Origin of the sequence: Allobosea sp. (assembly GCF_035999205.1) — a bacterium.
In the GTDB taxonomy this organism is placed as follows: domain Bacteria; phylum Pseudomonadota; class Alphaproteobacteria; order Rhizobiales; family Beijerinckiaceae; genus Allobosea.
Map to the genome: position 1 here is coordinate 112653 of NZ_DASYHA010000018.1, position 54897 is coordinate 167549.

A 54897-nucleotide genomic window follows, 5' to 3' on the forward strand; every position below is an offset into this window, starting at 1 on the left:
AGACCGGGCTTGTGTTGCGCTCCGGTCGTTCGCGCTTCCAGCTTCAGACCCTGCCGGAAAGCGACTTCCCGGACATTACCGCCGGCGAGATGGCGCATCGCTTCTCGCTCCCGGCCGGCGAGTTCAAGCGCCTGATCGACAAGACCCAGTTCGCGATCTCGACCGAGGAGACGCGCTACTATCTCAACGGCATCTATCTCCACACCATCGATGTCGACGGCCGGCCGATCCTGCGCGCGGTTGCGACCGACGGTCACCGGCTTGCCCGCGTCGACACGGCAGCGCCGCAGGGCGCGGCCGGCATGCCGGGCGTGATCGTGCCGCGCAAGGCGGTCTCCGAGATCCAGAAGCTGCTGGAGGATGGCGAGAGCGAGGTCACGATCGAGCTCTCCGCCACCAAGATCCGCGTCGCGACGGCCGATGTCGTCCTGACATCGAAGCTGATCGACGGTACTTTCCCGGACTATCAGCGCGTCATCCCCGCCGGCAACGACAAGCGCCTGACCGTCGACAAGGGCGATTTCGCGGCTTCCGTGGATCGCGTCTCGACGATCTCGTCGGAGCGCGGCCGCGCCGTGAAGCTCTCGATGGCCGATGGCCGGATGACGCTTTCGGTGACCAACCCGGATTCGGGCTCGGCGACCGAGGAGATCGAGGTCGACTACGATGCGAGCCCGCTCGATATCGGCTTCAACGCCCGCTATCTGATGGACATCGCCGCCCAGCTCGATGGTGACACGGCCCTGCTCAAGCTCGCCGATCCGGGCTCGCCGACAGTGATCCAGGATCGCGAGGGGGCCTCGGCGCTCTATGTGCTGATGCCGATGCGCGTCTGATCAAGCGGCCATGGCCGCCGTCGCGCGCCTGATCCTTCAGGATTTTCGTTCCTACCAGGCCCTCGATCTCGCGATCGGGGGCCAAATCGTTGCGCTCGTCGGCGAGAACGGCGCCGGCAAGACCAATATCCTCGAAGCGCTGTCGCTGTTCTCTCCCGGGCGGGGCCTGCGCCGCGCCGATCTGGCCGACATGGCCCGGCTCGACGGCGATGGCTCATTTGCGGTTTCGATCACCCTCGGCGATGACGGTGCGCGGCTCGGCGTCGGGCTCGGCCCGGCCGACGCCGACGGCAAGCGGGCGCGGCTCGCCCGGATCGACGGCGCCTCGGTCGGCTCGGCGCTGGCCTTCAGCGAGCATCTGCGCGTGGTCTGGCTGACGCCGGATCTCGATGGGCTGTTCCGCGGCGCCGCCGGGGATCGCCGTCGCTTCCTCGACCGTCTGGTGCTGGCGGTCGATCCGGTCCACGGCACGCGCTCCAACGCGCTCGAAAAGGCGCTGCGCTCGCGCAACCGCATCCTCGAGGAGAACCCCGGCCAGACCCAATGGCTCGACGCGATCGAGCGCGAGATCGCCGAGCTCGGCGTCGCGGTCGCAGCGGCCCGCGCCGAGACCGTGGCGCGGCTCTCCGCCATCATCACTGATACGCGCGACGAGGCCTCGCCCTTTCCGCATGCCGGCATCGCGCTCTCGGGCGAGATCGACATGCTGGTCGCACGTGGCGCGGCGCTCGACGCCGAGGATGGCTATCGCGCGCTGCTGCGCCAGGGGCGCGCCCGCGATCGCGCCGCTGGCCGTACGCTGACGGGGCCGCAGGCCTCCGACCTCGAAGTCATTCACGGCCCCAAAGGCATCCCGGCGGGACAGGGCTCGACCGGCGAGCAGAAGGCGCTGCTGATCGGGCTGGTGCTGGCCCATGCGAGGCTGGTCGCGGCGATGAGCGGGCTGAAGCCCCTCGTCCTGCTCGACGAGATCGCGGCCCATCTCGATCCGCGCCGACGCGCGGCGCTCTATGACGGCCTCACCGGTCTCGGCTGCCAGGTTTGGATGACAGGCGCCGATGCCGCGTTGTTCGGTGATCTGCCGGCCGGCGCGCAGCGCTTCGCGGTCACGCCAGGGCATGTCGATTTGATCGGCTGATCGATCGGCTCACGCCTTGCGATGGGACGCGCCAGTGCTTTGCTGCTAGCATCGCGATCGATCCGGAGCCCCCTATGGAACTCGCCAGCCTCGCCCTGTTTGCCGGCATCGTCGTCGGCGACCTTGTCTGGTTCGCGCTATCGGCGCTCGGCCTCGGCGTACTCGTGCAGAGCTTCCACGGCATCTTCGTCGCGATCAAATATGCCGGCTGCGCCTATCTGGTCTATCTGGCCTGGAAGGCATGGACCGCCCCCACCGGCGCGGCACCGCCACCGCCCGGCAGCGTCTCAGGTGAAGGCCCGCGCCTCTTCCTCGGCGGGCTGGCGCTGACGCTCGGCAACCCGAAGGTCATGGTGTTCTTCCTGTCGATTCTGCCGCTCGTGGTCGATCTTCAGGCGATGACGCCGCTTGCCTTTGCCGAGATCGCAGCACTCATCGCGCCGATCATCACCGGAACCCTGCTCGCCTACGCCTATGCGGCCGATCGAGCCCGCCGCCTCGTCGCCAGCCCGCGCGCCATGCGCTGGGTCAACCGCGTGACCGGCGGCGTCATGCTGGGCGCTGCAGCGGCAATCGCGGCGCGGAGCTGAGGACGAATGCGATTCGCCTATAGCCGACTGGGCGTCACCGTCATGACTCTGGTTTCGCTCGGCGCCGCTGCCGCGTTCTTCATTCACGGCGCGCGCGTTTATCGCGATGAGACGACGTTCTATGGCAGTTCCATTCCTGGAGAAGCCAGAATCGTCTCCAGCGAAATCAGAACGGGGCGGAGCAAATCGATAGGGTGGACGGTGGTCTACGAGTTCGCCGTCACGCCCGGTTCAAATCATCTCCATCGCGGGCCGACACGCTCCTATCCGCAGGCGGTCGATCCCTCGCAAAAGCCCGGCGACACCGTATCGATTCGCTACCGGCCGGCCGACCCGTCCCAGAATGCATTGGAGACTGGCGGGGCCGTCCTCTGGTACGCCTACGCGCTGCTGGCGTCCGGGGCATTCTCGCTCTTATTGGCCGCCGCCTTCGTTGCGTCGTGGAGCGGTCTGCGGCGCTAGCTAGCAACCGGACGGCGGATGCGGCACATACCTCCTCATGCCGCTCTCCCGCGAATCAGACGCCCGCGCGATCCTCAAATCCGTCTTCGGCTATGATGATTTCCGCCCGGGCCAATGGGAGGTGATCGAGGCCGCGCTCAGCGGTCGCGATGTCTTCGCGGTGATGCCGACCGGCTCCGGCAAGTCGATGTGCTACCAGCTTCCGGCGCTCGTCGCGGGTGGTCTGACCCTCGTGGTCTCGCCGCTGATCGCGCTGATGCGGGACCAGGTCGGGCAGCTCGTGCGCGCCGGTGTCGCTGCCGTCTCGCTGAACTCGATGAACAGTGAGGCCGAGGCCGCCGAGGCCTGGGACAAGCTGAATTCAGGCGATCTCCGCCTTCTCTTCGTTTCGCCCGAGCGCCTCGCCGGCGACGGGCTGGTCAACCGGCTGCGGCGTCTCGGCGTGACACGGCTTGCCATCGACGAGGCCCATTGCGTCTCGCAATGGGGCCATGATTTCCGCCCCGAATACCGCCTGCTTGCCAAGACCCGCGAGGCGCTCGGCGGCGTGCCGGTGACGGCGCTGACCGCGACCGCTGATCGGCAGACGCGCGACGACATCGCCCATCAGCTCTTTCCGCAGCCGCCGCATCTGGTGGTGCATTCCTTCGACCGGCCGAACCTGAAGCTCGCCTTCGCGCCGAAGGAGCAACCGCGCCGCCAGATCGACGAGTTCCTGCGCCGTCATCGCGGCGGCTCCGGCATCGTCTACTGTTCCTCGCGCAGCAAGACCGAGCGGTTGGCCGATGGCTTGCGCGAGAAGGGCTGGAACGCGCTGCCCTATCATGCCGGGCTGGAACAGGATCTGCGCAACCGCAACCAGGATGTCTTCCTGCAGGAGGATGGCGTTGTGGTCTGCGCCACCATCGCCTTCGGCATGGGCATCAACAAGCCCGATGTCCGCTTCGTCGTCCATGCCGACATGCCCGCCTCGATCGAAGGCTACTACCAGGAGATCGGCCGCGCCGGGCGCGACGGCCTGCCCGCCGACACGCTGACGCTCTACGGTACGGACGACATGGCGCTGCGCCGCCGCCAGATCGACGAGAAGGCGATCGACGACGAGCGCCGGCGCATCGAGCACAGGCGCCTCAACGCCATGATCGACCTCTGCGAGAACGCCCTCTGCCGACGCTCCGCCCTGCTTGCCTATTTCGGCGAGGAGGTCGTGCCCTGCCGCCATGGCGCGGCGCGCTTCGCCTGCGATCTTTGTGGTGAGACCGCGCCTTCCCTCTCCGATGTGACGCTCGACGCGCGCAAGCTGCTCTCGGCGGTGATCCGCTCCGGCCAGCGCTTCGGCGCCGGCCATCTCGCCGACATCCTCACCGGCAGCGCGACCGAGCAGGTGCGCCGCCTCAACCATGACGGGCTGAAGACCTTCGGCGTCGGTCAGGATAAGCCCAAGGGCGCCTGGATGGCGCTCGCCCGTAAGCTCTTCGCCGCCGATGCGCTGGCCGAGGCGAGCAGCGAGCATGGCGGCTTCTGCCTGACGCAGAAGGGCGAGGACATCCTGTTCGGACGCGAGTCCATCGCCTTGCGGAGCGATCCGCTCAGCGAGCGGCGTTCGCGCCGCACGGCGCGCGACAGCGCGCGTGCCGACGGCCTCGACGAGGATACGGCCGGGCTGTTCGAGCATCTGCGCCAGCTGCGCCTGTCGCTGGCCCGCGAAGAGGGCGTCGCCGCCTACATCATCTTCACCGATCGCACGCTGATCGCCATGGCGCGCGCGCGCCCTGCCGGGCTCGAACAGCTGCGCGCGGTCGAGGGCGTCGGCGAGCGCAAGCTGACCCAATATGGCGAGGCCTTCCTGGAGGCGATCGCCGATTTTCCCGGCTGAATCCGCTTGCCTACGCGCACGCACGCGTAGGCGCGTGAAAAAGCCGTCTTCACCCCCTATATTCGTGATACGAATCAAGACGATCGCGGGTGCCCTCAGTGCCTGCCTAAGGACCACGACATGAGCGAAGCTGCCCGCGACCTTGAAGACGCCGCCTATGGCGCCGATTCCATCAAGGTTCTCAAAGGCCTGGATGCGGTGCGCAAGCGCCCGGGCATGTATATCGGCGACACCGATGACGGCTCCGGCCTGCACCACATGGTCTATGAGGTCGTCGACAACGCGATCGACGAAGCGCTGGCCGGGCATGCCGATCTCGTCACCGTGACGCTGAACGCCGATGGCTCGGTCACGGTCAGTGACAACGGCCGCGGCATTCCCACCGATATCCACAGCGAGGAAGGCATCTCGGCGGCCGAGGTCATCATGACCCAGCTCCACGCCGGCGGTAAGTTCGACCAGAACTCCTACAAGGTTTCCGGCGGCCTGCACGGCGTCGGCGTCTCGGTCGTCAACGCGCTCTCGGTCTCGCTCAAGCTGCGCATCTGGCGCGGCGGCAACGAGCACTTCATGGAATTCCGCCATGGCGACGCGATCGCGCCGCTGGCCGTCGTCGGCCCGGCGGGCGACAGGCGCGGCACCGAGGTGACCTTCCTGCCGTCGCAGGAAACCTTCACGATGGTGGAGTTCGACTACAAGACGCTCGAACATCGCCTGCGCGAGCTCGCCTTCCTCAATTCCGGCGTGCGCATCGTGCTGACCGATGCCCGCCGCGCCGAGATCGTGCGCGAGGAGCTGATGTATGAGGGCGGCGTCGAGGCCTTCGTGCGCTATCTCGACCGCGCCAAGACGGCGGTGATCTCGCAGCCGATCATGCTGTCCTCGGAGAAGGACGGCATCACCGTCGATGTCGCGCTCTGGTGGAACGACAGCTACCACGAGAACGTGCTCTGCTTCACCAACAACATCCCGCAGCGCGACGGCGGCACCCATCTCGCCGGCTTCCGCGCCGCGCTGACGCGTCAGGTCACCGGCTATGCCGAGACCTCCGGCATCTCGAAGAAGGAGAAGGTCTCGCTCACCGGCGACGATTGCCGCGAGGGCCTGACCGCGATCGTCTCGGTCAAGGTGCCCGATCCGAAATTTTCCTCGCAGACCAAGGACAAGCTGGTCTCATCCGAGGTGCGCCCCGTCGTCGAGAACGTCGTCAACCAGGCGCTCTCGACCTGGCTCGAGGAGCATCCGAACGAGGCCAAGACCATCGTCGGCAAGGTCGCGGAAGCCGCTGCCGCCCGCGAGGCCGCCCGCAAGGCGCGCGATCTGACCCGCCGCAAGGGCGCGCTCGATATTGCCTCGCTCCCTGGCAAGCTTGCCGACTGTCAGGAGCGCGATCCGGCCAAGTCCGAACTCTTCATCGTCGAGGGTGACTCGGCCGGCGGCTCCGCCAAGCAGGGCCGCGCCCGCGAGTACCAAGCCGTGCTGCCACTGCGCGGCAAGATCCTGAACGTCGAGCGCGCACGCTTCGACAAGATGCTCTCCTCCGACCAGGTCGGCACGTTGATCACCGCGCTCGGCACCGGTATCGGCCGCGGCGAGGCCGATCAGGGCGGCTTCAATCTCGAGAAGCTGCGCTACCACAAGATCATCATCATGACCGACGCCGACGTCGACGGCGCCCATATCCGTACGCTGCTGCTGACCTTCTTCTTCCGGCAGATGCCGGAGCTGATCGAGTCCGGGCATCTCTTCATCGCCCAGCCGCCGCTCTACAAGGCGGCGCGCGGCAAGAGCCATGTCTATCTCAAGGACGAGCGCGCGCTTGAGGACTACCTGGTCGAAACGGCGCTCGACGGGGCCGTGTTCAAGACCAGCGCCGGCGATGGCGCGAGCTTCGTCGAGCGCGGCGGTTCCGACCTGCGCGGTCTGGTCGAGGAGGCGCGCGGCATCCGCAACACGCTCTCGCAGCTCCATTCGCGCTACGACAGACGCGTCGTCGAGCAGATGGCGATCGCAGGCGCGCTGCATCCGATTTCCGAGGAGAACGAGGCGCAGGCCAACGAGGCCGCGACCAAGATCGCGGCGCGTCTCGATGCGATTTCGGACGAGCTCCAGCGCGGCTGGGAAGGCAAGGTCAGCGAGGGCGGCTTCCTGTTCTCGCGGATGGTGCGCGGCGTGAAGCAGGTCGCGGCCGTGGATGCCGGGCTGCTCGCCAGCGCCGAGGCCCGCAAGCTCGATGCCTCCGCCGCGGCGCTGCAGGAGACCTATGCGAAGCCTGGCGTGCTCAGCCGCAAGGGCGATGACCATGTCGTCAACGGCCCGACCGACCTGTTCGACGCGGTCACCGCCATCGGCAAGAAGGGCGTTTCGCTGCAGCGCTACAAAGGCCTGGGCGAGATGAACCCGGAGCAGCTCTGGGAAACCACGCTCGACCGCGATGTCCGCTCGCTGCTCAGGGTCAAGAACGACCAGAACGACGAGGCCGACGACCTCTTCGTCAAGCTGATGGGCGACGTCGTTGAGCCGCGGCGCGAGTTCATCCAGGCCAACGCCCTGAACGCGACCGTCGATACCTGACGCCGGTCAGGTATTGGGTCGCTCGGTGGGCTGCACCTTTGCGGCCCACTGTTCCTGCCTCAAATGAGCTCGCAGCGTTGGGTTCAGGCCGCGCGGCGGGTGCTGCCGCGCTGCGGGTAGGCGCGTGCCGAACTCGTCCCGTCCTGCCCGGTCTTGAAGGCGGCGACGAGATCGTTGAGCTGTCCGATCCGTGAGGCGAGCGAGGCAGCCGAGGCGGCGCTCTGTTCGGCCAGCGCCGCATTGGCCTGGGTCATCTCGTCGAGATGGGCGACGGCTTGGCTCATCTCGTCGATCCCGCTCGACTGTTCGCCGGAAGCCGCCGAGATTTCGGCGATGGTCGCGGCGACCTTCTGCGATGAAGTCAGGATCTGGCTGAGCGCCTCGCCGGCCTGGCGCACCAGCTTGACGCCCTCGCCAACCTCGCTGTTCGAGGAGGAGATGAGCGCCGAGATGTCCTTCGCTGCGGCGCCCGAGCGCTGCGCCAGCGTCCGGACCTCCGAGGCCACCACGGCAAAACCCTTGCCGGCTTCGCCGGCCCGCGCCGCCTCGACCGCGGCGTTGAGCGCCAAGAGGTTGGTCTGGAAGGCGATGTCGTCGATGACGCGGATGATGTCCGAGATCTTGGTCGAGGCGGTCTCGATCCGGGCCATGGCTTCGACCGCCTGGCCGGCGATCGCGCCGCCGTTCTGCGCGGCTTCCATCGCTTCGGTGGCGATCCCGGCAGCCTGCCGCGAGGCCTGGGCCGTCGCCTTCACGGACGCAGCCAGCTCCTCCGTGGTCGCAGCCGTCTCTTCCAGGCTCGACGCCTGCTCCTCGGTGCGCTTCGACAGGTCGTCGGCGCCCATGTTGATCTCGCGGGCAGCGAGGCCGACATCGGCCGAGGTCACCTGGATGGTGCGCACGGTCGTCGAGAGCCGGTCGACGGTCTCGTTGATCGCGCCCTTCAGCTCGGCGAAGCGACCCCTGTAGTGGGTGTCGACACGATGGGTCAGATCGCCGTTCGCGACGGCCTGAAGCGCGACTGCGAATTCCGTCGTCGCTCCGTTGACCACGGCGTTGATCTCGTTGATGCCGGTGACCAGGTCGCCGAGTGGGCCACCGACCTGGCCGACGGACGCCTGGCCGGAGAAGTCGCCATCCTGCGCGGCGGCGACGATGGTTGCGACCTCTGCCAGGAGCTTCTGGACATTGGCTGCCTGCTCGCTGTCGGCGAGCATGGCGAGCTCGCGGTCGCGGCGGCTGGCTTCCAGCGACAGGGCGTTCTCGCGATAGGCCTCGAGCGCGCCGCTCAGCGCACCGATTTCGTCAGGCGAGGCAGGCGCCGGAATGGCTTGCGAGAAATCACCGGCCTGCATCACGTCGAGCGCCGACTTCAGCGCGACGACCGGCCTTGCGATGCGGCGCTGGACGCCGCGCCAGCTCAGCACGCAAACCCCGAGCAGCGCGGCCAGGAGCACGCCGATGATCGACAGCTTGATCCAGGCCTGGTTGAGCTTCGCCTGCGTTGCGTCGGCCATGTCGTCGAGGGATTGCTCGACGGCAGCGACGATCGCCGTGAAGGGGCCGTTGCACTGCTTCGTCCACTCCTCGGGGGAGATCACCGGACCGGTGCCGGCGCCGAGGCGCCCGATCAGATCGTCCATGAAGCGGTTGGCGGCCTGAACCTCGGCGGACATGACGCCGACCTTCCGTACCAGCTCGGCACCGACGCCCGGTCGAGCGCTGAGCTGCTGCAACTGGGCGACGCTGGCATTCGAGGCGCCGCGCAATTCGCCCATCGACCGCCATTGCGCGGGCTCGAGCGCCTTGCCGGAGCCCAGCGCCGGACGAAGCACCGAGCACTGCGTTCCGTAGCTGGAGCGGACCCGCCAGCCCGCCGCCTTGAAGGCCTGCAGATCGGCGAGCACGGGGTCGGCGAGCCTGACCGCATTGGACGTGGAGTCCGAGGCCTTGACCAGCGCGCCTTCGATCTCGCCGACGCCATTGTACCAGGCCATAGTCGCGGCGAGGCTGCGCTGGGCCTTCGGCTTGGCGGCTTCGGCATGGATGTCTGCGAGCTTGGCCTCGGTCGATTTTTCCAGGCGGGTGATCGCCTCGATCAGCGCGGCGCGATCGGGCAGGTCGGTGGCCTTCAGCCGCGCAACGGCGTTCGCGAGCTCGGTTCGGCTCGCCTGCTCGATCTTCTGGATAACGGGTTTGGGGTCGTCGACGGCCTGGATGGCGGTTTGCGCCTGGCCACGGTTGCTGCGGATGAGGTTGCCGGCCAGCAGGAGCGCCCGATCGGCCTCGACCAGATCGGCCAGGCGCATATTGGTGTGCACTTCGCCCGCGGATTGGTTCGCCATGAAGGTGAGCGCGCCGACGCCGGGAATGCAGAGGCAGGCCATGGTCGCGACCAGGTAGTTCTTGATCGAGGCGGGGAAGAGCTGCACAGGCACCATCCAGGTTTGCAGTGGCGCCCGATCGCGACACGCTTGGATGTCGCGACGGTGCCAGTAGATGCTGGTGCGGAACTTGCCCGGTGATGATTAAGAATTTCTGCTTGGTTGACGCCAAGCGGTAACCTTACCGCAGAGTTCGGGCGCTGGCGGATGCGGTCATACCGCTGCGAAGACCGACCAGCCCGTCGCTTCGGCCACCCGCTCCAGCGCGAGTGTGCCGAGCTTTGAGTTGCCGTTGGCGTTGAGGCCGGGCGACCAGACCGCGATCGAGGCCTTTCCGGGCGCGATCGCCAGAATGCCGCCGCCAACGCCGGACTTCCCGGGCAGGCCGACGCGGAAAGCGAAGTCGCCCGAGGCATCGTAGTGGCCACAGGTCAGCATCAGCGCGTTGATGCGGCGCGCCCGGCCCGCCGGCACGACACGGGCGCCTCCGGCGCTGTGAAGACCACCATGCATCAGGAAGCGCCCGGCGAGCGCGAGCTGGCGGCAGTTCATGGCGATGGCGCATTGGTGGAAATAGACGCCGAGCGTCAGCTCCGCGGCGTGCCTGATGTTGCCGAACGCCTTCATGTAATTGGCGAGCGCGATGTTGCGGAAGCCCGTCGCCTGCTCGGCGCGCGCGACCACCTCGTCGATCGCGATGCTGTCGTCGTCGGCGAGATAGCGGACGAAGCGCAGCAATTCACCGATCGCCACGCGCGGCTCGTGGCCAGCGAGATTGATGTCGGCGATGACGAGCGCGCCGGCATTGATGAAGGGATTGCGTGGGATGCCCTGCTCGCGCTCGAGCTGGACGATCGAATTGAACGGCGTCCCGGACGGTTCGCGCCCGACACGATTCCAGAGCGTCTCCCCGACCTTGCCGAGCGCCTGGGTCAGCGCGAAGACCTTGGAGACACTCTGGATCGAGAATGGTTCGAGCGCATCGCCGGCCATGTGGACGGTGCCGTCCGCCAGCGCGATGCAGAGGCCGAAACGCCGGGGATCGATCGCCGCCAGCGGTGGGATGTAGGTCGCCACCTCGCCGCGATCGGACTGGGCCGCCATGTCGTCGGCGATGTCGCGAACGAGCCGCCCGATCTCCGTCACCTTCCCGACCTCCGCCTGCGCAGGGCCGAACCAAGCCCGAGCCCCCGATCGAGGTCAAGGCCGATTGCAGCCAGGGCCCGAGGCGAAAGGCGTTGCGGCAGGGACGCGATTGCGCTGATCTCGGCTTCTTGCGGCTGGAGACTAGATGATGCGGGCAGCCTCGATCCCCACAATCGCCCTCGCCGCGTTGGCGCTGGCAGGCCGGGCCGAGGCGCGGCCGCTCGAAAGCGAATTGCCTCCGAAACGCGCGGCCTGCTGGGAGCGCAGCTATGACGCGGCCCATCTGGCGGCGCATCCGCGCCAGAAGGTCGGCCGGATCCGCCTGGTGCACCTGCCGGATGACTGGAAGGCCGAGCCGTCGCGCGGCTTCTTCGTCGTGCTCTACATGAACCTGCGCGAGCGCGTGAAGGCGACCTCCGACTACGATTACCAGATCAGCGGCTTCTGCAAGCCGCGCGGGCAAGGCGTGCATTGCGTGCCGGAATGGGAAGCGGGGAGCTGGCGCATCGAGCGAGGACCGGGGGGCGCACTCGACATCCGCAATGGCGGCATCATCGCCAACCCCAACCCCTATGACGCCGAGGAGATCGCAGACGATGCGGTGAGGATTCCGGCGAAGCCTGATGATGGCGTCTGGCGGCTCATGCCGGCGACCGGCGCCTGCCGCATCGAATAGCCGGCAAAGGCCTGCGCTGCCGCGGCGTCGCCGGCAGCCGTCACGCTGCGATGGCGGGGCTGGCGACGCCGCGAGGTGCGATGACGCAGCGCGATTTCCCGGCCGTCTTGGCCTGGTAGAGCGCCCTGTCCGCAGCGCCCATCAGGCGCTCGAGATCCAGCCCGTGCTCCGGCGCGAGCGCGATTCCGACGGAGGCGCCGATGCTGACCGAGATGCGGTTGTCGAGCTCGTAGGGTTGCGAAATGTCGCGGATCAGCCGCTCGCCGAAACGCTTCAGTTGTCCGGTGGCGACCTGCTCCGACAGGACGATGAATTCGTCACCGCCGATCCGCGCCGCGAGATCGCCCACGCGCACGAGCCGGCGCAGGCGTTCCGAGACGAGCTGGAGGAGCCTGTCGCCGACGACATGGCCGTGCGTGTCGTTGACCGCCTTGAAGCCGTCGAGGTCGAGATAGATGAAGGCGAGGTTCTGCCGACCGGCCGGTTGGGCCAGGCTCGCGTCGAGCGCCTTGGTCAGCCCGGCGCGGTTCGACAGGCCGGTGAGCATGTCGTGGTTGGCCTGGAAGGCCTGCTCGCGTTCGGCCTGCATGGTCGAGACCAGGATGGCGTTCAGCCGGTAACCGGCCCGGCTCATGCTGTAGAGGTAGAACGGGATCTGCAGGAAGACGATCAGCATCAGTGGTTCGCCGAGGAAGGGTGCTGCGAAGCAGCACGGCCCCAGCGTCAGGAAGATCATCAGCCCCGCCATGCGTGGCGCGCCGAAATTGCGGAAGCAGATGCCCCCGACCATGGCGGCGGCGGAAAGGCAGGCGAGCGTCGCGACGACCCAGTCACCACTGGTCAGGCTGATGAAGGTGCCGAAGCCGACGCCGCCGGCCCAGGCGATTCCGAGCAGGAGATAGAGGTCGGTCGGAGTCGGTTCATTCCGAGCGGCCTGGCGCTGGGCGATCAGGAGCACGGCGAAGCGGATGCTGCAGCAGAGGATCTCGAACGTGCACCAGAGAATGAAGGGCCATGTCGGAATCCGCATGGCGATCAGGAACGATACCGCGATGGTGTTGATCACGCCGCCCAGGAAGATCGGCAGCGTCCCGTAGAGGCCGCCGATCAGCGCGACCCTGATATCGGTCGGCACATCGGCGCCGGCATCCGCCAGCCAGCGGGTCAGGCGCCATCTCGGCAGGCTGAAACGCGCTGATTCGCCCTTCATGCGCCTGGCGTGCTCCCACAACTCGCGGCGACGAACGCTCGCCGTCCACCATGCGCTGGTAGCGGCGAACTGTTACGATTGGGTTGGTAGGAGGCCGGAATTTATCGGTTCCGGCGGGTACCGATGCGCGGCCTCGCGTCGCAGGGCCCGGGTCAAACCGGCTGGCGATAGACCCAGACCCGGGCGGGGGGAATATTCCGCAGAACCCAGTCCGAGGCGAAGCTCTTCAGGCCGGACCCCTTGCGCGGAACCGGCGAGACCACCGAATAGGTGAACTGGACGAAGGGCGCTCCCTCGACCAGCAGAGTGAAGGCGTCCTTCGCCAGGGCGCTGCGCATCGCCGGCGGCTGGTTGAACAGCGGCAGGCTGGAGACGACGGCGATCGCCTTTTCCTGCAGGTGCCCCGCGAGCGTCGTCGACAGCGCATAGGCGTCGCCCTCGACGACCGTGGCGCGCGGAAACCGCGCGCGCAGCAGCTTGCAGAATTCCGGGCTGTACTCGACCAGGATCAGCCTGTCCTCGCTGATGCCGCGCTCGATCAGCGCCTCGGTGACGGGACCGGTGCCGGGACCGATCTCGATCACGGGGCCGGGCAGGCTGGGATCGACGAAGGAGGCCATGCGTCGCGCCAGAGCCGGGCTCGACGGCGTCACCGAACCGGTCCGCATCGGATCGTCGATCCAGGATTTGATGAAGCGTGCTTCGTCACCGAGCTTGGTCCGGGCCTCGCTGACGCGCGAGCGCAGTTTCTCGGTCTTGCTGCGGACCTCGTCCTGCACCTTGTAGCGCACGGTCGCGACCTTCAGCCGGGCCTCGGCGACGCTATCGACGAGGTCGGCCGCAGTGACGCGAACCTCGTCCTCGATCCGCGCGGCGACGCGGGACTGCCCGAGACGGGCCGCCAGCGATTGGCCATGCGAATGTCGACGATGGGAGGTGAGTGACATGATGCCCCTGACGTCGCTCCGGAAGGCACGACCATGACGTTTCGCGAACGTTACCTGCGCGCCATATGGGGTCAAGAGTGCCCCGGAGCCAAGTCCTTATGCTGTCGGCGCCCCGATTCCAACGTTCCTCTGCCTGCTGACCACTATACGCGGGAGACGCAGAGAGGTTTCAGATCAGGGGCCTGGGAGCCATTTCGCGCTCATAGAGCAGGGCCATCCGCGAGGTCAGGCGCGGGTTGAGCAGGGTCAGCCGCCCGTCTGCGATGGCGAAGAGACCGGCCTTGCGCAGGCGCGACCAGGTCTTGCTGGTGTGAACCAGCGACAGGCCCAGCGCATCGGCGAGCTGCTGCTGGGACAAGGGGAACCGGAACCCGTCATCGCTGACCAGTCCGAGTGCCCGCGCCCGCCGGTAGAGCGAAATCAGCAGTGCGGCGATGCGCTCGCTGGCGTTGCGCTGCCCCACCGAGGTCAGGTTCTGATCGATCAGGCTTTCCTCGCGCGAACCGAGCCAGGCGACCTCATAGGCCAGGCCGGGCATATGGACGAACAGGTCCCAGACGCGCTTGCGCGGGAAGACGCAGAGCTCGACATCGGTCAGCGCCTCGATCCCATGCTGCGCTGCGCTGAGCAGCGAGGCCTGCAATCCGACCAGGTCGCCCGGCAGCAGGAAGTTCAGGATCTGGCGGCGCCCGTCGGGCAGGAGCTGGTATCGGAAGGCCCAGCCGGAGAACAGCGTATAGAGTTCGGCATCTTCCTGGCCGGGATGGATGATGTCGGCGCCGGCTGGCAGGTAGCGATGCTCCGTCTTCATCGACTGGATGAAGCGGACCTCCTCATCCGTCTTGTCCTTGAAGGCGGGCTTCAACCGCAGCGGGCAGGCCAGACAAGGTACGCCGCTGCGCACGTTATGGGCGGTATCCGTCATCGTCTCTCGATCCCCCGTCGAAGCGGGAGCGGGGTGCGCGGGGAGCACGCTTGCCGATCGATCGGCAGCCAGCCGGCCGATCGCGGACAACTCAATATCAGTTCGCTTCGTTTGACCATTGTGCAGGGCAACATTCTGCCGGATCTCCGGGAACTGTCGCAGCGCCGGAACGTTCTGTGAAGGTCGCTCCCGCAGGAGCGGCCGCACGGCGCCCTGTCTGGAGATGCGAGCCCCATGACCGAAAAGTCGCGCATCGGCAGACGCTCGCGCATGCGCCGGTTCTTTGCAGCAGCGCTGCCGTTCTGGAGCGGGGAGACCAGGCTGCGTGCCTGGGTCTTGACGGTCGCCGTCCTCGCTTTCGTCGCGGCACAGCTTGCGACGGCGGTCGGCGTCAACACCTGGAACCGCCTCTTCTTCGATGCTCTCGAAAAGCGCGACGTCGCAGCGGCATGGAGCGCCGCAGCCTGGCTGCCCTTGCTGGTCGTGGCCTCGGCGCTCAGCCTGTCTGCCCTGGTGATCAGCCGCATGCTGCTGCAGATGCGCTGGCGCGAATATCTGACGAGGCGGCTGGCGGGGTGGTGGATCGCCGATCAGCGCTACTATCGCATGCAGTTCGTCGCCAAGGAGCAGTCGGCGCCCGAGTACCGCATTGCCGAAGACGTTCGTCTCGCGATCGAACCCCTGGTCGAGTTCGCGATCGGCCTGATCAGCGCGGCCGTCACGGCGGCGACCTTCGCGGCCATCCTTTGGCATGTCGCCGGCGCCGCTCGCTTCACGCTGGGCGGCGTCGAGGTGGTGATCCCCAGCTACATGGCGCTCGCCGCGATCGGCTATGCCGTCATCGCCTCGCTCGCCGCCTATCTCACCGGCCGGCCGCTGGTGGCGCGAATTGCCGCAAAGAACGAGGCCGAAGCGCAGTTCAGGGCCGAGATGACGCGGCTGCGCGAGAATGCCGAGAGCATCGCCCTGATCCGTGGCGATGCCGACGAGCGCGGGTCCGTCGGCGAGAATTATGGTCGGGTGGTCGCGGCCTGGCTGCGTGTCATCAGGCAGCAAGGCGTCATCGCCCTCGTGCTCAACACCAATGGCGCGCTCTTCCCGATCGTGCCGCTGCTGCTGATCGCCCCGAAATACCTTGCCGGCGACGTCACGCTCGGCGCGGTGATGCAGGTGGTCGCAGCTTTCAGTGCAGTGCAGGCGGCTCTGATCTGGTTCGTCGACAACTTTGTCCGCCTGGCGGAATGGTTCGCCTCGGTGACCCGTGTCGACGAGCTGCAGGAGGCTTTGGAAGGCCTCGATGTCGGCACGATCATGGAGGGCGAGACCCAGATCGAGCTGACCGAGAGCGACGCCGGCGCGATCCATCTCGAAGGCCTGTCGATCGCGCACAGCAACGGCCGCGTCGTCATCGCGGATGCCACGGTGGTGATCGAGCTCGGCGAAAAGGTGTTGATCGTCGGCGAAAGCGGCACCGGCAAGAGCACCCTGATCCGGGCGCTCGCGGGACTATGGCCGTGGGGTTCAGGCTCGATCGTGCTGCCGCGCGGGAAGTCGCTCGCCTTCGTGCCGCAGAAGCCCTACCTGCCGATCGGCGACCTGCGCACCGTCCTGCTCTATCCCGAGGCCGAGAAGCCGGTTCCCGACGAGACGATCATAGCGGCCCTCAAGCGCTGCGGCCTGGCCTATCTCGCCAAGCGCCTCGACGATGAGGACAGTTGGGACCGCATCCTGTCCGGCGGCGAGCGCCAGCGCATCGCCTTCGCCAGGCTCCTCATTCGGCGGCCGGATATCATCATCATGGATGAGGCCACCTCGGCGCTGGACGAGGACAGCCAGAATGCGCTGCTGGGCCTGTTCGAATCCGAGCTCGCAGGAGCGACCGTGATCAGCGTCGGGCACCGGGCCGGACTCGATGACTACCATGACCGCAAAATCACGCTGGAAAAGCGGCTCGCAGGCGCCCAGCTGACATCGCGTCGCCTCGGAAAATCGCTCTGGCGCCTGTTCAGGTCGCGCTCCGCCGCCAATGACGAGGCTGCCTGACCTTGTGGCTCACGGCGATGTGATGCCGCGGCTTACCGGGGTGATCGGTTGCGTGGGGAACCTGCCCGGCCGCCTCGCGTTAACTCTTCGGAAGCCGGTCATTCCTGCCCGGCCAAGGCGTAGGGAGAGTCAGATGTTGCGCAACAGCCTTGCCCCCATCAAGCGCGCCGGCCTGTTCTTCGGTTTCATGGGCGCGACCGTTGTTGCGCTGACCTTCGGATCGGGTTTTCAGGAAACCAGCCCCACCAGTTCACAAGCCGTCGCGCAGGCCAAGAGCGAGCGCCACGTGCCCACCGATACGCGTCTGGCGGCGGTCGACCCGTCGCAGCGCTCGGTTGGCGTGATCAAGCGAGCGATCGGCACCTCGCAGCAAGCGATGCTGCCGCGCCTGGACGGAGTGGTGATGCGCTGACAGGCATCGCGCCGGACATGAGGCGGCTTCGGAACATTCCGGACCCTCCCGCGTTGTCGAGGCGGTGCAACCCCTCGCGCCGCTCCTCAGAGCCGCCTTCGGGCGGCTTGTTTTTTGTCTCGGGGGCGCGGTGGAGCCGGCGAGCGTTCCGCTTCGGTATGAACGTTGCGGCAAGAACGAAGTATGAGAACCATGCATCTGCGCATTCGGCATTCGACGACCTATCGATACGCGGCGCCCGTCGAGTTCGGCCCGCATCGGCTGATGCTGCGCCCGCGCGACAGCTTCGATCTGCGGGTCGTCGACACCGCGCTCGCGATCTCGCCGCAGGCGCGGCTGCGCTGGATGCACGATGCCTATGGCAACTCCGTCGCCATCGCGAATTTCGATGTGCCGGCCGATACGCTCGACATCGTCAGTGAGCTTGTCCTGGAGCGCTTCGGTTCGGCGCTTCCGCGCGCCGAGATCGACAGCGCGGCCGTGATGACGGGGGTGGTCTACACCGAAGGTGAGCGCGCGGTCCTGCAACCCTATCTCGCCTTGGCCGCCGCCGATCCCGACGGCGTGCTCGACCAGTGGTTGAGCGATTTCCGGGCCCGCATCGGACAGGGCAGCGGCCATCTGCTGCGCGATCTCGCCCATGCCATCTATGCCGGGCTGAGCTACGCGGTCCGCTTCGACGAAGGCACGCAGCATCCCGCCGACACGCTGCGGCTGCAGGCGGGCTCCTGTCGCGACTATGCCTGGCTGTTCATCGAGCTTGCCCGGCGGATGGGCTTCGCGGCTCGTTTCGTCACGGGCTACATTCATGACCGGACGCCGGATGCCGCCGGGCTGGTCTCGACCGTCGGGCTGACCCATGCCTGGGCGGAGGTCTTTATACCGGGCGATGGCTGGGTCGAGTTCGATCCGACGAACGACCTGGTCGCCGACCGCCAGCTGCTACGCATTGCCGTGGCGCGCGTGCCGGAGGACGCCTCGCCCGTGGCGGGCAGCTTCACCGGGCTCACCGGCTCGTTCCTGGGGCTCGGCGTCGGCGTCACGATCGAGCCGATCGACGAGCCGGCCTGATCGGCCACTTCGAATGCCTGTCAGGCGTTGTGCCTGATGCGCCAGCGCCCGAGCCTCGAGCCTTTGGCATCCTCGACCTGCACCGCCTCGATCTGGGCCATGAGCCCGCCGAAGAGCCGGGGCGGCTGGGTGGGCGCGATCTCCCGGTCTGCCTCCAGTGCAACCTCGAGCGTGGTCTCGTCGACATCGCTGATCAGGATCGCGATGCTGACGCCGGGCGTGCTGCGCAACACGCGCGATGCGACGTCGACGATCAGGAAGCCGAGCGGGATGATCCGATCGACCGTGAGCGTGGCGACCGTCTCAAGACGGCTCGCGACGAACTGATCGCGCTGGCGGATGAGATTGCTGATCATCGACGCCACGTCCTCGATGAAGAGGTCGACGCGCACCGGCTGCATCTCGCCATCGGCCAGCGTGAAGCGATAGGCCGCCGAGAGGACATGAACCCGGCATTCGGCATCGGCGAGAGCGAGCCTGGCCTCGTCGCGATAGTCCCGCTTGGTCAGGCCGATATAGCTCTGCACCACCTGGAGGCTGTTCTTCACCCGGTGATGGAGCTCGCGCACCAGGAAGCGGTTGTCGTCGAGCGCGGTCTGGAGCTTGCGCTGGCGCACCTCCTGCTCATCGACCATGGTGTTGAAGGCCTCCGCGACACTGCGGATATCCGCGGGCATGTCCTCGGCGGTGACGGCGCGGGCGCTTGGCTGGGTCAGGCGTGCCCGCGCGGCGGTCTCGATGCCCCGCAGCCAGTGGATGCAGTGCCGGTCGATCGCTCGCAGATAAACCATGCCGAACAGGGCAAGGGTCAGGATCGGCGCGATCAGCAGGGCGAGGAACTGATTGCGGGCCGCGCGTCGCGGCGCATCGCTGAAGCTGGCAATGACGTAGAGATCGGGCGCCGTCACCAGACGTGCGGCGTAGGCGCGTTGATGGCCCGCGCGGCTCTCGGCCTGCCAGCGTTGCGCGTCATCGGGAACGATTTCTTGCGCGGGTAGCCAGGAGGGGGCCTCGCTCGCCGCCTCGCTGCCAGGCGCGCCCCGGTGGGTCACGACCGTTCCACCGCGGGAGACGAGCGCCACGTTCATGTCGTCGCTGGTGTCTCCAAGCTCGAAGACCTGGTCGAGCAGGTCCGGATCGGCGAGAAGCAGGCCCTGCTGCACCACCCCGTCCTGAGACTTGGCGATCTGTATGGCGAGATGGTTCAGGCCGCCGGCGCTGACATAGTCGTAGCGAGCAGCCGGAAGCGCCGATTCCGAGCGAGCTGCGGAGCGCGGCAGTGCGGCCAGACGCGCCGCCACGGCAGACAGGTCCGCTTCGCTCAACAGCGGGTCGAGCGAAGCCGAGCACACCCGGCCATCGGCGAGGACGATGCGCAGGGCGCGGTAGCCTGGAATGCGTGCCAGCATGTCCCGGGCCGGTGCCTGGCAATCCGCGCCGATCAGCCCCGTGCTCGCGATGAAGGATCCAGACGCCAGAAGGGCGCGCAGCGCCCCCCGATTCCAGACACGTGCCCGCACCGCGAAATCATCCGCTGCCCGCGCCTGCGACAGGTCGATGGCGGCGACAACCGTTCGATAGGTCGTGACCGCTGCCAGCGCGGTGAGGCAGGCGATCGGTAACGCGATCGCCACGAGCAGCGCGAGCAGGCGGCCCCGAACCGTCCGGAAGCGCGCGAGCTTCATCAGGAGCCGACGGTTTCGGAGCCGATCCTTTGCATGGCGGCCGCGCTGCGGCGGTCCGGCCCAAGATCGTCGAGGCTGCCGATCGACAGCAGTTCGGCCAGCTTCGTACGCGCCCGGTTGACCCGGCTCTTGATCGTGCCGATCGCGACGCCACAGATCTCCGCGGTCTCTTCGTAGGAGAGGCCGGTGGCGCCGACCATGATCAGCACCTCGCGCTGTTCCTCGGGCAGTTTGGCGAGGGCCTTGCGGAAATCGGCAAGGTCGAGATGGCTTTCCTGATTGCCATGCGTCGCCATGCGCTCGGCATATGTGCCTTCGCTGTCCTGCACCTCTCGTCCGCGTTTGCGATAGAGAGAGTAGTAGGTGTTGCGCAGGATGGTGAAGAGCCAGGCGCGCAGGCTCGTCCCCGGCTCGAACTTGTCGGAATTACCCCAGGCTTTCAGCAGGGTATCCTGAACCAGATCATCGGCCAGCTGCATGGAGCCCGACAGCGAGGCCGCAAAGGCTCGCAGATTCGGAATCTCCTTGATGAGGCCGTCCTTGAAATCAGTTGAGCTCATCGGTGGATGCTCCGGCAGCGCGATTTTCGGTTGCCTCGAGCTGGGCGAGCAGCACCAGGAATTTGTCTGGCACGGGCGCGTTGACGATGTCATCGTAATGCGCCTTCAGCGACCGGCCGATCGATTCCTGGACTCTCGGGTCGAGCGTCAGCTCGCTGTCCTGATCGCCGTCCCCATCGGGTGTGGCCATCGCTGAATCCACGTCGCTCATGTCAGCCCTCGCGCCAAAACCAGGCCTGCTTTTCCAGCGGGTCCCAGCGACTTCCATTCCTGGCCGGCATGCTCTTTCGACGGGCGATACCGACACTCGTACTCCCGTTTAACAGGCGTTTCGGCAAAAGGTTCCGAACGGAATGAAAAATAAATAACTTGTCAGCAGGCGGCGCCCGGTGCTCATTTTCCTCATGATTTATGGGGATATATCCATGTCGATTGCCAAGGAAATCGCGCCGCATTTGCCCTATTTGCGCCGATTCGCACGCGCTTTGACCGGCACGCAGAACAGCGGCGACGCCTATGTCGTGGCCATGCTCGAGGCCTTGGTCCTCGATCCCGCCTCCTTTCCGCGCGAACTCAACCCGCGCATCGGCCTGTATCGGACCTTCCTGAAGCTCTGGTCCTCGGTCGGCCTCAACACCGCCGACACCGCCGCTCCGGTTGCGCTGAACACGTCCCCGGTGGAGCGCAACCTCGAAGCGCTGACGCCGCGTCCCCGGCAGGCCTTCCTGCTGCGCACGGTCGAGGGCTTCTCGATCGAGGAGGTCGCCGCGATCATGGATGTGGCGCCCGCCGATGCCGCCGAGCTCGTCCAGACGGCGGGGCAGGAGATCGCCGAGCAGGTCGCCACGGATGTGCTGATCATCGAGGACGAGCCGATCATCGCGCTCGACATCGAGACCATGGTCGAGGAGCTCGGCCATACCGTGACCGGGGTGGCCCGGACGCAGCGTGAGGCGATCGCGCTTGTGGCCAAGAAGCGCCCCGGCCTCGTGCTCGCCGACATCCAGCTCGCGGATGGCAGCTCGGGACTCGATGCTGTCAACGAGATCCTCACCACCATCGATGTGCCGGTGATCTTCATCACCGCCTACCCGGAGCGGCTCCTCACCGGCGACCGTCCGGAGCCGGCCTTCCTGATCACCAAGCCATTCCAGCCGGAGGCGGTGAAGGCGGCGATCAGCCAGGCCCTGTTCTTCGACCGCCGCGCCGGCCGCAAGGCCGCCTGACAGGCCGGATCGTTAATCATGATTGGGCCCGCTGCGCCTGGCGCCGCGGGCTTTCTCATGGATGGCCGCTTTTTGATTCCGATTTGTTCACGGGGAGGATGGAACAAGCGCCCGGCACCGACGTTTCATCGGCTGTTTCTCAGCACATTGCTTCGGTTCGTCATCTGGGGAGTGTGAGACCATGGCCATGACGTGCATTGCCGCATTGATCGCCGCGGCGTCGATTGGCACGGCGCTTTTCGGTGGCATCGTGCCGCAAGGGGCCTGGGGTGCGGAGATCCTGTCGGTCGCGCTCGCAGGTGTCACGGCCATTGCCGTCGCCAGCGCTTCGGCGCTCGACAGCTGAGGTGCGGCCTGTCCGGGCAGTGGTCTGATCCGTGCGGGCTGGCGGCTGCCGCGATGCTCGCGGCGCTGCTGCTGGCGCCGACGGTGTCAGAGGCTGCGCAGGGTCGCGGCACATGGATGACGCTGCCGCCCCGGCGTCCGGCGGAGCTGCCCGCACCGCCGAAGGCTGAGCAACCGGAGCCGAAGCCCGCTCCCGCCGAGGCTAAACCCAGTGCGCCCGTCGATGCCCTCGCGGATCCCGTCTGCCTTGCCGCTTTGATTGCTGTTCATGGCAGCGATGTTCGCGCGGCCAGGATCGCTCCCGCGCAGCAGGATGCGGCATGCGGCGTGGTCGAGCCTGTCGTCGTCTCGGGCCTGACGGCGGGGGGAGATGCCGAGAGACGGCGGATTGTCCTGGAGCCACCGGTGACGTTGAGTTGTGCGATGGCGACATCGGTCGCGCAATGGCTCGAGACCAGCGCCCAGCCCCTGGCGAAAGGCTACTTTGCGCGGGAGCTGACGGGATTACGCGTTGGCGGCGGGCATGAATGCCGGCGGCGCAACCGAGCGACGAATGGTCCGCTCAGCGAACACGCGACCGGGCGCGCCCTCGACATCTTCGCCTTCGTGGTCGGTGACGGCAAGGACGGCGGCAACGTCATCGTGGAGAAGCCAGACGGTGCTCGTCAACGCAGCTTTCTCTCTGCCATCCGCCAGTCGGCTTGCGGGGCGTTCATGACCAGCCTGGGCCCGGGCTCGGATGCCGCCCACGCCAACCATCTGCATGTCGATATCCAGCCCCGGCGCGCGGCTTCGAGCCGCTTCTGTCAATGATGACGGCGCTGTTGGCCGCGCACGGTCTCGCCTGTAGACTCGCTGCGCGTCACTGATGCGCTGGGGTCAGGTCCAGCCGCATTTCGGACGTCTGAGCCAACGAAGCGACGGACAGAGGGGGCGGCGTCTGCAATCGTCTGGCGGCCATGACGTTGAGCGCCAGGTCGAGCTCGAAGCCCTGGTCGATCAGAGCCTCCAGCTCCCAGAACGGCGGCATCTCGGCAGCGCCGCTGCCGGGCAGGAACGAGGTGTGAATTGCGGCCCGATCCTGACTCACGACGATCGACCTTTCAGATCCAGTATGACGCCAAACGCAGGACACGTTAACCAGTTCCAGCTTGCGCGGAACTGTGCCCGCTATGTGGCGTTTCATGGTCACCTTCATGTCAGGAGCTCCCAGATGATGATTCGGTATTCCCGGCCCGCCCTCGCTGCTGTTGTCGCGGCAGCCGGGCTTCTGGTTTCGAGCGCTCCGTCCTTTGCGCAGTCCGGCCCGCCTGCCGGCCGCCTGACCTGCAATGTGGGCAGCGGGGTGGGCCTGGTCGTGACCTCCCAGCGCCCGCTGAACTGCACCTTCACGCCACGCCGTGGCCCCCCGCAGCGTTATGCCGGGGTCGTCCGCAATGTCGGGATCGATCTCGGCAATATGCGCGCCAACACGATGTCGTGGCGCGTCTATGGCCCCTATGCCCGCGCCCCGCTCGACGCGCTGGCCGGCCGCTATGTCGGTGCGACGGCCGGTGCCTCCGCCGGTGTCGGCGGGAGCGCCAACCTGTTGGTGGGGGGCAACAATGACGAGGTCACGCTGCAGCCGCTCTCCCTGCAGGGTTCGCGCGGCGTGAATGTCGCCGTCGGCGTCACAGGTTTCGAATTGACGCCGGTTCGATCCGGGCGCCGCCGCTAACGGCCTGCTGACGACAGACGCCGGGCGAGACGCCCTGACTTACGTTTCGCTAACCCTGTCGTCGCAAATTGAGTCGAATTTGACGAAACTGGAGGACAATACCGGGCAGTCTTCCGGAACATCGTCACCCCTCTGACGTTCTCCAATCAAACGTCAAAGGGTTCAGAGTAGGAAAGGCGGCGGGATACGATGTCTGATATCCGCGTCCTCATCGTAGAAGACGATCCGTTCATTGCGATGGACATCGAATCCGCGGTTGCCGAACAACTCGGCGCAGCGGCAGAACTGATTGTCGTCGAGTCCGTCACGCAGGCCCACCGGGCTTCGGCGTCGAAGCTGTCCTGCGCATTGCTCGACATCGATGTCGTCGGCGGCAAGACCTTCGATGTCGCCGCCAGTTTGCTTGAGAGCGGCACCCCCTTCGCCTTTGTGTCCGGCTCGACGCCGAGCGATGTCCCAGAACCGCTGCGGGCCGTGCCGTTTCTGCGCAAGCCGTTTTCGATCAACGAGATCGCGAGCTTCGTTTCCGACGCCGTCGCCGCTCCCGATAAGAGCTGACGCGACGCGTTCTGATTCCGTGGTCCGAACCGTTCGAACCTCTTGCAGTTCGATCCCGACAGCATAACGCCGCCGTTCCATGTGGAAGGGCGGCGTTGTCTTTTGGTGGCGTGGCCTGGAGGCTCAGCTGGCCCTGAGAACCAGGCGGTTGCCCCATGGGTCGGAGATCGATGGGCCGAGCGGCGTCTCCGTGCCGCCGGCCGCCAGCAGCCGCTCGCGCATCGCGTCGAAATCGCTGGCATCCCGCGCGATCAGTTCGAAGGAATCCAGTCCGGCTTCGCCGGCCTGGCGCGGCGCGGCCCCGCGGCTGTTCCAGATATTGCCGGCGATGTGATGGTGGTAACCGCCACTGGCGAGGAAGCTCGCGCCGGGATAGCGCACCATCAGATCGAACCCCAGGACGCCCTCGTAGAACCGCTCCGCCTCGGCGGTATCGCCGACGCAGAGATGGATATGGCCCATCCGGGTCCCGCTCGGCATGCCCGGATAGGGTGCCGGTCGCGCTTCGGCGAGCAGGGCGTTCAGGTCGAGACGGTCGGTTGCCATCTTGATCGCACCATCGCGGCGCGGCCAGTCGGCGCGTGGACGGTCGCGATAGATCTCGATGCCGTTGCCCTCCGGGTCAGAGAGGTAAAGCGCTTCGCTGACGAGATGATCCGAGGCCCCTTCGAGCGGGATCCGCGCCGCCGCCGCATGGGCGAGCCAGTCGGCGAGATCGGTCCGGGACGGCAGGAGAATCGCCAGATGGAATAGGCCTGCCGGCGAGGTCCGCCGCGCTGCGCCCTGCTCGAGCCGCACCAGAACCTCGCCATCGACGCCCAGCGTGGCGAAGCCGGGGGCCTGCTCGATAACGCCAAGCCCGATGCTGTCGCGGTAGAACGCGGTCAGGCCGGCGAGGTCATGGACGCGCAGCGTCACCGCGCCGATATGGAAGGGCGCATCGAGCGCCTCCAGCTTGACGGGGGTGGTGGTCTTGCTGTCCTCGGCTGCAAGCATAGCGGCCTCCGTCGGTTCGCGACCTCGATGGCCGCACGACAGATAGATGGCGCTCCGCGCCCGTCTTGTCTGCCCCGGAGACCGCAAACGCTCGATTGCAGCGGCGCAATCGCCGGCTTCTGGCCGTTGAAGTCAGAGCCGTGCGGGGTCAGGCCGATCGATGGCGAAATGCGCGAACCAAGGCGCCTCCGCGCCCGCGATCAGCGCGCCGATGATGCGCGATGCGAGGAAGCTGAAGGTGATGCCGTTGCCGCCATAGCCATAGGCCGCGAGCATTCGCGGCTGGCCCGGCACGCGCCCGATCAGCGGCAGCCCGTCGGCCGTTTGTCCGAAGGCGCCTGACCAGGCATGGCTGACCGTGTCCTCGGCGGTCGGAACGAGGCCGCGCAGCTTGTCGAGCAGCGCTTGGGTCTTCGCGGGCCCCAGCATCCTGCGCCGGTCGGGGTCGTCGGTCTCCTCGTCCTCGCCGCCGATGATGATGCGGCCATCCGTCGTCGTACGGCAGTAGATATAATCCTCGGAGGCCTCCCAGACGAGCGAGCGACGGGGCCAGAGGCTGGCGGGCGGCTGTTGCGCGGTCGCAAGCGCCCAGCTCGAAGCGACGCGGTGCAGCTCGCTGGGAACGCAGTCGGGCATCACATAGCCCGTCGCCAGCACCAGATGCCCGGCCTCGATCATGCGCCCGCTGGCGAGTTGCACAGCCGCCCCGTGCCGGGTTGAATCGAAGGCGAAGGCCTCGTCCCGGATGAGCCTTGCGCCGCGGCCCGCAGCGACATGCAGCAGGGCGTGGCAGAGGCTGACCGGGTCGGCTTCCGCCGAGCCCGGCGAGACGATCGCAGCGCTGCGGTCGAAGCCGAAGGCGCCGAGCAGAGTCGCATGGTCGAGCAGCGCGCCCGGCAGACCAGCCCGCTCGCGCAGGATCCATTCGTCCAGCAATTCGCGTGGACCCGCTTCGCCGGCCGCGAGATAGACGGTGTCGCGCGGAAGGAAGGCGCAGCCCAGCTGTGCTTGCGCGACGTGCTCCCGCAGGCCCTCCACCGCCTTGAAGCTGCGACGATAGACATCGGCCGCCTTGTCGAAGCCATAGAGCGCCGCAAGCCGGCGCAACGGCAGGTCGATTTCCCATTGTAGCATGGCCGTGCTGGCTGCCGTGCTGCCGAAGCCCTCACGCTCGCGATCGACCAGCACGACACCAAGGCCGCGGGCGCTCAGATGCTCAGCCGCCAGCGCACCGGTGATGCCGCTGCCGACGATGACCACGTCGCAGCGGATATCGGCGTCGAGGCCCTCGCTCGCCGGCCGCGTGGGGCCCGCACGCCAGGGGCTGGATCCGCTGCGCAGATCGCTGTGGCGTGTGTCGTCGGGGTCGAGCATGGCGGGAACGACCTCTATCCGGCGGCGGGTGGGCCGACCCGGTCCGCCATCGTGGCGCCGCGCGTCCCGAGGGGTTTGGGACGGCCGGTCGTGGTGTCGTGCGCCGTCTGGTGTTCGAGCTCGGCGTTGAGCTCGGCCCCGCCGAGCACGATCATCGCCGAGAGCCAGAGCCAGGTCATGAAGACGACGACGGTGGCGAGCGAGCCATAGGTTGCGGTGTAGTTGCCGAGCGTGCCGACATACCAGGAGAAGGCCCAGGAGGCGGTGGCCCAGAGGATCGCCGCCGCGACAGCTCCAGGCATCACCCAGATGAAGCGCGCTCGCTCGCGGCTCGGGCCGATCCAGTACAGGCAGGCGATCGACAAGGTGGCGACGACGAGAAAGGCCGGCCAGCGCACGAGTCGCAGCAGGCGCTCCAGCTCGAAGGCGAATGGGAACAGCGCCGTGATCACCGGCACGCTGGCGATCGCGGTCAGCGCCGCCACCAGCAGGACCACGCCGCTGAGCGTCGTCATCAGCGAAATGGTGTTCAGCCAAAGGAAGCTGCGCTTTTCCTGCTCGCGATAGATGATGTTCAGGGCGTCGAAGATCGCCTTGACCGCGGCATTCGCCGACCAGACCGCCACCAGCAGGCTGATGATGAAGGTCAACGAGAGCGGCGAGGCCGGCAGCAGCGCCAGCCGCATCGCCTGCTCGTGGATCAGGTCGCGCGCCGCCTGCGGGAAGACCGTCGTCACCGAGTCGAGCTGCCCGGCGATCGTCGCCGGATCGGTGAAGTAGCGATACAGCGTCACGAGCAGGGAGAGCGCCGGGACCAGCGATAAAAGCGTGAAGAAGGCGACGGCGCCGGCAAGCGAACTGAGCCGGTTGTCCGCGACATTGCCGGCGAAGCGCAGCAGCACGTCCTTCCAGCCAAGCCAGGTCATCTGCAGCGGGCTGCGGGCAAGGCGGCCACGCGCCGCATCCTGCGCCGCTTCGCGCTTGCGGCGCGTCAGACGCGACGTGACGGCCTCAGTGACATAGCCCAGCGCGAGACCCGCTCCGGCCGCACCCGTGATCCGCTTCAGAAAGGACATTCACAACCGTCTCCGCCGCCGCGCTCAAGCTTCGTCGCGACGGCACGGCGAGGCAACAGCAAGCCGGCACGAATGTTCCCGTCCCCGCCTGGCGGCGTCATTTTAGCTGATCATTAACCTTAATGCTTTCTGATCATGGCCATGTTCGCCGTCTCCCGAGGCGTGCGCCGCTCCGTTTCGTTGACGAGTCGAGGCCGTGATGATGCATCCAAAGCCGGGCCTGGCCCGTCTCGCCCTTCTCTGCGCCAGCCTGCTCTGTGCGGCCCCGGCCGTGGCGGCGGACACGCCCTCGTCCCGCCTGCTCCCGCCTGCCCCGGCCTTGCCCGACATCTATTCCTGGACCGGCATCTATCTGGGCGTGCAGGCCGGTTATTCCTGGGGGCAGGAGCGCACCGCCTTCTCGGACGCGCTGGGCCGGGCCTTCAACGGCGCCGCCTTCCGCCAGAGCTCGGATTCCGCCCTCGGCGGCGCGCATGCGGGCTTCAATCTCCAGACCGGCAGCATCGTTCTCGGCATCGAGGGTGATGTCGAGGCGCTCGATGCGGGCGAGACGCTGGTCGCTCCGGCCATGACGGGGCGGGTGAAGCGCGACTGGCAGGCGTCGGTGCGCGGGCGCGTCGGCTTCGCCATGGATCGCTTCATGATCTACGCCACCGGCGGCGCGGCCTTCACGGACTTCGACTACCACCTCTACGACGCCGCGGCCGGGCTGTCGGCGAGCACGGATCGCTCGAAGACCGGCTGGACCGCGGGGGCGGGCGTGAACTTCGCCTATACCGACAACCTCATCCTCGGCGCCGAATATCGCTATACCGACTTCGGCAAGGTCAACGCGGCCGGCAGCGGGCCGCTGCTCGGGCTGACCGTCCGCCACGAGCCGACGACCCATACGCTGCGGGCCAGCCTCGCCTACAAGTTCTGACGACACGGGCCGTCGCGGTCGCCATCGGGTCGCGATCAGGCCGCGCCGACCTCTGTCCGGTGCTCAGCCATCATGGTTGTAGTTCTGCTGCATCAGCACGGGGCTGTTCGCATAGAGATAGGTCGGGCTCGTCAGCACCGCGAATCTGAGCAGTTCCCAGCTGACACGCGAGACTTGGGGAACCCTGACGGCGCCCCTCTGATACTCGGCCAGCAGCCCGTCGGCCGTCGCCGATGCGACATCAGCGATCGGCGCCGACCAGCGCGGCTGCTTCAGGCCGGTCATCTTGCAGTACAGGACATGCGCCACATAGGCCGATGCTTCCTCGTCCCACGCATTGATATTCGTCCTGAACAGGTCGTAGGCGGCATGGACGCATTCGTGCAGCGCCGTCGACTCGCCGACCCTGCCGAGGATGGGCGGCATCAGAAGCGTATTGGCGCGTGGCACCGGCGGCGTGTTCGAGAGGTCCGCCGCCGCGAAATACTGCGCCCCAGTGTTCGGCGGGAACTGGGTTGAGGTCTGGATATGGACGGTGTTCGCGCGGATCCCGCTGGCGACGCGCTGGAAGGTTCCGGGGCCGAGCGTGATCCAGCGATTGCCGGACGGGAAGCTGAAGCGTATCCGTGATGCCGCCGGCCCGAGCAGGACCTGGATCAGCCGTTCTTTCGCAGCCATGACACGACCCTCCGCGAAGCAGGGATCGGGACGGTACGGCATGGATCCCTGATGAGGGATGTGTCGCCGCGGCAGACGAGGAGGTTCAAAATCCGGTGCGCTGGCGGATCGCGGCGGCGAGCGTGCCGTCGTCGAGATAGTCGAGTTCGCCGCCGACCGGCACGCCATGAGCGAGTCTCGTCACCTTGAGCGGCAGATGCGCCAGGAGGTCGGTGATGAAATGCGCCGTGGTCTGGCCGTCCACGGTGGCGCTCAGCGCCAGGATGACCTCCTTCACGCCCGGTTCGGAGGCGCGCCTGACCAGCGCGTCGAAGGAGAGATGCTCCGGGCGAATGCCGTCGAGCGCCGAGAGCACCCCGCCCAGCACATGATAGCGGCCGGGCACCGCGCCGGAACGCTCCAGAGCCCAGAGGTCGGAAATATCGGCGACCACCACGATCAGCCCGTCATCGCGGCGCGGGTCGCGGCAGAGCGAGCAGGGATCGCTGGTATCGACATTGCCGCAGGTCGAGCAGACGACGATCCGGTCCCGCGCAACCGCCATCGCCTCGGCAAGCGGGGCGAGCAGGGCCTCGCGCTTCTTGACGAGATGCAATGCCGCGCGCCTGGCCGAGCGTGGCCCGAGGCCGGGCAGCTTGGCCAGCAACTGGATCAGCCGCTCGATCTCGGGGCCGGCGATGGCGCGGGACATGGATGCCTTTCGACGCAGGCGTCATGGTCAGGCTTGACCCGACCATCTCGGGAAGGGAGCTCTTCCGGTCGGAGATGCCCGGTGCAGGCCCGGGCATGATGGCAAGCCCTTAGAACAGCTTCATACCGGGCGGGATCGGCAAGCCCTTGGTGACTTCGGCCATGCGCTCCTGCATCACGCGGTCGGCGCGATTGCGGGCGTCGCTGCTGGCGGCGACGATCAGATCCTCCAGAATCTCGCGCTCGTCGGCCACCATCAGGCTCGGGTCGATCTTGACGCTCTTGAGCGCGCCCTTGGCGGTCATCGTCACCGTGACCATGCCGCCGCCGGCCGCGCCCTCGACCTCGATCGCGTCGAGCTCGGCCTGCACATTGGCCATCTTCTGCTGCATCTCCTGCGCCTGCTTCATCAGGCCCATGATGTCGCGCATGGTTACGTCTCCCTTTGAACCTCGGAATTCCGGATCTCAGAAATCGATGCCGTCGAAATCGGGCTCGGCATCGTCGAAGAGCGGCTCGCCATCCGGCAGATATTCGTCTTCCGGCGCCGGGGTCGCCGGCATGTCGGCTTCGGCCGCGCGCGGGTCGCGGACATCGACAATGCGCGCGCCCGGAAAGCGCTCCAGCACCGCCTTTACCGCGGGATGCGCGGCGGCGTCGCTCTCACGCTGATCCTTCGCCGCCACGGCCTGCTCGCGCAGGGTGGCGCCGCCCTCGGCATTGACGACGGCGACCATCCAGGTCTGGCCGGTCCACTCCTTGAGGCGACGCGAGAGATCCTGGGCCAGCGTCCGGGATGCCCCATCGGCGAGCGAGAACTCGATCCGTCCCTGCTCGAAACGAACCGGGCGGACATCGCGCTCGAGCGCGATCTTCAGCGTGATGTCGCGATGCTGCGAGGCGAGCGCGACGACATCCTCCAGCGAGGCCACCAGCGCCGCCGGCTGGGCAAGAGGCTGAGCCAGGGCACGCGGCGCAGCCACGGGCATAGGGTTGGCGCTGGCCAGGATCGGCCGTGCCGCCAGCGCCGTATTGCAGCCGCCCATGGGCGGCCGCGGTGCGGATGGGGCGCCCTGGCCCGAAGGCACGGCGCCCGAGCCGTCGCGCAGCATCCGCAGCGCTTCGTCGGGCGTCGGCAGGTCGGCGGCATGGGCGAGGCGAACCAGCACCATCTCGGCCGCCATGATCGGCCGGTCGGCCTGCTTTACCTCGCCGATGCCCTTGAGCAGCATCTGCCAGGTGCGGGCGAGGATGCGGATCGACAGGCGCTGGGCGAAATCGCCGCCGCGCACGCGTTCCGCCTGGGCGAGACTGTTGTCCTTGACGGCGTCGGGCACGAGCTTGAGACGCGTCACCAGATGGGTGAATTCGGCGAGGTCGGTCAGCACGACGACCGGGTCCGCGCCGGCGTCGTATTGCGCCCGCAGTTCCCCGAGCGCGGTCGCGATATCGCCCTTCATCACCGCCTCGAACAGGTCGATGACGCGCGCCCGATCGGCGAGGCCGAGCATCGAGCGGACATCTTCCAGCGTGATCCTGCCCGCGGCATGGGCGATCGCCTGGTCGAGGATCGAGAGCGAGTCGCGCACCGAGCCTTCGGCGGCGCGGGCGACGGCTGCCAGTGCCTCGTCCTCGGCCTCGACGGACTCGGCCCTGCAGATGTTCGACAGGTGCGAGACCAGGAGGCTGGCATCGACGCGGCGCAGGTCGAAGCGCTGGCAGCGCGATAGCACCGTCACCGGCACCTTGCGGATCTCGGTCGTCGCGAAGATGAAGCGCGCGTGCGGCGGCGGCTCCTCCAGCGTCTTCAGGAACGCGTTGAAGGCGCCGGTCGAGAGCATGTGCACCTCGTCGACGATATAGACCTTGTAGCGTGCCGAGACCGGCGCATAGCGCACCGCGTCATTGATCTGGCGGATGTTGTCGACGCCGTTGTTCGAGGCTGCGTCGATTTCCTGCACGTCGATGTGCCGGCCCTCGATGATCTCCTTGCAGTGGACGCCGAAGGTCCGCAGGTCCGTCGTTGGCCCGCCGCCGCCATCGGCCGTCTGGTAGTTCAGGGCGCGGGCCAGGATGCGGGCGGTCGTGGTCTTGCCGACGCCGCGCACGCCGGTCAGCATCCAGGCCTGCGGGATGCGGCCGGCCGAAAAGGCGTTGGTGAGGGTGCGCACCATCGCGTCCTGGCCGATCAGGTCGCCGAAATGGGCCGGGCGGTATTTCCGGGCCAGCACGCGATAGGGCGAAGCCGTCATCGGCACGGCGGCAGGCGCCGGGTCGAAGCCGGCAAAGCCCGGCTCGTCGGCGGAAGGCGCTGCGTTGGTGTCGTCGCTCATCGGTCTGGTTTGGCGGTTCGCCGCGCGGGGGTCAACGGCCGATTTCCGGGCCGCGACGCCGCTTGGCAGGAGACGCAATTTGGCAAGGGCCGCAGCGCCACGGCGCGACCCTGCTCAATTTCGAGCGCGCCTAAGGTGGGAGGCTGGACGAAGACCCGTTCGGTCTCGTTAGGGCTGCTTCCTTCCGGACCTGACCCGGTTGGCGAGTGAGACGTCCCTCGCCAACCTCCCGGGCGCTATATCGGGGATTAGGTTCCGGAGCGCAAGCGTGCCTGATGCGTCACCGCGGCAAAAAGCGCCGCGAAGCTTCGTCGCAGGGCGCTTCCGGCTGCGACTTCGGCATTGACTTGGGCCGGGTCATCCGCCATAAGCCCGCGACTTGCGCAGGCCTTCGGTCCGTGCAGAACCTTTTGCATGACAGGCGCCGCCGGCCACGCTTTCCGAGGAAAGCCGGGGCCGCGATGCCCACAGGGCCCCGGAGACGGACGATGAAGAGAACCTATCAACCCAGCAAGCTGGTCCGCAAGCGCCGCCACGGCTACCGCGCCCGCATGGCGACCGCCGGTGGCCGCAAGGTCATTGCTGCTCGCCGCGCTCACGGCCGCAAGAAGCTTTCGGCCTGAGCCACGGGCGCGTGATATCGGCGCGCCTTTTTCGGAAGACTGGCCAATCGCCATGCGCCTAGCCCGTCTGACGCAACGCAAGCAGTTTCTGGCGGCGGCCGAGCTTGGCCGCCGTTTTCGTTCGTCTGCATTCACCGTCCAGGTCCTCGACGCCCCGCTGCGCGAAGCCGCTGGCGGCGATGAGCGCGAGCCCGAAGGTCTGCGCCTCGGTCTGACCGCTTCCCGCAAGGTCGGCAACGCCGTCAAGCGCAATCGCATCCGCCGGCGTCTGCGCGTCGCGGCGGCAGAGGCCCTGGCGGGCCAGGCCGGCCGGCCTTGCGATGTTGTCATCGTCGCGCGTCCCGAGACGCTGACCGCCGCCTTCCGCACGCTCGTCGGCGACCTCTCCGTGGCGCTCGAGCGCGCCCGGCCTCAAGGGCAGGGTCGCAAGCCGCGCCCTGACAAGTCCCGCCCGGGCAAGGGGCCTGCTCAAGCCGGCGATACGCGCCCCCGATCCTAGAACACCTGAATCCCTAAAGCCCGACAGGCGTCAGCGAGATCTGTTTCCGATCATGATGAAAGAAGACAACCGCAACCTGCTTCTCGCGATCACGCTCTCGGTGGTCATCCTGCTCGGCTGGCAGTTCTTCTACGCCAAGCCGCAGATGGAGAAGCAGCAGCAGATCGCGCAGCAGAACCAGCAGGCGCAGAGCCAGTCGGCTCCTGCCCCCGGTGCCGCTCCTGCACCTTCGAACGTACCCGCCCAGACCGCGACGACCGCTCCCGGCGCCGCCCCGGCGGCGGCAGTTGTTGCCACGCGCGAGCAGGCCCTGGCCGCCAGCCCGCGTGTCCGCATCGACACGCCCCGGATCGCTGGCTCGATCTCGCTGACTGGTTCGCGCATCGACGACGTCTCGCTCAAGGGCTTCCGCGAGACCGTCGATCCGAACAGCCCGATCATCGTGCTGCTCTCGCCGCTGGGCGGCCCGAACGGCTATTACTCCGATTTCGGCTGGGTCGCGGCCCCCGGCACCAACGTGGCTCTGCCGAACGCCTCGACGGTCTGGACGCCGGATGCACAGGTGCTGACCCCGGCCAAGCCGCTGACGCTGACCTGGGACAATGGCCAGGGCCTGCTCTTCCGCCGCATCATCACCGTCGACGCGAACGCGATGTTCTCCGTCAAGGACGAGGTCGAGAACAAGGGCGGCGCCGCCGTCACGCTGTTCCCCTATGCCCAGGTCGTCCGCCATGGTCGGCCGCCCACACTGGGCTACTACGTCCTTCACGAGGGCCTGATCGGCGTTCTCGGCGAGCACGGCCTGCAGGAATTCACCTACGACCATGTCGACAAGGAGCCTCTGCTGGCGCCGGGCACCAATGGGCGGGTCTGGAAGGATGCGGTCGGCGGCTTCGTCGGCATCACCGACAAGTACTGGGCGGCGACGGTCGTCCCGGACCAGTCGCGCAAATATGAGGGCCGCTTCTCCTCCGTCCAGACCGGAGCACAGCGCACCTACCAGGCCGACTTCCTGGCCGAGGCGGTGACGGTCGCGCCCGGCGCCTCCGCCACGAGCAGCGCGAATCTCTTCGCCGGCGCCAAGGAAGTCGCGGCCATCAACGGCTATGAGCGCAATCTTGGCATCAAGCGCTTCGATCTGATGATCGACTGGGGCTGGTTCTATTTCATCACCAAGCCGATGTTCTATCTGCTCGACTGGATCTTCAAGCATGTCGGCAATTTCGGCGTTGCGATCCTGATCGTCACGCTGATCCTCAAGGGCATCTTCTTCCCGCTCGCCAGCAAGTCCTACGCCTCGATGGCGAAGATGAAGGCGGTGCAGCCGGAGATGATGGCGATCCGCGAGCGCTATGCCGACGACAAGATGAAGCAGCAGCAGGCGCTGATGGAGCTGTACAAGACCCAGAAGATCAACCCGCTCGCCGGCTGCTGGCCGGTGCTGGTGCAGATCCCGGTCTTCTTCGCGCTCTACAAGATCCTGTTCATCACCATCGAGATGCGGCACGCGCCGTTCTTCGGCTGGATCCGCGACCTCGCGGCGCCGGACCCGACGAACCTGTTCAACCTCTTCGGCCTGCTGCCCTTCACGCCGCCTTCCGTGCTGCATCTCGGCCTGTGGCCGATCATCATGGGCATCACGATGTTCATCCAGATGAAGATGAACCCGGAGCCGCCGGATCCGGTGCAGAAGATGATGTTCACCTGGATGCCGGTGTTCTTCACCTTCCTGCTCGGCTCGTTCCCGGCCGGCCTGGTGATCTACTGGAGCTGGAACAACCTGCTCTCGGTGCTGCAGCAGGGTTACATCATGCGCAAGCACGGGGTGAAGATCGAGCTGTTCGACAACCTCAAGGGCATGTTCGGCAAGAAGCCGGCTCCGGCCGGGGATGTCCCGGCACCGGGCAAGCCCGCCAACAGCAACAAGAAGTGACGGAGCAGAGGGCGGGGTTTCCCCGCCCTTCGCCTTTGGACTGACCCCCAAGTCGATGCCGCTGCCCGACCCGCTCACGCGCCACCCCATCCCCGGCTGGAAGGGCACGGCCTTCCTGAAGGCGATCGTCGATCATCCACTGATCGAGGTCGGCGACTACAGCTACTATGACGACTCGCGCGGCCCCGAGCATTTCGTCGCCCGCTGCGTGCGCTATCACTTCGACTTCATCGGCGATCGGCTGATCATCGGCCGGTTCGTCGCGATCGCGCAGGCTGCCCAGTTCGTGATGAACGGCGCCAACCATCCGATGGACGGCTTCTCGACCTATCCCTTCCAGATGTTCGGCATCGAGGGGGCGCCCGATGTCACCGCCCATGCGCATCGCGGCGACACGGTCATCGGCAACGATGTCTGGATCGGTCGTGAGGCCGTGATCATGCCGGGCGTCAGCATCGGAGACGGCGCCATCATCGGTACCCGCGCGCAGGTGGTGAAGGACGTGCCACCCTATGCGGTGGTCGTCGGCAATCCCGGCCGCGTCGTCAAGCTGCGCTTTCCCGAGGAGACGATCGCCGCGCTGCTGGCCATCCGCTGGTGGGACTGGGATGCCGGGAAGATCGCCCGCAATGTTCAGGCGATCGCCGGCGCCGACATCGACGCGCTGCGCGCGGCCGTGTAGGCGTAAGAGCCATGACCACGAGCATGACGACCCCCTTCACCGAGGACGAGATCGAATCCGCCCGCAAGCTCTTCGAAGGGCCGTGGGACTTCGTCTGGGCCTCGACCCATATCGACGACCTGCCGCCGATGGTCGGGCACGAGATCGCCTTCGCCGGCCGCTCCAATGTCGGCAAGTCGAGCCTGATCAACGCGGTGACGCGCCGCAATGCCCTGGCGCGCACCTCGCATACGCCCGGCCGGACCCAGCAGCTGAACTTCTTCCGCCAGGTCGGGGCCGATGAGCGCCTGACCATCGTCGACATGCCCGGCTATGGCTATGCGGCGGTCGGTCGGGCCAAGGTCGCGCAGTGGACCAACCTGATCCACAACTACCTGCGCGGCCGGCCCAACCTGATGCGCGTCTACCTTTTGATCGACGCGCGTCATGGCCTCAAGGACGTCGACAACGCCGTGCTCGAGACGCTCGACAAGGCTGCGATGTCCTATCAGGTCGTGCTGACCAAGGGCGATGCGCTCAAGAAGTCCGACCAGCAGTTCATGTGCGAGGCGACCTATGACGAGATCAAGCGCCGCCCCGCGGCATTCCCCGAGGTGCTGCTGACCTCGAGCGAGACCGGGCTCGGCATTCCCGAACTGCGCGCGGCGGTCGGCCGGGTGCTGGCGGAGCGGGGCTGAAGCAGGCGATGACCGCAGCGCGAATCCACCTGACCCTGGCCGCCCTGATGGGACTGGCGGGCGTCGCCCTGCTTGCCGCCGGCGCGCATGTGACCGGCACGGCCAACGTCCTGACGGCGGGCCAGATGCTGCTGTTCCACGCCTCGGTGATCTTCGGCGGCACGACCGCGCGCAAGGGCGGCTACCTGGCGGATCTCGCCGCGCGCATCGCTCTGTCGCTGATCATCCTCGGCGCGGCCCTGTTCGCGGCCGATCTCGCCCGGCGCGGCTTTGCCAATGAGGCCCTGTTTCCGCGCGCGGCGCCCACCGGCGGCTTCCTGATGCTGGGCGGCTGGCTCGTGCTCGCGCTCTCGGCCCTGTTCGCGAAGCGCGCCTGAGGCCCGGCAGTCCGCTGCAACCATCGCGCCATGGCGAGCCGCGCTATTGGATGACGAAGACGCCGATATCCCGCGAGATGCCGCGCAGCCCGACGTTTTGCCGCTGCGGCTTCAACCCCAGTTCGGCGAGCAGATCACTGGCGCGCGGGTCGCCGAGCACGGCATCGGTCGTAAAGATCTCGTTCGAGGCGGCGAGATGCTGCACGCGGGACGCGATGTTCACCGTCTGCCCGAAATAATCCTGCCGTTCGTTGAGGCTGACCGCGATGCAGGGGCCTTCGTGGATCCCGATCTTGAGGATCATATCCTCCTTGCCCCGTTCCCGATTGAGGCCACGCATCGCGTCCCGCATGCGAATGGCTGCGGCGATGGCGCGCTCGGGCGCAGGAAACGACGCCATGACGGCGTCTCCGATCGTCTTGACCACGGCCCCGGTCTCGGAGGCTACGATCTCGCTCAAGGCCCTGAAATGCGCCCGCACCAGATCGAATGCGGCAAGGTCGCCGACGCGTTCATAGAGCTCCGTCGAGCCCCGCAGGTCGGTGAAGAGAAACGTCAGGCTGGCGATCTTGAAGCGCTGGTCGACGTCGAGCGTGTCGGTGCGGTGGATATCCCGGAAGGTCTGATTTGAAAGGATCCGCTTGGCGGTCAGGAACGGACGGCGCTTGCCGAGCACGTCGTGCAAGACATCGTTCGCGACGCAGACCGACGGCAAGGTGCGGACGTCGGTATGATTGTCCAATGCGATCCGCAGAGCTCCCGGGCGCATCACCAGCGTCTCGCTGTGGCGATACGATCGGTCGAACACAAGCGACAGCGTCTGGCGATCTTTCGTCGGCTCTCCCTTGACCTCGATGAACTGCGCGACGTGTGTCACCGGCTCGAACACGATGATGAAGGATTCCGCAATCTGGAGCGAGATGACGGCCTTGTCGCCGGCCGGCAGCTCCAGCGCCTCGACGATGAATTCGTCGATCATCGCCTCGTAATTCTCTTCCGGCAGATCGACGCCCGAGCCCCAGTAGATCTGGCGGAAGTATTCGGCGGGTGGCAGCTGGTGCGGGTAATGCGCCTCGATCCGCCTGACATTGGGACTGACCGTGAAGGTCACCTCGACCATTTCGTCGAGCGAAGGCTCGTAGCCGGCGGCGCAGAGCGCACAGGTGTAGACCTCGTCGCGTACATGCTTCAGCGAGGCCCCGGCATCGAGCACGCCGCCGCAGCCGGGGCAAAGAACGTTCCATGAGAATTCGAAGAGGCCGAGGCGAGAGGCGTGCAGGAAGCCGGCGATCGCCTGCTCCTCGTCCAGGCCTCGTTCGGCCGCGAATGCGAGCACATTGACTCGATTGAGCTTACGATCGGGAGCGGTCGCAATAAGGCTTTCGATCGCGTCCACGACCTCGGCCGATACCGATTGGCGCAGAACGTCGAGCACGGATCGGGCATCGTTCATCGTCCGATCTCCCCGTTTCCAGGATGCCGTCGGATGATAGGCTCGTGTTCCCTGCTTGGCTATCGCGGGGCCGCCAAGGTCGCGAGAGGCCTTCCGGCGCGCCCCTCAGTCCGCTAGAAGGCGCTCACGCGGTCGCTTGCCCGCGCCTTCGCGGAGCCTGCCCGATGATCACCCCCGCCCATCTGACGCCGTCGCAAGCCGCCGACCTGCTGGTCCAGGCGCTGCCGCATATGCAGCGCTATGATCAGGAGGTCATCGTGATCAAGTATGGCGGCAACGCCATGGGTGATGCTGCGACCGCTGAGGACTTTGCCGAGGACGTCGTGCTGCTTGAGCAGTCCGGCCTCAAGCCGGTGGTCTGCCATGGCGGCGGGCCGCAGATTGCCCGCATGCTCGGCAAGCTCGGCATCAAGTCCGAGTTCAAGCAGGGCCTGCGCGTGACCGATGCCGCGACCGTCGACGTCGTCGAGATGGTCCTGGCCGGCTCGGTCAACAAGGAGATCGTCGGCTACATCTCGCGCGAGGGCGGCAAGGCGATCGGGCTGTGCGGCAAGGACGGCAACATGGTCACCGCCCGCAAGGTGACCCGCACAATCGTCGACCCCGATTCCAGGATCGAGGAGGTGCTCGATCTCGGCTTCGTCGGCGAGCCCGATAAGGTCGATACGTCGGTGCTCGATGCGGTGCTCAAGGCCGAGCTGATCCCCGTCCTGGCGCCGGTCTGCGCCGCCGAGGACGGCCAGACCTACAATGTCAACGCCGATACCTTCGCCGGCGCGATCGCGGGTGCCCTCAACGCCAAGCGCCTGCTGCTGCTCACCGACGTTCCCGGCGTCCTGAACAAGGACAAGGAGCTCATTCCCGAGCTGACCGTCGAGGAGTGCCGCCGCCTGATCGCCGACGGTACGATCTCGGGCGGCATGATCCCGAAGATCGAGACCTGCATCTACGCTCTGGAAAAGGGCGTTGAGGCCGTTGTCATCCTCGATGGCAAGGTGCCGCATGCGGCGCTGATCGAGCTCTTCACCGATACGGGTTCCGGCACGATCATCCGGCGGTAACCGCGGGAGAGGCCCCGGTTCTGAAGTGATCGCAGATCGCGGAACACTTTGGCGGCTGCCGGATCCAAGTTCTGCTGCGCCCGGAACCATCGCCGCCGGAGCAGCAGGCCTTAACTCTTAGCAGAACTCTTGCATGTCAGAATCGGCTCGCCACATGAGTCGGTCCAATGAACAACCGTGTCACCATTTCCGCTGCGACTCCCCCGCTCCAGGCCCAGGCCTTCGCGCATGTCGACCACTGGGTCTTCGACCTCGACAACACGCTCTACTCGCATGAGAGCCAGATCTGGCCGCAGGTGAACCAGCGCATCACGCTGTTCCTCCAGGAGCTGTTCGGGCTCGACGGCCTCTCCTCCCACGCCCTGCGGAACTACTACTACCATCACTATGGAACGACCCTAAACGGGCTGATGTCCGAGCATGGCGTCGAGCCGGACGACTTCCTCGACTTCGCGCATGACATCGATCTCAGCCTGCTCGAGCCCGATCCGGCGCTGGGAGCCGCCATCGCCGCGCTGCCCGGGCGCAAGCTGATCCTGACGAATGGCTCGGTCGGCCATGCTCGCAATGTCGCTGGCAAGCTCGGCATTCTCGAGCATTTCGAGGATGTCTTCGATATCGTCGCGGCCGGCTTCACGCCGAAGCCCGAGCGCTCGACCTACGAGCTCTTTCTCGCCAAGCACGCGGTTGATCCAGGCCGCGCGGCGATGTTCGAGGATATCGAGAAGAACCTCATCGTACCGAGCGCGCTCGGCATGAAGACGGTGCTGATCATCCCCAAATCGCCCGATCCCTTCCGCGAGGCCTGGGAGCAGACGGCGGTCGAGGCGGGTCATGTCCATCATGTCACCTCGGATCTGACGGGCTTCCTGACGCCACTCGCGCGCAGCCCCGCGCGGCGCTGAAGGTCGCAATCGCCTTCGCTGCCTGGGCGGCGACGAGAAAATCGCCAAATCGATCCGTCGTGACGGATGATTGTTCTTCTTTACGAACACGACGCAGGATGATACGCCGACGGTTCGTTATATAGAACGGTTTGGAGTTTCCATCATGTCGGACGGCGCGGCCAGCTTTCACCCCGAAACGCGCCTGGTGCATGCCGGCACCCTGCGCTCCCAGTTCGGCGAGACCTCCGAAGCGCTCTTCCTGACCCAGGGCCATGTCTATGACAGCGCCGAGCAGGCCGAGGCGCGCTTCCTGAACAAGGATCCGGGCTTCCAGTACGCCCGCTTCTCCAACCCGACCGTCGCCATGCTGGAAGCCCGCATGGCCGCCTTCGAGGGTGCCGAGGCCTGCCGCGCCACGGCCACCGGCATGGCTGCGGTCACCGCGGCCATCATGGGGCAGGTCCGACAGGGCGACCATGTCGTGGCGGCGCAGGCCCTGTTCGGCTCCTGTCGCTATGTCGTCGAGGAGCATCTGCCGCGCTACGGCGTCGCCTCGACGCTGGTCGATGGCACCGACATCGAGGCCTGGCGCAAGGCCGTGACGCCGCAGACCAAGGTCTTCTTCCTCGAGAGCCCCTCCAACCCGACGCTGGAAGTCATCGATATCGCCGCCGTCGCCGCGCTGGCGAAGGAGGTCGGCGCGACACTAGTGGTAGACAACGTCTTCGCCACGCCGCTCTTCCAGCGCCCGCTCGAACTGGGCGCCGACTGCGTCGTCTATTCCGCGACCAAGCACATCGACGGACAGGGACGCTGTCTCGGCGGGCTGATCCTGGGTTCGCAGGACTTCATCGAGACGCATGTCCAGACCTTCCTGCGCCAGACCGGCCCCGCGATCTCCCCCTTCAACGCCTGGGTCATGCTGAAGGCCCTGGAGACGCTGCCGCTGCGGGTGCGCAAGCAGGCGGAGAACGCCGCAATCGTCGCCAACTGGCTGGAAGCCCAGCCGCAATTGCCGAAGGTCATCTTCCCCGGCTCGAAGAACCATCCTCAGGCCGACATCATCGCCCGCCAGATGAGCGGCCCCTCGACCCTCGTCGCCTTCGAGGTCGCCGGGGGCAAGGCAGGGGCCTTCCGCTTCCTCAACGGTCTCAAGCTGATCCGCATCTCCAACAATCTCGGCGATGCCAAGAGCCTGATCGTCCATCCCGCGACGACGACGCATCAGCGCTTCAGCCCGGAGATCCGGGCCAGCATGGGCATCGGTGAAGGGCTGATCCGGCTCTCCATCGGTCTCGAACACCCCGACGACCTCGTCGCCGATCTGCGGCAGGCGCTGGCAGGCGTTTGAGCACGACCGCCGCATAGCAGATTCTTCCGTCATGGTCGTGCTTTTCCAGACCATCCACGTCTTCGACGGTCGAGACCTGTGTTCAAGACCTGGATGGTCGCCACGAAGGCGAGCATGACGACGTGGCGTTCCGCGGCCGCGCAGCCATGGCCTTCGTGCGCCTCGCCTGCTAAAGCGGGGCCGGTTTTTCGCAAGGCAACAGAGGCCATCATGCGTTCGGGCGAAGTGAAGCGCCGTACCAACGAGACCGACATCGCGGTCTCCCTCGTTCTGGACGGCACCGGCAAAGCCGAGATCGCCTCGGGCGTCGGCTTCTTCGATCATATGCTCGACCTGTTCGCCCGCCATTCGCTGATCGACCTCAAGGTCGCCGTGAAAGGCGACACCCATATCGACGACCACCATTCGGTCGAGGACACCGGCATCGCGCTGGGCGAGGCGCTCCGGCAAGCGCTCGGCGACAAGAAGGGCATTCGCCGCTATGCCGACATCCATCTGCCGATGGACGAGACGCTGACGCGCGTCGCCGTCGACGTATCGGGCCGGCCATTTCTCGTTTTCCGCACGCGCTTCGAGGCGCAGAAGATCGGCTCTTTCGACACCGAACTGGTCCGGGAATTCTTCCAGGCCTTCGCGATGAATGCGGGCATCACGCTGCATGTCGAGACGCTCTATGGCGACAATGCCCACCATATCGCCGAGAGCTGCTTCAAGGGCCTGGCCCGCGCGCTGCGCCAGGCTCTCGAGGTCGATCCGCGCGAGGGCGGCCGCGTGCCCTCGACCAAGGGCGCGCTCTGAAAGGGCCCGGGCATGGCATTCTATACGGTGATGATCCCGCCGCCCGGCTCCGGCGGCCTGCGCGACGAGGTCGAGCAGGCTCGGCTGCTGCCCGAGACCTTCAGCTGGCCAGCGTTCTTCCTGAGCGGACTCTGGCTGCTCGGCAAGCGGCTGTGGCTGGCGACGCTGGTCTATGCCGTGATCTGGGCCGCGCTGTTCTATGCCGGCAGCCAGCTCGGCATGACCGGTGGGGCCATGCTGATCGCGCATTGGACGATGGCCCTGTTCCTCGGGCTGGAAGGGCAGAATCTCGTCGCCCGCAAGCTCGCGCGCCAGGGCTGGCGCCTGGCGGACGTCGTCGAGGCGCGTGATCTACCGGAGGCGGAACGGCGCTATTTCGAGCGCGCGCTGGCCGGGCCGGCCGCGCCGCCACACCTGCTGGCGCCTGCGCCTGTTCGTGCACAGCCGGCCGGGCCGATGCCGATCATCGGGCTCTTTCCCGAGGCGCGGGGCCGATGAGCCAATCCGTCGTCATCATCGACTACGGCTCGGGCAACCTGCATTCGGCGGCCAAGGCCTTCGAGCGTGCGGCGCTCGAATCCGGGATCGCCTCGACGATCCGCGTCACCAGCGACACCGCTGAGGTCCGTGCCGCCGATCGCATCGTTTTGCCCGGTGTCGGCGCCTTCGCCGATTGCCGCCGTGGCCTCGATGCCGTCCCCGGCATGGTCGAGGTGCTGGAAGAGGTCGTGCGGGCTAAGGGCCGACCCTTCCTCGGCATCTGCGTCGGCATGCAGCTCCTGGCCTCGCGTGGCCTCGAATACACCGTCACGCAGGGGCTCGGCTGGATTCCGGGTGATGTTTCCCTGATCGTGCCGCAGGCCGAGGGGCTCAAGATCCCGCATATGGGCTGGAATACACTGGCGAAGCAGAACGACCACGCCCTGCTCGACGGCATCGAGACCGGCCCGGACGGCCTGCACGCCTATTTCGTCCACTCCTATGCTCTGGCGGCGGCCAATCCCGCAGAGGTGCTGGCGGTCACCGACCATGGTGGTCCGGTCACGGCGATGGTCGGCCGCGACAACATTGCCGGCACCCAGTTCCACCCCGAGAAGAGCCAGAAGCTCGGGCTGAAGCTGATCGCCAATTTCCTGGGTTGGAAGCCGTGATCCTTTTTCCCGCGATCGATCTCAAGAACGGCCAATGCGTTCGCCTCAAGCAGGGCGACATGGATCAGGCGACGGTCTTCAACGACGATCCAGCCGCCCAGGCGGCCGCGTTCGAGCGCCAGGGCTTCCAGTGGCTGCATGTCGTCGATCTCGACGGCGCCTTTGCCGGCAAGCCGATGAATGCGGCGGCGGTCGAAGGTATCCTGAAGCAGGTCGCGTTCCCGGTGCAGCTCGGCGGCGGCATCCGCGACATGAAGACGGTCGAGGGCTGGCTCGCCAAGGGCATCCGCCGCGTCATCATCGGCACGGCCGCCGTGCGAGACCCCGGTTTCGTGCGCGAGGCCGCGAAGGCCTTCCCGGGCCAGGTCGCGGTCGGCATCGATGCGCGCGACGGTTTCGTCGCGGTCGAGGGCTGGGCCGAGACCTCGGCACTGGCGGCAGACGACCTTGGCCGGCGCTTCGAGGATGCCGGCGTGGCGGCGATCGTCTACACCGACATCGCCCGCGACGGCATGCTCCAGGGCATCAACTGGGACGGCACGATCGCCCTCGCCAACGCCCTGACGATCCCCGTCATCGCCTCAGGGGGGCTCGCCTCGATGGCCGATATCGACCGCCTGATGGCGCCCGATGCGGCGATCCTCGAAGGCGCGATCACCGGGCGCGCGCTCTATGACGGGCGCATCGACCCCGCGGCGGCACTGGCGCGCGTGGCACAGGCGGCCTGAGCCGGCCCACCTAGAGCATCGGCAGCGAATGGGGCTTCGGCCCGCGCGGGAAGGCTGAATCGATACGGGCGAGGTCGGCGGCCGTGAGCCGGAGGCCCAGCGCGCCGGCATTGTCCTCGACATGGGCCACGCGGCCCGCTTTCGGGATCGCAAAGACGCTGGCGCGACGGGTCAGGAAGGCGAGCGCGACCTGCCTGGCCGTGGCACCATGGGCAGAGGCGATTTCGGCCAGCACGCGTCCGCCCGCGCTGCTTGGCTCCGGGAAATCATCATGCCCGAAAGGGCTGTAGGCGGTGACCGCGACACCGTTGCGCTCGCACCAGGGAATGACGGCATGCTCGATCGCGCGTTCGCGCAGATGGTAAAGCACCTGGTTGCAGGCGATACGGCGGGGGCCAGCCACGGCCAAAGCCTCGTCGAGGTCGTCCTCGTCGAAATTGCTGACGCCCCAGGACAGGATCTTGCCCTCAGCCTTCAGTGTCTCGAAGGCGTCGAACGTCTCGGCTAGGCGGTGCGGTCCGCGCCAGTGCAGCAGATAGCAGTCGAGCCGGTCGGTCTTGAGATGGCGCAGCGAGCGCTCGCAGGCCGCCCGGGCGCCGGTCTTCGAGGCATTATGGGGCAGCACTTTCGAGACCAGGAAGACCTCGTCGCGCCGCCCGGCGATGGCCTCGCCGATGATCGCTTCGGAGCGCCCGTCGCCATACATCTCGGCGGTGTCGATATGGGAGAGTCCGAGCTCGAGCCCGCGCCGGAAGGCGGCGATCGCCTCCTTGCGGTCACCCTGCTCGATATACCAGCTCCCCTGTCCGATCGACGCGATCTGCGGGCCGCCTTGCCCGAAAGCATGCTTCATCGGATGGTCTCCTAGCGAACCTCGACATCGAAGCGCCCGGGGCGAATCTCGCCATCGCCATAGCGCACGCGCACCTCGAAGGCATCCGGGCCGCGATAGCCGGGGCGCGGCGTGTATTCGAAGGCAAGCGACGTTCCGACCTTGCCGTCGCAATGGACCTGCGGGCCGGGGCCATAGACGGCCTTGGCGTTGCGCGTCGCCATCCTCACCGTCCCGTGCTGCGGCGGCTGCGTCAGCATGGCGGTGGGGCGCTTGAGGGACCGGCAGCGCTCGTCCATCGTCATATAGGTCTGGCGCAGGAAGGTCGGCTCGCCGGCCGCGACACGGTCGACACCGTTGGCATCCGACTGCGCGCTGCCGCCCGCGGTGACGCAGCCGCCGAGCAGGGCGCCTAGCAGCGTGGCGGCGGTGATCGATCGTCCTGAAACAGGCATGGCCGTCCTCGAGGTCCGGGTGGTCTGGATCCCAGGCCGCGCCGTCACGCCGGTGGCGTGCCGTTCGCCGACAGCACCTCGCCGGCCAGATAGAGCGAGCCGCAGATCAGGATGCGCGGCGGCGTCGACCAGTCGCGCGCGGCGATCTCGCGCAGTGCCTGCTCGACCGAGCCGGACGCCTCGGCTGCGAGCCCGGCCGAACGGGCGAGTTCCGCCACCTCCTCGGCCGGTCGCGCGGCGATCTGGTTCTGGATCGGTACGGTGAAGAGCAGCTGCGCCAGCCCCTTGAAATGACCGAGGGTAGCCTTCGCGTCCTTCGTTGAAAGCAGGCCTGCGATCATCACCAGCGGCGCCGGGTTGCGATCGGCGAGATCCGCCATGGCCTGGGCCAGCACGCGGCCACCGTCCGGATTGTGGCCGCCGTCGAGCCAGAGTTCAGCCCGGGCGGGGACGAGATCGGCGAGCTTGCCGCGCGCCAGCCTTTGCAGCCGTGCCGGCCAATCGGCGTCGAGCATGCCCTGCTCGAAGGCGCGTGCCGGCAGGCCGCCATAGCCGGCGGCGCGCAGTGCCGCGATCGCGGTCCCGGCGTTGACATGCTGGTGGCGCCCGGAAAGGCGCGGCAGCGGCAGGTCGAGCAGCCCGTCACCGTCCTCGTAAACCAGCCGCCCACCAGCCTCGTGCACGGCGAAGTCCTGCGCGCCGATCAGGATCTTCGAGGCGCCGACCCTCTCGGCCGCGGCCTCCAGCACGGCTGTCGGCTCCGGCTCCTGCGGCGCGATGACGGCAGGGGCACCGCGCTTGAAGATGCCGGCCTTCTCGCCGGCGATCTTGGTGACCGTGTCGCCGAGATATTCGGAATGGTCGAGCGAGACCGGTGTCACCACCGTGCAGGCGGGGTGGGCGATGACATTGGTCGCATCGAAGCGTCCGCCGAGGCCGACCTCGAGCAGCACGACATCGGCCTTGTGCTCGGCGAAGAGCAGGAAGGCGACGACGGTGGTGATTTCGAAGAAGGTGATCTGGTCGCCTGCATTGGCGCGCTCGCAGCGTTCCAGCGCCTCGACAAGGACGGCCTCGTCGACGAAGCGTCCGCCGCCCGGCCTGCCTAGCCGGATGCGCTCATGGAAGCGCACCAGATGCGGCGAGGTGTAGACATGGACGCTGAGCCCGGCCGCCTCGAGGATCGCCCGCATGAAGGCGATGGTCGAGCCCTTGCCGTTGGTGCCGGCGACATGGATCACCGGCGGTAGGCGCTTCTGCGGATCGCCCAGCCGCTCTAGCAGGGTGAGGATGCGCCCGAGCGACAGGTCGATCAGCTTGGGATGCAGCGCCAGCAGGCGCGCCAGCACCGTGTCGGACGAAGCCATGATGTCCCCGCGCCGCCGCGTCAGGCCGCTTCGACGACGGGCCGCGGCGGCGTGGTGGGAGCAGGCGCCGCGTTCGGAACGGGTTGCTTCGTCAGCAGCCGGCCGAGGCGTGCCAGGGTCTCAGGCAGGTCGTGGCGGTGGACGACCATATCGACCATGCCGTGATCCTTGAGGTACTCGGCGCGCTGGAAACCGTCCGGAAGCTTCTCGCGGATCGTCTGCTCGATCACGCGCGGGCCGGCGAAGCCGATCAGCGCGCCGGGCTCGGCGATCTGGATGTCGCCCAGCATCGCATAGGAGGCCGTGACGCCGCCGGTCGTCGGGTTGGTCAGCACAACGATGTAGGGCAGGCCGGCAGCGCGAAGGCGGCGCACCGCGACGGTCGTGCGCGGCAGCTGCATCAGGGACAGGATGCCCTCCTGCATGCGTGCGCCGCCCGAGGCCGCGAACACGACATAGGGCGTCTTCTTCTCGAGCGCGGTCTCGGCGCCCTTGATGAAGGCCTCGCCGGCCGCCATGCCGAGCGAGCCGCCCATGAAGTGGAAATCCTGGACCGCGATCGTCAGCGCGAAGCCCTTGACCCGGCCATAGCCGACCTTGAAGGCGTCGATCGCGCCGGTCTTGGCGCGGGCGTCCTTCAGCCGGTCGACATAGCGCTTCTCGTCGCGGAACTTCAGCGGATCGATCGCGACCTCCGGCAGCGGCACGTCGAGCCACTTGCCTTCGTCGAAGGTCAGGCGCAGCCGGTCCTGTGCGGTGACGCGCATATGGTGGTCGGAGCCGGGAATGACGAAGCCGTTGGCCTCGACGTCCTTGTGGAAGACCATCTGCCCGGAATCGGGGCATTTGATCCAGAGATTCTCCGGGCTCTCGCGCTTGAACAGCGTCTTGATGCGCGGCCGGACGACTTCGGAAATCCAGTTCATGGATCGATCCTTACGATTCTGGCGCAAATGGCGGGCGAGGCTTCGCGCCTCAGGCCGCCGCCTTCGCGACCGAGCGGACGCCCGCGGCGAGTTCGGCGACCAGCGAGGTGACAGCCGAAACCGTCTTTTCCGTGGCCTTGCCCTCGGCATCGAGCGAGAGGCGGACCCGTTCGACCAAAGCTGAGCCGACGACGACGCCGTCCGCGCTCCCGGCGATCTGGATGGCGTCCTGCGCCGTCTTGACGCCGAAGCCGACCGCGACCGGGAGTTCGGTATGGCGCTTGATGCGCGCGACCGCGTCGCCGACCGCGCCATAATCGGCGATCGCGCCGCCGGTGACGCCGGTCACCGAAACGTAATAGACGAAGCCGGAGGTGTTCTGCAGCACCTTGGGCAGGCGCTTGTCGTCGGTCGTCGGGGTGGCCAGGCGAATGAAGCTGATCCCGGCCTTCAGTGCCGGCAGGCAGAGCTCGGCATCCTCTTCCGGCGGCAGGTCGACGACGATCAGACCGTCGATGCCGGCCTTGCGGGCATCGACCAGGAAGCGTTCGACGCCATAGACGTAGATCGGGTTGTAATAGCCCATCAGCACGATCGGCGTGTCGTTGCCGGCGGCCCGGAAGCTCTCGACCATTGCCAGCGTCTTCCTCAGCGTCTGGCCGGCCTTCAAGGCGCGCTGGCCCGCGAGCTGCACCGGTATGCCGTCGGCCATCGGATCCGTGAAAGGCACGCCGAGCTCGATGACATCGGCGCCGGCACCGGGCAGGGCGGCGAGGATCGCGGCAGAGCTGTCGAGATCGGGATCGCCCGCTGTGATGAAGGTCACGAGCGCGGCGCGGCCTTCGGCTGCGCAGGCCTGGAAGCGGGCCTGGATACGAGCCTGGCCGGTGGCTGTGATGGGATCGGTCATGACCTGAGCGGTTAGCATGGCCGGCGCGGGCTGGCGAGAGGCTTGCGCGCAGGGAACTTGCGTAGACTTCGAGGCTGCGCCACATCGGGCCGGCATGCGCGCATTCGACGCCCCGCTTCCGATCGACGCCGTCCTCGGCGATCTCGCTGCCGCCCTGCGGGCGAGCAGCAATGCCGTGCTCGTCGCCCCGCCCGGTGCCGGCAAGACCACGCGCGTGCCGCTTGCCCTGCTCGATGAACCCTGGACGAAGGGCGGCAAGCTGATCGTGCTCGAACCGCGGCGGCTGGCGGCGCGTGGCGCGGCGAACCGGATGGCACAGACGCTGGGCGAGCGCGTCGGCGAGACCGTCGGGCTGCGCGTCCGGCTTGGCTCGAAGATCGGCCCGAAGACGCGGATCGAGGTCGTCACCGAGGGCGTCTTCGCCCGGATGATCCTCGACGATCCCGCCTTGGAAGGCGTCGCGGCCGTCCTGTTCGACGAGTTCCACGAGCGCTCGCTCGATGCGGATTTCGGACTGGCCCTGGCGCTCGACGCGCAGTCCGGTCTGCGCGAGGAACTCCGTGTCCTCGTCATGTCCGCCACGCTCGACGGCGCCCGCGTCGCGCGCCTGCTCGGCGAGGCGCCGGTGATCGAGAGCCAGGGCCGGGCCTTTCCGGTCGAGACGCGCTATCTCGGCCGCGAGCCGTTGAAGCGCATCGAGGATCAGGTTGCGGATGCCGTGCTGCTGGCATTGAACGAGCAGCCGGGCTCGCAGCTCGTCTTCCTGCCTGGTCAAGGCGAGATCAGGCGCGTCGAGGAGCGCCTGCGCGAGCGCATTCGCGACGCGAGCGTCGAGATCGCCCCGCTCTATGGCGCGCTCGACCAGGCCGAGCAGGACCGTGCCGTGCTGCCGCCCCCTGCCGGTCGCCGCAAGGTCGTCCTCGCGACGTCCATCGCCGAAACCTCGCTGACGATCGAAGGCGTGCGGGTGGTTGTCGATTCAGGTCTCGCCCGCGTACCCGTCTACGAGCCGGACATCGGCGTCACCCGGCTGGAGACGCGCCGCGCCAGCCGTGCGGCCTGCGACCAGCGCCGCGGCCGCGCCGGGCGCACCGAGCCCGGCATCTGCTACCGCTTGTGGGAAGAAGCCGGCAACGGCGCGCTCGAAGCCTTCGCGCGCCCCGAGATCCTCTCCGCCGATCTCGCCCCGCTGCTGCTCGATTGCGCTGTCTGGGGTGTGTCGGACCCGACGAGCCTGGCCTTCCTCGACACGCCGCCCGCGCCCGCGCTCAAGGAAGCCCGCAGCCTTTTGGGAAGCATCGGCGCGCTTGCTGCCGATGGCCGGATCACGCCCGAGGGACGCGCGCTGCAGATCCTGCCATTGCCGCCCCGCCTCGCCCGCATGGTCGTGGCGGCGGCGCGCTTCCGACAGGCCGAGCCGGCGGCGCTGCTCGCCGCCCTGCTCGTCGAGCGTGGGCTCGGCGGCGACGCGCTCGATCTCTCCGAGCGGCTGGAGCGTTTCGGGCGCGAGCGCGGTGGCCGGGCAAGCGACATGCGCCGTCTGGCCGAGGGCTGGGCCAGGGCGGCGGAACGCGCCGCGCGACAATCCGCGGATTTGCAGGACCTGTCGCCTGGGCTGTTGCTGGCCTTCGCCTATCCCGATCGCGTCGCCAGGGCGCGCAATCCGGGCTCCGGGCAGTATCTGCTCGCCAATGGGCGCGGGGCCACGTTCGAGCCGACACAAAGGCTGGCGCGCGAGAGCCATGTCGTCGTCGCCGAAATGACCGGCGCGGCCCAGCAAGCGCGCATTCTGTCGGCCGCGGCGATCACCGAGGCTGAGATCGTCTGGCTCGCCGCTAATGGGCTCTCGCCCTTTACGATCGAGGAGCGCAGCGAGGCGAGTTTCGACCGCGCGGCGCGCGCGCTTCGCGTCCGGGCGGTCAGGCGCTATTGCGCGCTCAGCCTGTCGGAGCGACCTCTGCCGGCCGAGCCCTCTGCCGCCAACGCGGCGATTCTCGCACGGGGCATCGCGGGGCTGGGCGTCGGCCTGCTGCCCTGGACGAAGGCGCAACGGCAATTGCGCGAGCGTGTCGATTTCCTGCGGCGCGCCGAACCCGAGCAAGGTTGGCCGGACCTCTCCGATGAGGGGCTGGCGGCCGAGGCCGCAATCTGGCTCGCGCCACACATCACCGGTCGCGCCTCGCTCGGCGCGATCGAGCCGGGCGATCTCGATGCCGCGCTCGCGGACCTGCTGCCCTGGGAGATGAAGCGCCGGCTCGACAGCGAGGCGCCGACGCATTTCACAGCTCCGACCGGCTCCAGCCTTGCCGTCGACTATGCCGCCGAGGCGGGGCCGACGATTTCCGTCAGGGTGCAGGAGCTCTTCGGTCTGTCGAAGCACCCGGCGCTCGCCGGCGGACGCGTGCCGCTGGTGCTCGAGCTCCTGTCGCCGGGCCACAAGCCCGTCCAGATCACCCGCGACCTGCCGGGCTTCTGGCGCGGCTCATGGGCGGCGGTGAAGTCCGAGATGAAGGGGCGCTACCCGCGCCACCCCTGGCCGGACGACCCGGCCGCTGCGCCGCCGACGACGCGGGCGAAGCCGCGCGGGACGTGACCGGGGGCTCAATTCCCCATCCGGTCGCGCCATTGCCGCTCGCCGGCGAGGCAGGTCGCGTTATTGCCGCCGCTCGCCTGCGCCTTCTGGATCAGCGCGTCGCCGTGGCGTGGCATCTCGGCGATCTCACGGATGAGTTTGGTGCGGGTCGCGTCGACAAACTGATGACGTTCGCGGATCGGGATCACGAACGCCCCAAGCCCGGTGACGACGCAATCCTTGTAGTAGACGTCGAGGTTGTCGATGTCGAAATAGCTCGCCTGCTTCAGCATCACCGGCAGGCCGTTGATGTTGATGCCCTTCGCCCCGGCCTCGTCACGCGCCACGGTGACGGCGCGTCCGTCATTGTTGGCACCGTCGCCGGAGATGTCGATCACCTTGCGCATCGGCGTGACATTGGCCTGGTCCAGCAACTGCACGCCGAGATCGATCGCTGCCGAGATCGAGGTGCGGCGGCCGCGCCGCGTCTGCGCCTCGCCGAGCTCCTCCGCGAAGGCGATCGCCGATTGCGGCGTGTCGATGATCGTCCAGGGCTTGACGATGTGCTGGAAATTGCCGCCCGCCCACTCGAAATAGGTCACGGCGATCTTGCCGATGGCGCCTTTTGCGATGGCGTCGTGCAGCGGCTTCGAGCGGAACGCCTCGATATAGCCGTTGCGCTGCAGCGCGAGTTCGTCGAGGTCCATCGAGAAGGACACGTCGACCGCGAGCACGAGCGCGACATCGACCTCCTCGGGCGGGCCGGCCGCCTGCTGGGCGTTCGGGGCGGCGCCGGTCCACAGACCCGCTGCCGCCAGACTCAAGAGACCGTACAGCCAACGCCGCATCGCCACCTCCGTCATCATGTCGCAACGGAAGTGTGCGCCCGCTTTCGATTCGTTCCAAGTGCGAAAGCTGGGCAGCGGCGCCGATTATCGCGCCGCGCGGCGCATTTCCACGATATCGATGGCTGCCGCCGCCGCCTCCTCGACGGTCAGCGCGGATGTGTCGAGGATCACGGCATCCTCTGCGGCCTTGAGAGGAGCGTCGCTGCGGCCGGAATCGCGCGCGTCGCGCCGGCGGATATCGGCCAGGATGCCTTCGAAAGTGGCAATCTCGCCGCGCCCGGCCAGTTCCTTGTGGCGCCGGGCGGCGCGCACCTCTGGCGTCGCGGTGACGAAGAGCTTGGCCGGCGCCTGCGGGCAGATCACCGTGCCGATGTCGCGCCCGTCGAGGACGGCGCCGCCGGGCTGCGCCGCAAACCGCCGCTGGCGCTCGATCAGCCCGCTGCGCACCGCCGGCATGGCCGCGACGACGGAAGCCGCCTCGCCGATCTCGCGGCCGCGCAGGCTGTCTTCGGTGAAGGCATCGTCCTTGAAGGTCGAGACCAGCCCGGCCGCCGCCTCTGCATCGCGGATGTCGTGACCGGCGTCGAGCATGGCCCGCGCGACCATGCGGTAGAGCAGGCCGGTGTCGAGATAGGGCAGCCGGTAATGCGCCGAGAGCCGGCGCGCCAGCGTGCCCTTGCCCGATGCCGCCGGGCCGTCGACCGCGATCACGAGCCCTGCCGGTGCCTGTTCGCGGCTCATCCGATCTCGACTCCGGAAATCTCGGCTCCAAGCCCGTTCATCAGGGAAATGAAGCTCGGGAAGCTCGTCGCGATCATCGCGCCGTCATCGACCTGCATCGGCCTCTGCGTCGCCAGACCCATAACGAGGAAACTCATCGCGATGCGATGGTCGAGATGGGTGGCAACCGTGCCGCCGCCGGTGACCGCGCCGCCCGAACCTTCGACGACGAGATCGTCGCCCTCGATCGCGCAGGTGACGCCGGCCGCCTTCAGCCCGGCCTCGACCGCCGCGAGCCGGTCGGATTCCTTGACCCGCAGCTCCTGCAGGCCCCGCATGCGCGTGGTTCCGGTCGCGAATGAGGCCGCGACCGCCAGTACGGGATATTCGTCGATCATCGACGGTGCCCGCTCGGGCGGCACGACGACGCCCTTCAGCGCCGAGGCCCGGACGCGCAGCGTCGCCACCGCCTCGCCGCCCTCGTTCGCCTCGCTCTCGACGGTGATGTCGGCGCCCATCTCACGCAGCGTCGTCAACAGACCGCTGCGCAGCGGGTTGGTCATCACGCTCTCGATCAGGATGTCGGAGCCCGGCACGATCAGCCCGGCGACCAGCGGAAAGGCAGCTGAGGACGGGTCGGCCGGGACCACGATCGGCCTCGCCTGCAATTCGGGCTGGCCCTTCAGCACGATCCGTCGGCCATGCTCGCCCTCGGGCGTCACGACGACATCGGCGCCGAAATGCGTCAGCATCTTCTCGGTGTGGTCGCGCGTCGCTTCCGTCTCGATCACGGTGGTCTCGCCGGGGGCGGCGAGGCCGGCCAGCAGCACCGCCGACTTGATCTGTGCCGAGGCGACCGGCGTGCGATAGGTGATCGGCAGCGCCTCCTTCGGCCCGCGCAGGGTCAAGGGCACGCGCCCGCCCGCTTCCTGCGAGACGATGACGGTGCCCATCTGCTCGAGCGGATCGAGAATGCGCCGCATCGGCCGCTTGCGCAGCGAGGCGTCGCCGTCGAAGGTCGTCGTGATCGGGTGGGAACCGCAGACGCCCATCATCAGGCGCGAGCCCGTGCCGGCATTGCCGAAATCGAGCAGGCCGGCCGGTTCGCGCAAGCCGCCGACGCCGACGCCCCGCACGCGCCAGGCGCCCGGGCCGTCATGGTGGACGATCGCGCCCAGCGCACGTGCCGCGTCGGCGGTGCGCATCACGTCCTCGCCCTCCAGCAGGCCCGTGACCACGGTTTCGCCGATGGCGAGCAGGCCGAAGATCATCGCCCGGTGCGAGATCGACTTGTCGCCGGGGACGCGGACGCTGCCGCGCAGCGGGCCCGAGCGGCGTGCGGTGACGGGGACGGGGGTAAGCGCGTGGGACACGGTTCTTCTGCCGGCTGATCGATCAGGGAGGTCGTGCCCTAGCACGCCCGTCTGGCACGCGTCACGTCCGGCCTGGCTCGCGCAAGCGTGAGAGCAGTTGCGCCAGGATTCCCTCTTGACCTCCGCGATCGGGAGCGCCGACATGAAATCAGCATTTGACAGGGCCGGCTGCCCCGACTAACGGACGCGCCTGCTTTTCAAAACATGAATGATTGAAGGTCCGA

The 54897-nt window shown here is 67.4% G+C and carries 55 protein-coding genes and 1 other RNA gene (1 of these 56 cut by a window edge); 30 read left to right on the forward strand and 26 right to left on the reverse strand.

Features of this window, described 5'->3' with window-relative positions; genetic code table 11:
- From dnaN to gyrB, 6 genes are all read left to right on the forward strand, one after another.
- A protein-coding gene (gene dnaN / locus VGN82_RS06580; RefSeq protein ID WP_327526200.1) for a DNA polymerase III subunit beta crosses the window boundary here: on the forward strand, window positions 1-836 show its 3' portion. The gene continues 280 nt to the left of window position 1, outside the view; the window shows 836 of its 1116 coding nt (coding positions 281-1116); its start codon lies beyond the left edge, outside the window; the stop codon is at window positions 834-836.
- Between the two features lie 10 nt (window positions 837-846).
- A complete protein-coding gene (gene recF, locus VGN82_RS06585; RefSeq protein ID WP_327526201.1) occupies window positions 847-1974 on the forward strand; it encodes a DNA replication/repair protein RecF in 1128 nt (375 codons plus the stop codon).
- 74 nt (window positions 1975-2048) lie between these two features.
- Window positions 2049-2564: a LysE family translocator gene (locus VGN82_RS06590; protein WP_327526202.1), complete on the forward strand. Its 516-nt coding sequence runs from the start codon at window positions 2049-2051 to the stop codon at window positions 2562-2564.
- 6 nt (window positions 2565-2570) lie between these two features.
- Window positions 2571-3026 carry a DUF3592 domain-containing protein gene (locus VGN82_RS06595; RefSeq protein WP_327526203.1) on the forward strand — a complete coding sequence of 152 codons (456 nt, stop codon included), beginning with the start codon at window positions 2571-2573 and terminating at the stop codon, window positions 3024-3026.
- Between the two features lie 37 nt (window positions 3027-3063).
- Window positions 3064-4902: a DNA helicase RecQ gene (recQ, locus tag VGN82_RS06600; protein WP_327526204.1), complete on the forward strand. Its 1839-nt coding sequence runs from the start codon at window positions 3064-3066 to the stop codon at window positions 4900-4902.
- Between the two features lie 120 nt (window positions 4903-5022).
- A complete protein-coding gene (gene gyrB, locus VGN82_RS06605; protein ID WP_327526205.1) occupies window positions 5023-7476 on the forward strand; it encodes a DNA topoisomerase (ATP-hydrolyzing) subunit B in 2454 nt (817 codons plus the stop codon).
- An 83-nt stretch (window positions 7477-7559) separates the two neighbouring features.
- On the opposite strand, the gene VGN82_RS06610 is transcribed toward gyrB, so the two are convergent.
- Window positions 7560-9908, reverse strand: coding sequence for a methyl-accepting chemotaxis protein (locus VGN82_RS06610; RefSeq protein ID WP_327526206.1), 2349 nt, complete (start codon window positions 9906-9908; stop codon window positions 7560-7562).
- Between the two features lie 165 nt (window positions 9909-10073).
- Window positions 10074-11006: a glutaminase gene (locus VGN82_RS06615; protein ID WP_414644211.1), complete on the reverse strand. Its 933-nt coding sequence runs from the start codon at window positions 11004-11006 to the stop codon at window positions 10074-10076.
- A 145-nt stretch (window positions 11007-11151) separates the two neighbouring features.
- Here VGN82_RS06615 and VGN82_RS06620 point away from each other — a divergent pair, with 145 nt between their 5' ends.
- A complete protein-coding gene (locus VGN82_RS06620; RefSeq protein WP_327526207.1) occupies window positions 11152-11682 on the forward strand; it encodes an RNA-binding protein in 531 nt (176 codons plus the stop codon).
- Between the two features lie 40 nt (window positions 11683-11722).
- On the opposite strand, the gene VGN82_RS06625 is transcribed toward VGN82_RS06620, so the two are convergent.
- The 3 genes from VGN82_RS06625 to VGN82_RS06635 form a co-directional block, all read right to left on the reverse strand.
- Window positions 11723-12892: a GGDEF domain-containing protein gene (locus tag VGN82_RS06625; protein ID WP_327526208.1), complete on the reverse strand. Its 1170-nt coding sequence runs from the start codon at window positions 12890-12892 to the stop codon at window positions 11723-11725.
- 152 nt (window positions 12893-13044) lie between these two features.
- A complete protein-coding gene (locus VGN82_RS06630; protein ID WP_327526209.1) occupies window positions 13045-13839 on the reverse strand; it encodes a class I SAM-dependent methyltransferase in 795 nt (264 codons plus the stop codon).
- Window positions 13840-14008: 169 nt separating this feature from the next.
- The gene (locus VGN82_RS06635) at window positions 14009-14764 is read right to left on the reverse strand and encodes a Crp/Fnr family transcriptional regulator (RefSeq protein WP_327526210.1); all 756 of its coding nucleotides are present in this window, start codon (window positions 14762-14764) and stop codon (window positions 14009-14011) included.
- A gap of 234 nt (window positions 14765-14998) precedes the next feature.
- On the opposite strand from VGN82_RS06635, the gene VGN82_RS06640 reads away from it, so the two are divergent.
- From VGN82_RS06640 to VGN82_RS06650, 3 genes are all read left to right on the forward strand, one after another.
- Window positions 14999-16807: an ABC transporter ATP-binding protein/permease gene (locus VGN82_RS06640; RefSeq protein ID WP_327526211.1), complete on the forward strand. Its 1809-nt coding sequence runs from the start codon at window positions 14999-15001 to the stop codon at window positions 16805-16807.
- A gap of 133 nt (window positions 16808-16940) precedes the next feature.
- The gene (locus tag VGN82_RS06645; RefSeq protein ID WP_327526212.1) at window positions 16941-17219 is read left to right on the forward strand and encodes a hypothetical protein; all 279 of its coding nucleotides are present in this window, start codon (window positions 16941-16943) and stop codon (window positions 17217-17219) included.
- Window positions 17220-17411: 192 nt separating this feature from the next.
- Window positions 17412-18290 (forward strand): transglutaminase family protein, encoded by an 879-nt coding sequence (locus VGN82_RS06650; protein ID WP_327526213.1) that lies wholly within the window; start codon window positions 17412-17414, stop codon window positions 18288-18290.
- A 20-nt stretch (window positions 18291-18310) separates the two neighbouring features.
- On the opposite strand, the gene VGN82_RS06655 is transcribed toward VGN82_RS06650, so the two are convergent.
- The 3 genes from VGN82_RS06655 to VGN82_RS06665 are packed head-to-tail and all read right to left on the reverse strand — an operon-like array spanning window position 18311 to window position 20746.
- The gene (locus tag VGN82_RS06655; RefSeq protein ID WP_327526214.1) at window positions 18311-19975 is read right to left on the reverse strand and encodes a sensor histidine kinase; all 1665 of its coding nucleotides are present in this window, start codon (window positions 19973-19975) and stop codon (window positions 18311-18313) included.
- Window positions 19975-20535 (reverse strand): sigma-70 family RNA polymerase sigma factor, encoded by a 561-nt coding sequence (locus tag VGN82_RS06660; RefSeq protein WP_327526215.1) that lies wholly within the window; start codon window positions 20533-20535, stop codon window positions 19975-19977. The genes VGN82_RS06655 and VGN82_RS06660 overlap by 1 nt, the downstream gene beginning before the upstream one ends.
- Entirely contained in the window at window positions 20522-20746 is a 225-nt protein-coding gene (locus tag VGN82_RS06665) for a NepR family anti-sigma factor (protein ID WP_327526216.1), read from the reverse strand. The genes VGN82_RS06660 and VGN82_RS06665 overlap by 14 nt, the downstream gene beginning before the upstream one ends.
- A gap of 214 nt (window positions 20747-20960) precedes the next feature.
- On the opposite strand from VGN82_RS06665, the gene VGN82_RS06670 reads away from it, so the two are divergent.
- The 3 genes from VGN82_RS06670 (at window position 20961) to VGN82_RS06680 (ending at window position 22919) form a co-directional block, all read left to right on the forward strand.
- Entirely contained in the window at window positions 20961-21761 is an 801-nt protein-coding gene (locus VGN82_RS06670; RefSeq protein ID WP_327526217.1) for a response regulator, read from the forward strand.
- A 181-nt stretch (window positions 21762-21942) separates the two neighbouring features.
- A complete protein-coding gene (locus tag VGN82_RS06675) occupies window positions 21943-22107 on the forward strand; it encodes a hypothetical protein (RefSeq protein WP_327526218.1) in 165 nt (54 codons plus the stop codon).
- 53 nt (window positions 22108-22160) lie between these two features.
- Window positions 22161-22919, forward strand: a complete 759-nt coding sequence (locus VGN82_RS06680; RefSeq protein ID WP_327526219.1) for an extensin-like domain-containing protein — start codon at window positions 22161-22163, stop codon at window positions 22917-22919.
- A 49-nt stretch (window positions 22920-22968) separates the two neighbouring features.
- On the opposite strand, the gene VGN82_RS06685 is transcribed toward VGN82_RS06680, so the two are convergent.
- Complete coding sequence (locus tag VGN82_RS06685; RefSeq protein WP_327526220.1) at window positions 22969-23304, reverse strand: hypothetical protein; 336 nt, start codon at window positions 23302-23304, stop codon at window positions 22969-22971.
- 15 nt (window positions 23305-23319) lie between these two features.
- Here VGN82_RS06685 and VGN82_RS06690 point away from each other — a divergent pair, with 15 nt between their 5' ends.
- A complete protein-coding gene (locus VGN82_RS06690) occupies window positions 23320-23823 on the forward strand; it encodes a DUF992 domain-containing protein (protein WP_327526221.1) in 504 nt (167 codons plus the stop codon).
- A 189-nt stretch (window positions 23824-24012) separates the two neighbouring features.
- Window positions 24013-24381: a response regulator gene (locus VGN82_RS06695; protein WP_327526222.1), complete on the forward strand. Its 369-nt coding sequence runs from the start codon at window positions 24013-24015 to the stop codon at window positions 24379-24381.
- Between the two features lie 123 nt (window positions 24382-24504).
- Here VGN82_RS06695 and VGN82_RS06700 read toward each other — a convergent pair whose 3' ends face one another.
- The 3 genes from VGN82_RS06700 to VGN82_RS06710 form a co-directional block, all read right to left on the reverse strand.
- The gene (locus VGN82_RS06700; RefSeq protein ID WP_327526223.1) at window positions 24505-25377 is read right to left on the reverse strand and encodes a VOC family protein; all 873 of its coding nucleotides are present in this window, start codon (window positions 25375-25377) and stop codon (window positions 24505-24507) included.
- A 132-nt stretch (window positions 25378-25509) separates the two neighbouring features.
- Window positions 25510-26751 carry an NAD(P)/FAD-dependent oxidoreductase gene (locus VGN82_RS06705; RefSeq protein ID WP_327526224.1) on the reverse strand — a complete coding sequence of 414 codons (1242 nt, stop codon included), beginning with the start codon at window positions 26749-26751 and terminating at the stop codon, window positions 25510-25512.
- A gap of 14 nt (window positions 26752-26765) precedes the next feature.
- The gene (locus VGN82_RS06710; RefSeq protein ID WP_327526225.1) at window positions 26766-27827 is read right to left on the reverse strand and encodes a YihY/virulence factor BrkB family protein; all 1062 of its coding nucleotides are present in this window, start codon (window positions 27825-27827) and stop codon (window positions 26766-26768) included.
- Between the two features lie 199 nt (window positions 27828-28026).
- Here VGN82_RS06710 and VGN82_RS06715 point away from each other — a divergent pair, with 199 nt between their 5' ends.
- Complete coding sequence (locus VGN82_RS06715; protein WP_327526475.1) at window positions 28027-28749, forward strand: outer membrane protein; 723 nt, start codon at window positions 28027-28029, stop codon at window positions 28747-28749.
- Between the two features lie 63 nt (window positions 28750-28812).
- Here the strand turns inward: VGN82_RS06715 and VGN82_RS06720 are convergent, their stop codons facing one another.
- The 5 genes from VGN82_RS06720 to ffs all read right to left on the reverse strand — a co-directional run bounded on the left by VGN82_RS06720 (window position 28813) and on the right by ffs (window position 32681).
- A complete protein-coding gene (locus tag VGN82_RS06720) occupies window positions 28813-29427 on the reverse strand; it encodes a hypothetical protein (RefSeq protein WP_327526226.1) in 615 nt (204 codons plus the stop codon).
- 85 nt (window positions 29428-29512) lie between these two features.
- Entirely contained in the window at window positions 29513-30118 is a 606-nt protein-coding gene (recR, locus tag VGN82_RS06725) for a recombination mediator RecR (RefSeq protein ID WP_327526227.1), read from the reverse strand.
- 109 nt (window positions 30119-30227) lie between these two features.
- On the reverse strand, window positions 30228-30548 hold the full coding sequence (locus VGN82_RS06730; protein WP_327526228.1) for a YbaB/EbfC family nucleoid-associated protein: 321 nt from the start codon (window positions 30546-30548) through the stop codon (window positions 30228-30230).
- A gap of 36 nt (window positions 30549-30584) precedes the next feature.
- Window positions 30585-32450: a DNA polymerase III subunit gamma/tau gene (locus VGN82_RS06735; RefSeq protein ID WP_327526229.1), complete on the reverse strand. Its 1866-nt coding sequence runs from the start codon at window positions 32448-32450 to the stop codon at window positions 30585-30587.
- A 134-nt stretch (window positions 32451-32584) separates the two neighbouring features.
- Window positions 32585-32681: signal recognition particle sRNA small type (gene ffs / locus VGN82_RS06740), an RNA gene on the reverse strand.
- A gap of 257 nt (window positions 32682-32938) precedes the next feature.
- On the opposite strand from ffs, the gene rpmH reads away from it, so the two are divergent.
- The 6 genes from rpmH to VGN82_RS06770 are packed head-to-tail and all read left to right on the forward strand — an operon-like array spanning window position 32939 to window position 37241.
- Window positions 32939-33073, forward strand: a complete 135-nt coding sequence (gene rpmH, locus VGN82_RS06745) for a 50S ribosomal protein L34 (protein WP_067253664.1) — start codon at window positions 32939-32941, stop codon at window positions 33071-33073.
- Window positions 33030-33572 carry a ribonuclease P protein component gene (gene rnpA, locus VGN82_RS06750; RefSeq protein WP_327526230.1) on the forward strand — a complete coding sequence of 181 codons (543 nt, stop codon included), beginning with the start codon at window positions 33030-33032 and terminating at the stop codon, window positions 33570-33572. The genes rpmH and rnpA overlap by 44 nt, the downstream gene beginning before the upstream one ends.
- Window positions 33573-33627: 55 nt before the next feature.
- The gene (gene yidC / locus VGN82_RS06755; protein WP_327526476.1) at window positions 33628-35505 is read left to right on the forward strand and encodes a membrane protein insertase YidC; all 1878 of its coding nucleotides are present in this window, start codon (window positions 33628-33630) and stop codon (window positions 35503-35505) included.
- Window positions 35506-35545: 40 nt separating this feature from the next.
- A complete protein-coding gene (locus VGN82_RS06760; RefSeq protein WP_414644228.1) occupies window positions 35546-36187 on the forward strand; it encodes a CatB-related O-acetyltransferase in 642 nt (213 codons plus the stop codon).
- 11 nt (window positions 36188-36198) lie between these two features.
- Complete coding sequence (gene yihA / locus VGN82_RS06765) at window positions 36199-36864, forward strand: ribosome biogenesis GTP-binding protein YihA/YsxC (RefSeq protein ID WP_327526232.1); 666 nt, start codon at window positions 36199-36201, stop codon at window positions 36862-36864.
- Between the two features lie 8 nt (window positions 36865-36872).
- On the forward strand, window positions 36873-37241 hold the full coding sequence (locus VGN82_RS06770) for a DUF423 domain-containing protein (protein ID WP_327526233.1): 369 nt from the start codon (window positions 36873-36875) through the stop codon (window positions 37239-37241).
- A 43-nt stretch (window positions 37242-37284) separates the two neighbouring features.
- On the opposite strand, the gene VGN82_RS06775 is transcribed toward VGN82_RS06770, so the two are convergent.
- Entirely contained in the window at window positions 37285-38694 is a 1410-nt protein-coding gene (locus tag VGN82_RS06775) for an adenylate/guanylate cyclase domain-containing protein (protein ID WP_327526234.1), read from the reverse strand.
- A 164-nt stretch (window positions 38695-38858) separates the two neighbouring features.
- On the opposite strand from VGN82_RS06775, the gene argB reads away from it, so the two are divergent.
- The 7 genes from argB to hisA all read left to right on the forward strand — a co-directional run bounded on the left by argB (window position 38859) and on the right by hisA (window position 44670).
- Window positions 38859-39755 (forward strand): acetylglutamate kinase, encoded by an 897-nt coding sequence (gene argB, locus VGN82_RS06780; protein WP_327526235.1) that lies wholly within the window; start codon window positions 38859-38861, stop codon window positions 39753-39755.
- A gap of 167 nt (window positions 39756-39922) precedes the next feature.
- Entirely contained in the window at window positions 39923-40660 is a 738-nt protein-coding gene (locus VGN82_RS06785; protein WP_327526236.1) for a pyrimidine 5'-nucleotidase, read from the forward strand.
- Window positions 40661-40805: 145 nt separating this feature from the next.
- The gene (locus VGN82_RS06790) at window positions 40806-41993 is read left to right on the forward strand and encodes an O-succinylhomoserine sulfhydrylase (protein ID WP_327526237.1); all 1188 of its coding nucleotides are present in this window, start codon (window positions 40806-40808) and stop codon (window positions 41991-41993) included.
- Between the two features lie 210 nt (window positions 41994-42203).
- On the forward strand, window positions 42204-42791 hold the full coding sequence (gene hisB, locus VGN82_RS06795; protein ID WP_327526238.1) for an imidazoleglycerol-phosphate dehydratase HisB: 588 nt from the start codon (window positions 42204-42206) through the stop codon (window positions 42789-42791).
- A gap of 12 nt (window positions 42792-42803) precedes the next feature.
- Complete coding sequence (locus VGN82_RS06800; RefSeq protein ID WP_327526239.1) at window positions 42804-43289, forward strand: DUF2628 domain-containing protein; 486 nt, start codon at window positions 42804-42806, stop codon at window positions 43287-43289.
- Window positions 43286-43942, forward strand: coding sequence for an imidazole glycerol phosphate synthase subunit HisH (hisH, locus tag VGN82_RS06805; protein WP_327526240.1), 657 nt, complete (start codon window positions 43286-43288; stop codon window positions 43940-43942). The genes VGN82_RS06800 and hisH overlap by 4 nt, the downstream gene beginning before the upstream one ends.
- Window positions 43930-44670, forward strand: coding sequence for a 1-(5-phosphoribosyl)-5-[(5-phosphoribosylamino)methylideneamino]imidazole-4-carboxamide isomerase (hisA, locus tag VGN82_RS06810; protein WP_327526241.1), 741 nt, complete (start codon window positions 43930-43932; stop codon window positions 44668-44670). Before hisH ends, hisA begins: the two co-directional genes overlap by 13 nt.
- A gap of 10 nt (window positions 44671-44680) precedes the next feature.
- Here the strand turns inward: hisA and VGN82_RS06815 are convergent, their stop codons facing one another.
- From VGN82_RS06815 to trpA, 5 genes are read right to left on the reverse strand one after another with little or no spacing between them, the layout of a single operon-like run.
- Window positions 44681-45523, reverse strand: a complete 843-nt coding sequence (locus VGN82_RS06815) for an aldo/keto reductase (RefSeq protein ID WP_327526242.1) — start codon at window positions 45521-45523, stop codon at window positions 44681-44683.
- A gap of 11 nt (window positions 45524-45534) precedes the next feature.
- Window positions 45535-45957 carry a hypothetical protein gene (locus VGN82_RS06820; protein WP_327526243.1) on the reverse strand — a complete coding sequence of 141 codons (423 nt, stop codon included), beginning with the start codon at window positions 45955-45957 and terminating at the stop codon, window positions 45535-45537.
- Between the two features lie 44 nt (window positions 45958-46001).
- Entirely contained in the window at window positions 46002-47324 is a 1323-nt protein-coding gene (locus tag VGN82_RS06825; protein WP_327526244.1) for a bifunctional folylpolyglutamate synthase/dihydrofolate synthase, read from the reverse strand.
- A gap of 20 nt (window positions 47325-47344) precedes the next feature.
- Window positions 47345-48250: an acetyl-CoA carboxylase, carboxyltransferase subunit beta gene (gene accD, locus VGN82_RS06830; RefSeq protein WP_327526245.1), complete on the reverse strand. Its 906-nt coding sequence runs from the start codon at window positions 48248-48250 to the stop codon at window positions 47345-47347.
- Between the two features lie 49 nt (window positions 48251-48299).
- Complete coding sequence (gene trpA, locus VGN82_RS06835; RefSeq protein WP_327526246.1) at window positions 48300-49160, reverse strand: tryptophan synthase subunit alpha; 861 nt, start codon at window positions 49158-49160, stop codon at window positions 48300-48302.
- A gap of 94 nt (window positions 49161-49254) precedes the next feature.
- Between trpA and hrpB the strand changes: the two genes are divergently transcribed.
- Window positions 49255-51753: an ATP-dependent helicase HrpB gene (gene hrpB / locus VGN82_RS06840; protein ID WP_327526247.1), complete on the forward strand. Its 2499-nt coding sequence runs from the start codon at window positions 49255-49257 to the stop codon at window positions 51751-51753.
- Between the two features lie 8 nt (window positions 51754-51761).
- Here the strand turns inward: hrpB and VGN82_RS06845 are convergent, their stop codons facing one another.
- The 3 genes from VGN82_RS06845 to aroA form a co-directional block, all read right to left on the reverse strand.
- The gene (locus VGN82_RS06845; protein WP_327526248.1) at window positions 51762-52580 is read right to left on the reverse strand and encodes a DUF1194 domain-containing protein; all 819 of its coding nucleotides are present in this window, start codon (window positions 52578-52580) and stop codon (window positions 51762-51764) included.
- Between the two features lie 84 nt (window positions 52581-52664).
- Window positions 52665-53321 (reverse strand): (d)CMP kinase, encoded by a 657-nt coding sequence (cmk, locus tag VGN82_RS06850; RefSeq protein WP_327526249.1) that lies wholly within the window; start codon window positions 53319-53321, stop codon window positions 52665-52667.
- Window positions 53318-54673 carry a 3-phosphoshikimate 1-carboxyvinyltransferase gene (aroA, locus tag VGN82_RS06855; protein WP_327526250.1) on the reverse strand — a complete coding sequence of 452 codons (1356 nt, stop codon included), beginning with the start codon at window positions 54671-54673 and terminating at the stop codon, window positions 53318-53320. Before aroA ends, cmk begins: the two co-directional genes overlap by 4 nt.
- Window positions 54674-54897 lie beyond the last annotated feature (224 nt).

Excerpts from the sequence above, each read along its gene's own strand:
- VGN82_RS06630 (WP_327526209.1), bottom strand. The coding sequence starts at position 13,839 with ATGTCACTCACCTCCCATCGTCGACATTCGCATGGCCAATCGCTGGCG.
- trpA (WP_327526246.1), bottom strand. The coding sequence starts at position 49,160 with ATGACCGATCCCATCACAGCCACCGGCCAGGCTCGTATCCAGGCCCGC.
- VGN82_RS06715 (WP_327526475.1), top strand. The coding sequence starts at position 28,027 with ATGATGCATCCAAAGCCGGGCCTGGCCCGTCTCGCCCTTCTCTGCGCC.
- VGN82_RS06730 (WP_327526228.1), bottom strand. The coding sequence starts at position 30,548 with ATGCGCGACATCATGGGCCTGATGAAGCAGGCGCAGGAGATGCAGCAG.
- recQ (WP_327526204.1), top strand. The coding sequence starts at position 3,064 with ATGCCGCTCTCCCGCGAATCAGACGCCCGCGCGATCCTCAAATCCGTC.
- accD (WP_327526245.1), bottom strand. The coding sequence starts at position 48,250 with ATGAACTGGATTTCCGAAGTCGTCCGGCCGCGCATCAAGACGCTGTTC.
- VGN82_RS06625 (WP_327526208.1), bottom strand. The coding sequence starts at position 12,892 with ATGAAGGGCGAATCAGCGCGTTTCAGCCTGCCGAGATGGCGCCTGACC.
- VGN82_RS06690 (WP_327526221.1), top strand. The coding sequence starts at position 23,320 with ATGATGATTCGGTATTCCCGGCCCGCCCTCGCTGCTGTTGTCGCGGCA.
- VGN82_RS06820 (WP_327526243.1), bottom strand. The coding sequence starts at position 45,957 with ATGCCTGTTTCAGGACGATCGATCACCGCCGCCACGCTGCTAGGCGCC.
- recR (WP_327526227.1), bottom strand. The coding sequence starts at position 30,118 with ATGTCCCGCGCCATCGCCGGCCCCGAGATCGAGCGGCTGATCCAGTTG.
- VGN82_RS06680 (WP_327526219.1), top strand. The coding sequence starts at position 22,161 with ATGCTCGCGGCGCTGCTGCTGGCGCCGACGGTGTCAGAGGCTGCGCAG.
- hisH (WP_327526240.1), top strand. The coding sequence starts at position 43,286 with ATGAGCCAATCCGTCGTCATCATCGACTACGGCTCGGGCAACCTGCAT.
- VGN82_RS06720 (WP_327526226.1), bottom strand. The coding sequence starts at position 29,427 with ATGGCTGCGAAAGAACGGCTGATCCAGGTCCTGCTCGGGCCGGCGGCA.
- recF (WP_327526201.1), top strand. The coding sequence starts at position 847 with ATGGCCGCCGTCGCGCGCCTGATCCTTCAGGATTTTCGTTCCTACCAG.
- VGN82_RS06660 (WP_327526215.1), bottom strand. The coding sequence starts at position 20,535 with ATGAGCTCAACTGATTTCAAGGACGGCCTCATCAAGGAGATTCCGAAT.
- hrpB (WP_327526247.1), top strand. The coding sequence starts at position 49,255 with ATGCGCGCATTCGACGCCCCGCTTCCGATCGACGCCGTCCTCGGCGAT.
- cmk (WP_327526249.1), bottom strand. The coding sequence starts at position 53,321 with ATGAGCCGCGAACAGGCACCGGCAGGGCTCGTGATCGCGGTCGACGGC.
- rpmH (WP_067253664.1), top strand. The coding sequence starts at position 32,939 with ATGAAGAGAACCTATCAACCCAGCAAGCTGGTCCGCAAGCGCCGCCAC.
- VGN82_RS06695 (WP_327526222.1), top strand. The coding sequence starts at position 24,013 with ATGTCTGATATCCGCGTCCTCATCGTAGAAGACGATCCGTTCATTGCG.
- VGN82_RS06710 (WP_327526225.1), bottom strand. The coding sequence starts at position 27,827 with ATGTCCTTTCTGAAGCGGATCACGGGTGCGGCCGGAGCGGGTCTCGCG.
- VGN82_RS06685 (WP_327526220.1), bottom strand. The coding sequence starts at position 23,304 with ATGAAGGTGACCATGAAACGCCACATAGCGGGCACAGTTCCGCGCAAG.
- hisB (WP_327526238.1), top strand. The coding sequence starts at position 42,204 with ATGCGTTCGGGCGAAGTGAAGCGCCGTACCAACGAGACCGACATCGCG.
- VGN82_RS06845 (WP_327526248.1), bottom strand. The coding sequence starts at position 52,580 with ATGCGGCGTTGGCTGTACGGTCTCTTGAGTCTGGCGGCAGCGGGTCTG.
- VGN82_RS06705 (WP_327526224.1), bottom strand. The coding sequence starts at position 26,751 with ATGCTCGACCCCGACGACACACGCCACAGCGATCTGCGCAGCGGATCC.
- VGN82_RS06825 (WP_327526244.1), bottom strand. The coding sequence starts at position 47,324 with ATGGCTTCGTCCGACACGGTGCTGGCGCGCCTGCTGGCGCTGCATCCC.
- VGN82_RS06775 (WP_327526234.1), bottom strand. The coding sequence starts at position 38,694 with ATGAACGATGCCCGATCCGTGCTCGACGTTCTGCGCCAATCGGTATCG.
- VGN82_RS06770 (WP_327526233.1), top strand. The coding sequence starts at position 36,873 with ATGACCGCAGCGCGAATCCACCTGACCCTGGCCGCCCTGATGGGACTG.
- VGN82_RS06735 (WP_327526229.1), bottom strand. The coding sequence starts at position 32,450 with ATGAGCGACGACACCAACGCAGCGCCTTCCGCCGACGAGCCGGGCTTT.
- VGN82_RS06785 (WP_327526236.1), top strand. The coding sequence starts at position 39,923 with ATGAACAACCGTGTCACCATTTCCGCTGCGACTCCCCCGCTCCAGGCC.
- VGN82_RS06590 (WP_327526202.1), top strand. The coding sequence starts at position 2,049 with ATGGAACTCGCCAGCCTCGCCCTGTTTGCCGGCATCGTCGTCGGCGAC.
- VGN82_RS06640 (WP_327526211.1), top strand. The coding sequence starts at position 14,999 with ATGACCGAAAAGTCGCGCATCGGCAGACGCTCGCGCATGCGCCGGTTC.
- yihA (WP_327526232.1), top strand. The coding sequence starts at position 36,199 with ATGACCACGAGCATGACGACCCCCTTCACCGAGGACGAGATCGAATCC.
- VGN82_RS06675 (WP_327526218.1), top strand. The coding sequence starts at position 21,943 with ATGGCCATGACGTGCATTGCCGCATTGATCGCCGCGGCGTCGATTGGC.
- VGN82_RS06635 (WP_327526210.1), bottom strand. The coding sequence starts at position 14,764 with ATGACGGATACCGCCCATAACGTGCGCAGCGGCGTACCTTGTCTGGCC.
- VGN82_RS06595 (WP_327526203.1), top strand. The coding sequence starts at position 2,571 with ATGCGATTCGCCTATAGCCGACTGGGCGTCACCGTCATGACTCTGGTT.
- argB (WP_327526235.1), top strand. The coding sequence starts at position 38,859 with ATGATCACCCCCGCCCATCTGACGCCGTCGCAAGCCGCCGACCTGCTG.
- VGN82_RS06655 (WP_327526214.1), bottom strand. The coding sequence starts at position 19,975 with ATGAAGCTCGCGCGCTTCCGGACGGTTCGGGGCCGCCTGCTCGCGCTG.
- VGN82_RS06670 (WP_327526217.1), top strand. The coding sequence starts at position 20,961 with ATGTCGATTGCCAAGGAAATCGCGCCGCATTTGCCCTATTTGCGCCGA.
- VGN82_RS06815 (WP_327526242.1), bottom strand. The coding sequence starts at position 45,523 with ATGAAGCATGCTTTCGGGCAAGGCGGCCCGCAGATCGCGTCGATCGGA.
- yidC (WP_327526476.1), top strand. The coding sequence starts at position 33,628 with ATGAAAGAAGACAACCGCAACCTGCTTCTCGCGATCACGCTCTCGGTG.
- VGN82_RS06650 (WP_327526213.1), top strand. The coding sequence starts at position 17,412 with ATGCATCTGCGCATTCGGCATTCGACGACCTATCGATACGCGGCGCCC.
- gyrB (WP_327526205.1), top strand. The coding sequence starts at position 5,023 with ATGAGCGAAGCTGCCCGCGACCTTGAAGACGCCGCCTATGGCGCCGAT.
- VGN82_RS06645 (WP_327526212.1), top strand. The coding sequence starts at position 16,941 with ATGTTGCGCAACAGCCTTGCCCCCATCAAGCGCGCCGGCCTGTTCTTC.
- VGN82_RS06665 (WP_327526216.1), bottom strand. The coding sequence starts at position 20,746 with ATGAGCGACGTGGATTCAGCGATGGCCACACCCGATGGGGACGGCGAT.
- VGN82_RS06620 (WP_327526207.1), top strand. The coding sequence starts at position 11,152 with ATGATGCGGGCAGCCTCGATCCCCACAATCGCCCTCGCCGCGTTGGCG.
- VGN82_RS06700 (WP_327526223.1), bottom strand. The coding sequence starts at position 25,377 with ATGCTTGCAGCCGAGGACAGCAAGACCACCACCCCCGTCAAGCTGGAG.
- VGN82_RS06800 (WP_327526239.1), top strand. The coding sequence starts at position 42,804 with ATGGCATTCTATACGGTGATGATCCCGCCGCCCGGCTCCGGCGGCCTG.
- VGN82_RS06790 (WP_327526237.1), top strand. The coding sequence starts at position 40,806 with ATGTCGGACGGCGCGGCCAGCTTTCACCCCGAAACGCGCCTGGTGCAT.